Genomic DNA, 57,671 nt, shown 5'->3' with positions numbered 1-57,671 from the left:
TCATCGAACTGTTCGTTGGCCTCCGCATTCAGACGCTCGATGCCCAACCTGAACAGTTCCGACCGCTTCAGACGGGACTGGTACCCCTGGGTCGTCTCCCCTGCATAAAAGGGACCCTGCATATATTCCTTCGTGTTGTTGCCGTATTCCCCGGCGAGCTGCATATCCAGGAAATAGGGTGCGCCGAGTGTGATGGCCCCGGGCCCCATATCATCCTCGGGGAATATGCGCTCCATGGCCTGTGAAATCGTTTCGAATTCCGCGTCGTTATGGAAGAAGATGCGCCCCGGGTCATGCTGTCCCTGGGCCGTGTCCCCTCCAGTGTCCTGCTGGCCGTTCTGTGCCGTATCTCCGCCGGAGTCGCCGTTCATGTTGAATCCTACAAAGCCGCCAAGCAGCGATCCGCCTATGATGCCGCCTGTCGCAACCCCTGTGGTCTTGAGAAAATCACGTCTTGAAAACTGCTTTTCATCCGGTCCTTTTTCTGCCATTATCAACACCCCTTTGATAAATAGATGATTTCATTATATAATATTAACAGAATATTGCAAACATAGATGGGAGGGAAAGTCATGGCTTTTTTCAAATACCTTACATGGGACAACTCGCATATGGACCTCCGCTATACGAAAGACGAGTACGGCGGTGATGTCCACATCACCAAAGTTTACCGTGATGCCCGGGATGTGGACCTCGAGCGGGTCAACCGGAAATATTCGGATCAGCTCCGGGACACACAGCGTGCCATATACGGCAACCGCCTCGGCATGCTGCTTGCATTCATCGCACTCGTCATCATGCCGGCGCTCGTCATCAGCGTCATCCAAAGCAACATCCTGCTCATCGCTGCCATCACCGTCTACACGATCCTCGCCTACTTCATCGTCGAAGCGATCAACCAGGTCGAGATCAACCGGCTGCTCTACAGGCTCGACCGGGAAATAAAATCCTCGCCCCGCATCGAGCAGCGGCCCGAAAACATGAAACAGGGTTGAAGTCCATGACTTCAACCCTGTTTTTCTTTGCCCCGTGATGTATCTAGTCCTCCGGCCTTCCCCCATAGGCGGCCGAGGGTGTTCGCACGGCGGAAGGTGACCCCCGTCTGCTTTTCCCCGACTGCGATGCATCTTTGTTTCCCGCCTGTCGTGATGCGTATCCACCAGAGCCCTTCATTGACATAGAGCCGGTCGAAGCGGACCTTCGTCCCCGGTGTGATGATGCCCCTCGCTGCTGCCTGCTTCGACGGATGATCCCGGAGCCGTATGCGGCTGTCTGCCGTGAAGTGCCCATGCCACAGCCAGGTATCAAGGTGCACCGCTTCCGAGACGTTTATTTTCAATGGATTGATGCCGGTGCACACAAAGGCGCGTTCCCCTGCGATGTAGCCGTATTTCTGGAACTGGATGTGCAGATGGCTCGCCATCTGCACATTGTCATAGTTCGTGTTCGACTGGAGCCCCACGGTATCGCCCTGGCGGACGGTCTGCCCGACACGGACTTTGAGGTTCCGGTCGAGATGCCCGTAGATCACCTGGATGCCGAGCGCTTTATTCGCAATGACCACCGTCCCGCCGAAGTTGCCATGGCGGGCCGTGCCCGGAGCGACCTCCCCGCTGCACACTGCCGGCACGGGTGCCAGATGGGCCTTGGCGAGGTCATATGCCCGGTGGTACCCGCCGCAGTACGTGTCATAGTTGTAGCCATCCACCGTATAGTCCCGCTTCCCCCATATGCCGCTTCTGTACCGGGTCGGATCGGATGTGACCCTGAACCCCTGACCCACAAGATAATCGATTGGATTCATGAATGTCCTCCTTTTTCTGTACTGATCCATATATCGAAGACTTGTGTGTAAAAAGTTATTGACCACCTCGGTCAATGGGAATATAATGGAGTTGACCAGGTTGGTCAATATAAAGGAGGCGCCCATGAAAAAGCCATTCAAAAGGCTGGATGACGACCAGCAGTATCACATTCTGACCACCGCCATGGCCGAGTTCTCGAAGCACGGCTACAAGCAGGCCTCGACCAATCGCATCGTAAAGGCTGCAGGCATCAGCAAGGGGATGCTCTACTACTATTTCGACAGCAAGCATTCGCTGTACTTGAGTGCCGCCCGGTATGCCTACGACCATTTCACTATCAACCTCCTCGACCAGGTGCGTCTCGAGGAGGAGGGCTTCATCGAAAGGCTGGCCAGGCTGTCGCGGGTCAAGCACAAATATTTCATGCAGCACCCGGAAATCTCGCAGTTCGTGACCCATATGTTCTATGCGACCGAACTGCTTGAGGACTACCAGCAGGCGCTCGAGACACTCAGAAAATCGAACCTCGATGCGATGTATGAGAAGGTCGACATGGAACTGTTCCGGTCCGACATCGACCGGGAGACGATGATGAAGATGATCCGCTGGACATTCGACGGCTACATCCGGGAGATGGAGCAGCACTTCGAGGCGGAGGGGATCGACTTCGGGCAGATCGATGCCTACTTCGACCGGTTCGAAAGCTATCTCGGGACAATGCGTACGCTCTACTATAAGGAGGCAGGACAATGACAGTACTTGAACTGAAAGGTCTGACGAAACGGTTTGGCAGGACGGTCGCTGCAGATGATGTATCATTCGAGCTCAGGGAAGGCGAAATCTTCGGCTTCATCGGGCCGAACGGTGCCGGGAAATCGACGACGCTGCGCATGATCATCGGCGCGCTCACTCCGGATTCCGGGGAAATACTGATGGACGGCACACCGATCAGGAAGAACCGCCACTACAGGCAGAACATCGCCTATGTCCCAGGGGACATCGACCTGTGGGGGAACCTGACGGGGGAGGAGGTCATCCGCTTCTTCATGAAGGTCCGGGGCTATCAGGATACGGCACACAAGGACCGGCTGGTGGAGCGCTTCCGCCTCGATACTAAGAAGAAGTGCAAGGCCTACTCCAAGGGGAACCGCCAGAAGGTGGCACTGATATGCGCCTTCCTCTCCGATGCCCGGCTGCTCATCTTCGATGAGCCGACTTCCGGACTCGATCCGCTGATGGAGCGCACTTTCCATGAGGAAGTGACGGCGGCAAAGCGCGACGGCAGGACCATCCTGCTCTCAAGCCATATCCTCTCCGAGGTCGAAAAGCTGGCGGACCGCATCGCCATCATCCGCGAAGGGCGGATCATCGAAACCGGGCGCCTCGAGACACTGCGCCATATTACAAGGACCGAGTATGTCGTCCAGGCGGAAGGGGACCTCGATGCGCTCAAGTCGCTGCCCTATGTGCATGACTACGAGGTGACGGATGCGGGAACGCATATGCGTGTCGACAACGATGCGGTCGGCGATTTCCTGCAGGCACTCGCCCCGCATCAGCCGAGCCATCTGGAGTCGCTGCCGCCAAGGCTCGAGGACATATTCATGCGCTACTACGAAGATCGGCGTGAACAGTCATGAGACACTTCCTGAAGCTGACACTCGATGACACCTGGTTCCGCATCCTGCTGTGGATCATCGGCATCAGTGTCCTGACGCTCATCGTCCCCTATGCATTCTTCGGGCTGTATGACGATCCCGCCGAACGCGAGGTGCTCCGGGAGACACTGGATAATCCGGCGCTGATTGCGATGATCGGACCGGTGCCGGAGGGTGCCTATACGATCGCCGTCATGTTCAGCCATGAGATGCTCGTATTCATGGGTGTCATCCACGGGCTGTTCAGCGTCATGATCGCCAATTCGGTCAGCCGCAAGATGGAGGACCAGGGCCTGATCGAATACGTCAACAGTGCGGGCATCACGCGCCAATCCATATTCATGACCCAGCTCCTTGTCGGCGTCGGCATGAATGCGGTCCTCGGCATCGTGATATTCGCCGGCCTGTTCCTGACGCCGGACGACTCGTTCACACTCGTGGGCAGTGCGCTGTATGCCATCAGCACCAGCCTGTTCGGCATGATGTTCTATGCACTGACGCTCGTATTCGCGCAGCTCCTGCCGGCTTCGGAGTGGACGTTCGGGGTCTCCCTTTCCATCCTGCTCCTTCTGTACCTCTACCGTGCCATCACCGATGTTGCGAGTCCGGCCCTGTCCGTCATCTCGCCATACAACTGGCTGACACGGCTCGAGCCGTTTGCGGGCAATGAAGCGGTCTGGCTGCTGCCGTTCCTCATCACCGTGCTCCTGTTCGGGCTGGCGTGGATCCTATTTTCCGGAAGGGACCTCGATGACGCCCATCTGAACTTCACCATGAATAAAAAGCCGCGCGCCATCGGCTCCTATCCGCGCCTGATGATGGGCAGCATGAAGATACTCGTTGCAAGCTGGCTCATCGGCATGGTGCTGATCGGCGCTTCATACGGATCGATATTCGGCGACCTCGATGCCTTCATCAATGAGAATGCATTCCTTGCAGAGAGCATGGCTGCTGCCGGCGAAGATCCCGTCACACAGTTCATCAGCGTGCTCGTGCTGATAACCTCCATCATCGGCATCATTCCTGCCTTGATGATCTCCGGACGCATCCTGCGCGAGGAGAAGCACGGACGTCTCGAATGGCTCGAGAGTGCGGGTATCCGCCGCCGAACGATGCTGTTCTCCCACGGCATCTACGCGGTAATCGTCGGATTCGTCGGTGTCGTCGCGGCCATGCTTGGGATGTATGGCGCCAGTGCGGGCGTCAGCGGCATCGACATGACACTCGGCGATTATATGCTCATCGCCGTCAACTACGGCGGAGCCATCATCCTGTTCGTCGGGCTGTCGATGCTCTTGATCGGCATTTCCGCCCGCCTCCACATCGTCGTGTGGTTCTATCTGCTGTATGCCTTCTTCGTCAACTATCTCGGCATCATCATCGGACTGGATGATGCTTGGCGGATGGCGACACCGTTCCATTACCTGGCCGAAGTGCCGAAGGAATCGATCGACTGGGCCGCCTGGAGCATCGTCACCGCCATCGGCATCGTGCTGATGGCCCTGGGCGTGCTGCTGTTCAGGAGAAGAGATGTCGGCTGACCGGCGGAAGGTTGGTGTTCAGGCTCAACCGAAAGCCGCAGCACCTCCCATGGTGAATGAATAAGGAACAGCCCCATGAATATCCACACATACTAAATAAGGTCTGGACACCGAGCGGTGTCCAGACCTTATTCATGCACTTCTAGATTTCAATCGTCATCCCTGCTTCTGCCAGCCGGATGTTGCCGGCCGGATGCTGCTTGGCGCTGTCCAGCAGGACTTCCATTTCCCCATGATGCGGCAGGTTGGAGAGGATCGTCAGCTGGGCATCCGCCTTGGATGCAAGCCGGCCGGCTTCTTCGGCGTTCATGTGCCCTTCCACTTTTCCGTCGTATCCTTCGTACAGCTTGCTGTCTGTGATGAGCAGATCTGCACCGAAGGAGAAGCGGACGAGGCTGCCGCGGTAGCACGTATCCGATGTATGGACGAATACGGCACCGTTGTTGTCCGTGACCCTGATGGCATAGGTTTCTACAGCATGCTCATTGCGGTGGAACTCCAGCTTGAACGGCCCAATGGTATAGATCTTCTGTGCCCGTATGGGCAGAAAAGTGCTGTATTTCGCACGCCGGACGGTCTTGGCAAGCGTACCGCTTTCCGGTCCGTAGATTTTGAGGTTCCGGTCGACACGCCCCAGCTGCCGGGCCACCTTCCGCGCGAGCATGAAGGCTTCGGCATCCCCCGCATGGTCATGATGATAGTGGGATAGGAAGATGTAGTCCAAGTCATGTATGCTGATATATTTCTGTATATGGCCCGCGATGCCGCTTCCTGCATCTATCAGTATCCTGACCCCGTCCTGTTCCACAAGATAGCCGGATGTCGGCTCCATACCGTTCGGAAAGCTGTTCCACATTCCAACAATGGTGACTTTCATGGCATCATCCCCTATAGGCTTCTACTATCCCTTTTACCCATTTTTCTGGCCTCACAAGCGGTGATGCGCCGCCATCTGGATAATTCCATCAAAAAAGGGCGGGGTCGCCCCCGCCCGTCCCATCGCTACTCGAGACCAGTGTCGTTCGTCTTGGCAAGCATCGTCTCCCTGAGGTTGCTGCGGTAGCGCCAGATATTCTGGATGATCGTCTTGACGACCGCATAAGTCGGTATGGCGATCAGCATGCCGATGAATCCGGCGATATTTCCTGCAGCAAGCACCACGGTGATGACCGTGAGCGGATGCAGCTTCAATGTCTGGCCCATGACGTTCGGTGTAATCAGGTTGCTTTCGATCTGTTGGGCGACCAGTGTGATGCCCGATACCCAGAGCAGCAGAATCGGGTCCTGGATGACAGCAAGGAGCGCTGCCGGCAGGAAGGCCACCCATGGACCGATGAATGGAATCAGATTCATGAAGAGCGCGAATATCGCAAGCAGCAGTGCATAATCCAGACCGATGATTGCATAACCGATATAGAGGATGATGCACAGAATGAAGCTGACCAGCATCTGCCCCTGGATGAAGGCACGCAGTGTCCGGTCGACATCATACATCATCTCGGTCATGAACTGCTTCGTTGTACCGCTGAATGGGGAGACCATGGATGGAATGAACTTCTCGTGATCCTTCAGCATGAAGAAGAAGAAGAACGGAATCAGGATAAGCGTGATCAATATGCTCACCGTGCTGGTCAGGATGGTGAAGGCATTGCTCGCCAGGTTGGAGAGCATCTGGGATCCCTGATCCAGTGCATCCTGCACATACTGCTGGGGATCGATCGGAAGGCGGTCCCTATAGGACAGGATGACGTTGAAGAGGTCCTGGATGTCGTTCTGGATCGCGGGCGCCCGGGAAATCAGATTCTGGACCTGCTGGGTGACCATCGGTACGATGATCATGGCGAGTGCCGTCAATACAAGCACGATGATGACGAACACGGCCAGGATGCTCGTCAGCCTGCCCACACCCCGCCGCTCCAGCAGACGCTGTATGGGTTCGGTGATATAGTAGAGCAGACCGCCCAAAAGCAAAGGTACGAATATCGTCGTCACGACCGTCAAAGCCGGTTCAAAGATGACCTGGACCCGGATGACGAGCATGATGATCAAAAGCGTTATGATGATTGCTATACCGGTTTGGAACCAAACTTTATTTGTCATACTATTGCTCCTTCACTTACATTTTTAAAAGTTTTATTCAGTGTATCATAATAATGCAAAAGTCAATAAAATATATGTGGACAAATGCATAAAGTACAAGTAATATAATTATTGTCAGAATCTTCATGACAAAGGGGAAAAGGGAAAAGGGGAAAATAACTATGCAGACAATCGTAGATTTTCTGAATGGTCTGGTATGGAGTTCACCGCTCGTCTACGGCCTCCTGGCTGTAGGGCTCTACTTCAGCCTGAGGATGCGCTTCTTCCAGATCAGACACTTCAAGGAAATGATCCGACTGATGTTCCAAGGGGAGAAATCACCAGTCGGCATTTCGAGTTTCCAGGCACTTGCGATATCACTATCCGGACGTGTCGGCACTGGTAACATCGTCGGTGTGGCAACAGCCATCTTCATCGGTGGTCCCGGTGCCATCTTCTGGATGTGGCTCATCGCATTCCTGGGCGCAGGCAGTGCATTCGTCGAATCCACACTGGCCCAGATCTATAAGCAGAATGAAGACAACCAATACCGTGGGGGCCCGGCCTACTACATAGAAAAAGGACTCGGCGGCAAGCTCGGCAAGATCTATGCCGCCATATTCGCACTGGTGACCATCCTTGCGACAGGGTTCCTGCTTCCGGGCATACAATCCAACTCGATCGCGGGCTCAATGACGAACTCATTCCCGCTGCCGCACTGGGTCATCGGTGCTGCACTCGTCATACTCGTCGGACTCGTCATCTTCGGAGGGGTCAGGTCGATTGCACGCGTTGCATCCGCCGTCGTCCCGTTCATGGCATTGGTCTACATCATCGTCGCCATCGTCGTCGTCATCATGAACATCCAGGATGTTCCGGCACTGTTCGGACTCATCTTCAGAAGTGCCTTCGGCATGGAGCAGCAGTTCGGCGGCATCGTCGGTGCGATGATCGCCATCGGCGTCCAGCGCGGCATCTACTCCAACGAAGCCGGACAGGGTACAGGACCGCACGCAGCAGGTGCTGCAGAAGTCTCCCACCCTGCAAAACAAGGGCTCGTCCAGGCATTCTCGGTATATGTTGATACACTTTTCGTATGTACGGCCACTGCGCTCATGATCCTCATGACGGGCATGTATAATGTATCCGACGGGGAAGATGGACTCATCGTCGACAGCGGCGTCCACCAGGTATCACCGGATGGTGAAGAGAACTACGGCGGCACAGTCGCCTATACGCAGGCCGGTCTCGACCGGGCGTTCAGCGGACAGGAGACGTTCGATGTTGACTTCGTAGGCTTCGGTTCCTACTTCATCTCGTTCGCACTGCTGTTCTTCTGCTACACCACCATCCTTGCATACTACTACATCGCAGAGACGAACCTCGTCTATCTGACGCACGGCCGCTGGCCGATCACCAAGATCCTGCTCGGTGTCCTGCTGATTGCCTCCGTATTCTACGGTACAGTCAGTTCGGCCGGGCTCGCATGGGACATGGGCGACCTCGGTGTCGGACTCATGGCATGGCTCAACGTCATTGCCATACTGATACTGCAGAAGCCGGCGATTGCCGCCCTCAGGGACTTCGAGCGTCAGAAGAAGGAGAAGGGTTCCGGAAAATTCGCCATCTATTCACCAGATCCATCAGAAGTGAAGGAAGCGGACTTCTGGCATCATGACTATCCGAAACGCCTAGAAGATGAAAAAGAGTACAATATGGACTTCAAGAACATCGATCGATAATTTGTAGATGTTATATGTTTCAGATATACCCCCTTATTGGTAAAATGACCATGAGGGGGTATTATTATGGACATGACACCAGGAAAGATACACAGTATTGATTTCAAATCGGAGACATTGGAAGAAACTTATGAAATCCAATACTATCTACCAAAAAACTATTCGGACCTTTATAAACATCGGGTGGTGATCACATTCGATTCACAGGATTTCTTCAGGTACGGCCAGATTGAACGTACCTACGAAAAACTGAGGAAAGCCGAAGAGATCGACCGCGCCATCATTGTCGGCGTGCCCTACCCGAGCGTCGACTGGCGCTATGACTACTTCGACCCGAATGGGGAACATCACGAAGACTTCGTAACCTTCGTGGCAAGGGAGCTCATCAGCTGGATCGATGAAAATTTCCCGACTATGAAGGTCGGCACCTCCCGGACCCTGATGGGCGATTCAATGGCAGGCAGTTTTGCATTTTCAGTTGCGGCCAAATATCCGGCGACATTCTCGAATGCGCTCGCCTTGAGCCCATTCGTCGATGATGCATTCATCGAGCGCTTCAAATCCCAGATGTCGCTCATGCATCTCGATCTGTATCATACAATCGGCCTCGAGGAGGATGACTTCGAAACGATTTCCGGTGAACAGGCCGATTTCCTGACGCCGAACCGCGAACTCAACGAATATCTCTCCACCCAGATGCTGGAGTACACGTACCGTGAGCTTGAGGGCGGCCATATATGGAAGACTTGGAAACCTGAGCTTGAACCGGCGCTCCGCCACTTCCTTAGTTAGAATATTGTGGTATTTTGAGAAAACTTTGATATAATGAATTATATAATCAAGTAGGGAGGAATTACGATGAATTTTGGGGTAGCGATGTTTCCATCCAAAGAACTACAAGACAAAGTGAATCAATATAGAAAAAGATATGATGCACACTACGCACTTATTCCCCCACATATTACAATCAAGGACCGCTTTGAAGCAGATGAATCGGAAAAAGAGGAGATTGCGAAGCATCTGAAGGAAATCGCAAAGCAGCACAAGCCGACTGAAATCGAGATCAAGAAGGTTTCCAGCTTTTCACCGAATTCCCTTGTCATCTATTTCAAGGTGGAAAAGAATGAGGAACTCCAATCCCTGCATGACACATTGAACAGTGGTGACTTCTATGGAGAGAATAAACATCCATTCGTCCCACACCTTACAATCGCCCAGGGCCAGACGACACAGGAGTACGAGGACATCTTCGGCCACTTGAGCATGATCGGCATCCAGCATAAGGAAACGCTCGATAAGATCAGCCTCCTCTACCAATTGGAAAACGGCGTATGGCAAGTCTACGAGACGTACAGGCTTGGCGAAGGATAGTCTGATGAAATGAATGAGAATGTGAACCTGCTTCCCTTTTGGGTGGCAGGCTTTTTTGTGTCATCCCGGAGGAGTACGGGCGCTGTTTCTCCATCCATTTTTCTGCGGCTGCAAGTGGTCCTCCCGGCATCTTTACATCCCAAAAAAACAGCACCCCCGGAGGGGATGCTGTCCTATTGATATGGTTCTACGCCATGATGTGGTAGCCGGAGTCTACGTGGAGCACTTCGCCGGTGATGCCGCTTGAGAGATTGCTGAGCAGGAAGGCCACTGTGTTGCCGACTTCGAGCTGGTCGACGTTGCGCTTGAGTGGTGCGCGCTCCTCAATTTCCTTGAGGATGGACTTGAAGTCCCCGACTGCTGAAGAACTCAGTGTACGGATCGGGCCGGCGGATACTGCATTGACGCGGAAGCCGGATTCACCGAGGTCGAGGGCCAGGTAGCGTACGCTGGACTCGAGGGCCGCTTTCGCAACACCCATGACGTTGTAGTTCGGCATTGCGCGTTCGCCGCCAAGGTAGGTCATCGTAACGATGCTGCCGCCTTCGTTCATGATCGTCTTGGCGTGCTTGGAAACGACCGCGAGTGAATATGCACTGATGTCGAGTGCATTTTTGAAGCCTTCCCGTGTCGTCTCGCTGTAACCCCCCTGCAGCTCATCCTTGCCTGCATAGGCAATGGCGTGGAGGACACCGTCGATGCCGCCCGTCTTCTCTTCGATTTCCTTGAATGCCGCTTCGACCTGCTCATCGTTCGTCACGTCGCATTCAACGATGATATCGTGATCACCCTCAAGATCGCCGAGCAGTTTATCCAGTTCACGTCTGAAACGTTCATTTAAAATCGTAAATACAAGCTTTGCGCCCATCTGATCGAGTGCACGCGCTGCGCCCCATGCGATACTGCGCTTGTTGGCAACACCCATGATGACAAAAGTTTTACCTTCGAGATTCATAAGTCATAAACTCCCTTTTTGTTAATTGTGCGTAACGGTGTACACTACCAATTATCGTTTGTTATTAGTACCTACTACTAATCTACATTTTTTCAAGGTGAAATGCAACAGAAAATATGGGACGGGCACAATTCCCCTCCAACAGAAAAGCGTGCACCCGACCATCGGATGCACGCCATTTCCATCAGTAGAGTTCGAGCTCTCGCTTTAACTCCTCCACATATTCCCTTGTTCCCGTCATGAAGATGCGGTCATCCACATGCAGAGGCGTATCGCCATGCGGCACGAGGGATTCCTGGCCGCGCAATATCCTCAGGAAGATGATGTCTCCGGTGAACGGGAAGTTCCGGAGCAGCATTTCATCATAGCGGTAGTTGTTCATCTGGATTTCGTAGATGGACGTCTCCTCATCCGAGAGGAGCTGCATCATGTTGGGTGATTCAATCAGGCCACGGAGCAGCGTCTTCGAGCTGAGCATCGTCGAGAACAGTTCATAGCCGCGCTCCTTGACGGCACGCTCCTGCGTCGGATCGTCGACGCGGTAGATGATGCGCTCGACACCCCGATCCTCCGCCATCTCGGCCACACGCCAGTTGATGTCGGAATCATTGGCGCCGAGCACGACGATATCGGCATCGAATGCATCGATCTCATCGAGTGCCGCCTCCGAGTATTCCGGAATTTCGTGGAAGCTCAGATTCTCCGTACTCCTCTCCCTCGAATCCGAATAGTTCTTATGGAAGACGAGCTTCACATGATACAGGCCGCCGGCGATGCTGTGCGACACGGGCACCGTCAGCTGATTGTTGCCGAAGACCGTCACATTGATTACGCGGTCCTCATTTTCCCCTTCAGGATAGAGCTGCCTGAAGACGACTGGTGTGATGATGCATGCGATGACGGCACTCAGTATGAACATGCCGCTTTCCGCATTCGTAATCATGCCGATCTGCTCGGCGATGACGGCGGCCGCGATGATGAGCGACAGTGTCGACGTCAGCAGGAACCCTGCCGCAGTGACCCGTTTGATGTCAAAGTACCGAAGCAGCACCATCACCGGCACCAGTTTGCTGAGCAGGAAGGCGAGCAGCAGCACCGGGATCAGTATGAACACCCGGCTGTCCGAGAACAGCGACGGCAGGTCGAGGTCCACACCCACCATGATGAAGAATATGGGGATGAAGAACCCGTAGCCGAAGGAATCGAGCTTGTGCACGATGTCCTGGTCGGGCTTGAGCAGGCTGACGATGCACCCGGCGATGAAGGCGCCGAGGATGTTCTCTGCCCCCACCCCTTCAGCAAGCGCCACGAGCATGATGATCAGGGCGAATACGCCCCGGATGCCGATCTGCATCGTGCCGTTGTTCAGCTGTTTGATGAAATGCGACTGGTTCATGACCCGCCCCAGCAGGTAGAACAGGATCGCAAAACCGACGAGTATCGTCATCAGCCAGATCGGCTGGCTCGCATCCGCATACAGCTGTGAATAGAATGCCAGCATGATCATTGTGGCAAGGTCCGCGATGACGGCGACGAGCAGGATGACCTGACCCATCTGCGTCGTGATGAGGTTCGCCTCCTTCAATGTCGGAACGACGACACCGAGGGAGATGGTGGAGATGATGATGACGAGCAGGAAGACGTCGTCAAATACACCGAATCCCCGCATCATGAGCGCAAACAGGAGGCTGAGCGTCAGGATGCCGACGAATATGCCGGTGGTCAGTAGAAGTGTGTTCGGCAGAGGACGCTTCAAAACCTTCGATTTCTTCTGGGCGGACGACTTCTGGGTGAAGGCATCGAAGTCGATCTCGAGCCCACTGAGAAACATCAGAAATATAAAACCCAGCGTGGAGAGGATATTCAGCCACGGGTCACCTGCATCGACGATATTGAGAAATGATCTTCCGATGATGACCCCGACGATGATCTCCGCAACCACAACCGGGAGGAAACTTACTTTGAGGCGACTGATCAGTATTGGCGTAAGCAGTGCCGCCAGGACGACAATCGCCAATGATACTACAGATGGTCCATGTTCCATAGGTTACTCCTTATAGCAGATACGACATGAATGCATTCGCAAGCGAAAAATAGACGAGCAGGCTGATGATGTCATTTGCTGTCGTTATGAATGGGCCGCTGGCGACTGCCGGGTCGATGTTCAGCCGGCTCATCAGAAGCGGCACGAGTGTGCCGAGCAGTGTGGCCAGCGTCATCGCAATCAGCAGACTGACTCCGACGATGATACCAAGAATCGGCGAATCATACAAGAGTGTAATGATGCCAAATATGATCAGGCCGCATACAAGTCCTGTAATGAGGCCGGAACCCATCTCACGGAGGGCCAGTTTTATTTTGCTCGTGTCCTTTATCTCGCCGGTCGCAATGCCGCGGACCGCTACGGCCAGCGACTGTGTGCCGCTGTTGCCGGCCATGCCGCCGATGATCGGGATGAACGCACCGAGAACGGCGACCTGGGCCAGCGTGTCCTCGAATGTCGTCAGCATCGCTGCAGTGACCATGCCCATGAACGTCAGGCCGATGAGCCACGGCAGCCGCTTCTTCGCTGTGGAAAATGAAGAGTCCGACGCCGGTTCGATCTCACTCATACCGGCAAGTCTGGAATAGTCCTCGTGAGCCTCTTCGTCCATGACATCCATGATGTCATCAGCCGTGATGATGCCGACCAGGTGGTCCTGGTAGTCCACGACCGGCATCGCAAGAAAGTCGTAGTCCCGCATGATCCGGGCCACTTCCTCCTGGTCGTCCGATACGCGGGCGGATACGACACGCTCGATCATGATGTCGCCGATATAGGCATCATCATCCGCAATGATCAGTTCACGGAGGGAGAGGATCCCGGCAAGCTTCTGGTCCGGATCCACGACGAACACATAGTAGATCGTCTCCGAATCAAGCGCCATCTGCTTGAGGTGCCGCATGGCCTCCCGCACGGTCATGAGGGAGGTGACGCTGACGAATTCCGTCGTCATGATACCGCCCGCCGTGTCCTCCTCATAGTTCATGAGCGTGCGTATCTCCCGGGCGTCCTCCCGGTCCATCAGCGTCAGGAATGAAGTGAGCTTCTCCTTCGACACTTCATTCAGTATATCGACGGCGTTATCATACTGCATCGCACCGATCATGCTTGCTGCATACCGGGCATTCATCGTTTCGAACAGCGCATCGTACTCTTCCGGATCGAGTTCCAGGCTGTCGAAGAACTCCGCCACCTCCTCCGGGCTGAGGAAGTGGTACATCGTCTGACGGTCCGCCTCCTCAAGCTCGAGGTAGAATTCACTCTGCTCATAGTTGTGCAGCTCGAAGAAAGCCTCCCGGAAAAGATCCATTTCCCCTTCCCTCAGATGGGCGCGCAATGTTTCATATTCGCGTTCCATTTCTGTCATTTCTACAACATCAGCCATGATGCCACCACCCTTTGGGATTATTTTTTAAAAAGGATGCTTAAACCAAAAAAGCACCATGACAGTGCTTTCATCCTAGGATATGAAGGAGTCGTGCACCCTCTTCCAGAATGGGAACGGCCTGAACCGGGCAAACCTTATCTTTTCATCCGCGACCCTGAACTGGATCGATTTGACGCCTTTATGCACGAGATTGATATGGTCGATCGTCATCTGATAGACTTCGCTGTTCACCGGCAGCACCTGGCATGTATGATGCTTCGGCAGGACGAGCGGCGAACCGACGGTACGGAACACCCGGTTGTTGATGGATGCGATCTCCGTAATCTGTATCGCTTCAAGAGACGGGTGGATCAGCGCACCGCCGAGCGCCTTGTTGTAGGCGGTCGAACCGGATGGTGTCGAGATGCACAGGCCATCCCCCCTGAACCGTTCGAAATGCTGGTTGCGTATGTCGACATCCATGACGAGCGTCGTCCCGTTGTCGGTCCTGAGCGTCGCTTCATTAAGCGCCAGATAGCGCGTTTCCGTACCCTCCGACTCGTAGCGGATGATCGTCTCGAGCAGCGGGTATTCGATGACTTGGAATTCGTCGTTCTGTATTGCGATGATGAGCCGTTCCACTTCCTGTGGCAGCCAGTCTGCATAGAAGCCGAGATGCCCTGTATGTACACCGACGAACGCCGTGTGATCAAGAAGGTGCTGATAGCGGTGGAATGCCTGGAGCAGCGTGCCGTCTCCCCCGACCGAAATGACGATGTCGGGTGCCTTCTCATCAGGGGTCATCCCCATATCCACCATGTAGTTCATCATTTTATCCTTCAATGCATTCGATTTCGTGTCTCCTTTGGAAACGATGAAAAACTTCATATAGCCACACCTTCCTCAAGCTTTGTCTGTATCGGATCAGCGTATGTTCCGCTTTTTCGTATAGTACTTCTGGGCATCCTGGATCTCCTCGCGGATCTCGGACATCTCCTGATCGAGAAGATACGCCGCCTCAGCCGCATTCTGGAGGCGCTTCTTTATTTCCGGCGGGTACTCCCCGCTGTATTTATAGTTCAGTGTATGTTCGATCGTCGCCCAGAAGTTCATGGCCAGCGTGCGGATCTGGATTTCCGCAAGGATGGTCACCGCGCCGCCGATGCGCTCCACCGGATATTCCACGATGAGGTGGTACGAACGGTAGCCGCTCTCCTTCGTATTGGCCACATAGTCACGCTCCTCGACAACCTTCATGTCCGTCCGGTTGCGGATCTGGGCGCAGATCAGCTCGATGTCATCGACGAACTGGCACATGATCCTGACACCGGCGATATCATACATGCCCTCCTGCAGACGGTCATACGGGATGTTGCGCGCACTGGCCTTCTCTATGATGCTCTGTACCGGCTTCACCCGTGCCGTCACGAATTCCACCGGAGAGGACTGGCGCGTGAGCTGATAATCCTGACGCATCCCCTTCAGTTTGATCTTGAGCTCCTCGACAGCCTGCTTGTAAGGTGCAAGAAACTTCTCCCATTGTTCCATCACTTACACTCCAGTCCTAAATCCGTTCTATTGTATGAACTCTTCCCTGACTGCACTCTCAAAAGCTTCCCCATAATTGTTGTTGTCCTCAATATTTTCAATCAGATAGTCCAGTTCATCCCAGAAATCCGTCAGGATGACATCCGTATTCAGGATGACCTCAGCGCCGTGGTGCGCCTTCAGCATGGACCACGTTTCCCTTACAAAGTGAACCCGTCTGAACGCTTCCCCGTCGTCCAGCATGTATATGAACGCCATGTTATCAGAATCGACGATCATGCGTGCTGCTGCCTTCAGTCCCTGTGTGTCCGCTTCTGCGTAGCATTTCAATGCCGCATCTTCAAATTTGATTTCCGTTACATATATATCCATTATTTTCACTCCTTGCGCAATTTATTTTACCATAGTATCTCGCATTTGATAACGTAGGAAACTGTTTACTTTACACTGCATTTCAAATTTAAGATAATATACATTAAGGAGTGGATCTGATGAAAGAACTCGAAATAGAATTCAAGAACCTTTTGACCGGGGAGGAATACGGACGCCTGCATGAAGCGCTGTTCAAAAACACACAGCCGGTTGTGCAGACGAACTTCTATATAGATACCCCAGATCTTGACATGAAACACAACCGCCTGCTGCTGAGGATCAGGGATACAGGCGGAAAGCAGATTATGACGCTGAAGGAGCCGACGGGGAAAGGCGTGATGGAATACCACGGTGAAGTGGAGAGCGATCTGAACTTCGACCGCAACATCCGCACAGACGAACTGCCCGAGCTTATCCGCGGTGAACTCGAACGTTTCAATATAGACACTACGCAGCTCAAGATATACGGCGCCCTCTCAACCGAACGGCGCGAAACCGACTATAAGGAGGGGCTGCTCGTACTTGATAAGAACAGCTATCTCGACACCGAGGACTTCGAACTCGAATTCGAAGTCGACAACTACGACAAGGGAGAGACGCACTTCCTGAACCTCCTTGAAGCACAGGGCATCGAACGCAGGAAGGAAGTGACGAAGGTCGAGCGCTTCTACAATAAGCTGCAGGATATCAGATCGGGTGACAATTATGCCAATTCCATTTAAGGAGATCGGACAGGACAAGCTGTACCGCATGATCGATATCTTCTACGGCTACGTTGCAGAGGATACGCGCATCAACCATCTGTTCCCGGATGATCTGACTGAAACGGCCTATAAGCAGAAGCTCTTCCAGACGCAGTTTCTCGGTGGACCGAACCTCTATAACGAGGAATACGGCCACCCGATGCTGAAGGCACGCCATGTGCCATTCCGCATTACGCCGGAAGCGGCGGAAGCATGGCTTGAGAATATGGACCGGGCCATGAATGACGTAGGGCTTGAAGAGGAATTGAAAACATACATTATGGCACGTTACACACTGACAGCGAACCATATGGTGAATTCAATAGATTAAGTAGGGTGAGGACATGAATAGAACTGGAACACAGTCACTCGTAATTGAACCGACATCCCATTATATCGAAATTTTTTACTTTTTCGACCCGTTCTCAGATGACTGCCGCGCAATGGAACCGATCATCAACAAGCTGCTGCTCGAATATCGCGGCCATGTGACGATAAAGAAGATACTGGCGCCGTCACTGCAGGTGCTGACAAAATGCCAGGCCCAGTCCACCTCGGACATCGACAACCTCGCGCTCGCCTACAAGGCCGCGGAAGTCCAGGGGCGCAACAAGGCACGTGCATTCATGCGCTATGTACTCAATCGTATTGTACCGACGAGAAATATATGTACAATCGAACACATGGAAGAAAGCGCCAGGCTCGCCGGCCTGGATGTCAATGCTTTCACAACAGATGCACACTCCGAGGATGTGCGCAGCCTGTTGAAACGCGATCTCATGGTCTACCGTGAGATGGACGTCGAAGAACTGCCCGCCATGATCTTCTTCTCAGGGGACGTGGAGGCGGAAGGCGTCAAAGTAGAAGGGGTCTATCCTTACCATATATATACCTACATCATCAACGAACTCATCGAAAAAGAGATAGAGAAACACCCGCTGCCGAGCATCTGCGACTATATCGAATCCTATGAAGTGGTCAGCTTCCACGAACTGAAGACCGTTTTCGAATGGCGGACCGGCCTTCTGCTCAACGAGCTCAAGAAGCTGCGTCTGCAGCGGCTCGTGGAGGAAGTTGAAACGGAAGATGGCATGTACTACCAGATACGGGGTGGCACATCTTCCCTCGGAAGATAGTATTGTTATTTTTAAGATTGGATTTGAAGGGACGCCAGGGATGGTGTCCCTTTTTTGTGGAGGAAGAAAGGTGATGGGTCGGGAAAATGAACCGGCGTGGATGGCACAATGGCGAGTAGACCGCCCCCGTCCGTGCCAGTATGATATGATATAGCCAAAAGAAAAGTGAGGTATCACAGATGCAGCGAAGCAATCTCGGACAGCTGCTTGCTCAGATTGAAATTTTCCGCTCACTGACGGATGATGAGCTCGGGCTGATCGTGGATATTTCAAACCAGAGGAAGTTCTATCGCAGCACCCATATATTCATGCAGAATGAACCGATGGACCATGTCTATTTTGTCGCATCGGGCAAAGTGAAGATCTACCGCAATGATGCCTCCGGGAGGGAGCAGATCGTGAACTTCTTCCAGTCGGGGGAGATGTTCCCGCACCACGGGCTGTTCCGGGAGGATTCATACCCCGCAAACGCCATCACCGCCGAGACGTCGGAGCTGATCACCATCCCGAAGGAGGGTTTCGAGCAGCTGCTGATGGACCACCCGGAAGTGTCGATCAAGATGTTCCGGACACTCGGACAGCTGATCGTGGATCTGCAGAAGCGCCTTGAGGACAAGATCTTCCGTTCGACAGACAAGCAGATCCTGCTGCTGCTCGAACGCCTGCTGACGAACCATGGCGAGGTGATCGATGAGACATACAGCCGGATATCAACGCGCTTGACGAAGCAGGACATCGCCAACATCATCGGCACGTCCCGGGAGACGGTGAGCCGCAACATTACACACTTCAAGAAAATGAACATCATCGATGAGGATACGGACGGTTTTCTCGTCGTGCATATCCCGAATCTGAATAAGCACCTAAAAGCCTCCACCTGATTCAGGTGGAGGCTTCGTCGTAGTATTGGGACTGGTCGGTGAACAATGTCAGCACAAGGTACAGTATCAGGCACAGGCTGAAGAAGGCGAAGCCCCAGCCGACCGTCTTCTGGTCGACGAGCAGATAGTTGTTGCACAATGTGCTCTCGAAGAGGATGTAGAGGTAGGCCATGATGCTGAACAGTATGGCGAGCGCGAGCAGCAGGACGCTTTCCGTCGCCTTGCCAATCCTCACCCAGCTGTCCCGGAGCGGGACGCCGGCAAGGAATGGCAGCGAGATGAACTTGAAGGCTTCGACCGCCATGATCTCGAGCGATTCATCCATCGCCTTCGGCACCATCCAGTACAGGACGATGACGAGAAAGAGGATGACGCCCGGCAGCCCGCTTCCATTCCACTGGTCGAAGAAGTTTTTGAACCGCTTCATGAAGAATGGTGCCATCAGAAGCCCGGAGACGAACAGCAGCGGCATCTGCATATGCATGTGGAATGCCATGATCGATTCGAGCAGGTGCCTGACAGGCGGCAGTGCAAGGAAGAGGAAGAGTACGAGTCCATACCAGAACTGCTTCATGACGTGCCCTCCCCTACGTGCCTATCGAGCGCCTGGACGGCCCCATCGATATCCCGGTAGTCGAGCACCTCGACGAGGCTGCCATCAGGACCGATCAGATAGAATGATGTGTTGTGCTGATAATCGGCATCCCCCTCAGGAATGACGGTGACCCCATACGTATCGAGCACCGTGTCCAGGTCCCGGGCCTCCGGCACCCTCAGCATGCGCCACGTTTCCCCGTCTGCATCGAAGTAGTCCGCATAGCGGTCCAGCACTTCCACCGTATCGCGTTCGGTATCGAACGACGTGCTGAGGAATACAAGGTCATCGCCGTAGGCCGATGCATCGAATGTGTCATATACCGCCTTCATGTTCGCCTCCATCATCGGACAGGCAGTTTCGCATGATGTATAGATGAATGTCATGAGGATGTATTTGCCCTGGAATTCATCGAATGGATACGCGCGGCCGGTATTGTCGACGACGTCCACATCCGGGAACTCGGGCTTTTCACTTTTCAGGGATTCGATGCGCTCCGCTTCAATCGTATAGATCCGGAAGCCGTCTGTGGAAATGTAGAACAGAAGGCCTCCCAGCAGCAGGATGACTATGATGGAAATAATATCCTTCTTCATGCGGTTGGCCTCCTTTCTTATTGATTACCAGGTTCTGTGCGGCGGTGATCCCGGTGGTGCATTTTCTATCAGGTCGACAAGGGGCACGACGTATCCCATCGAGATGATGAGGATGGCAACGATCACCCACAGCCCCCAGTTCTCGGTCCATTTCGGTGTCGGATGGGCATTGTCCTCAACACGTGAATCCATGAACGGCGTGTCCCCTTTTGGTGCAAAGAACATCAGGTGGGCGACGATGTAGACGATGAGGATGACACCGAAGAACAGCAGCGTGCCGCCTGTTGCCAGGAAGGACAGGTACGGCTCCCAGCCGAGTGCCGTGGCGCTGTCCCCATATGTCGTATAGGAAGTACGCCTTGGGGCGCCGAACAGGCCGGCTGCGTGCATGGAGAGCGCCATCAGTGCCATGCCGATTGTCCAGACCGCTGTCTGGAACATGCCGAGATGGTGGATGAATGGTGTCATTACGCGGCCTGAGAGGTGCGGGATGAGCCAGTAGACAAGTCCGAAGAATGTCATTACAACCGTGACGCCCACGGTGATGTGGAAGTGTCCGACAACCCACAGCGAGTTGTGCACGACCTGGTTCAGCTGATTATTTGTCTGGGCGATGCCGCCGGCACCGCCGATGATGAAGGAAATCATCGCAATCATGATGGTGAGGAAGCGTACGTCACCCCATGGCAGTACCCATAGCCATCCGAGGAGGCCGCGGCCGCCGCGTTTGCGTCCCGTCCGCTCGAGCACCGCGAACATGGCGAATGCCGTCATCAGGGAAGGGAATGCGATGGACAGGCTCATGAATACGTGCATGAACTTGAGTCCCTCGGAGAAAGCCGGGTCGACGATCTGGTGGTGGAAGCCACCGGGCACATTCAGGATGACGATCAGGATGACGACGAGCCTTGCGAGTGTGTCACTGAAGATGCGCCCGCCGATGATCTTCGGCAGAATCGTGTACCATACGGATATCGCAACCAGGTACCAGACATTGACCAGTGTATGGCCGAAGCTCCAGAACAGTGTACGGCTGAGCATGACGTTGATGGTCTCCGTCCAGCCGAATGCCCAAGGGATGAGCATGAGCACTTCGACGGTCACGCCGATGCTGCCGAATATGACGAGCGTGTAGATGCCGACTGCGAAGAAGGCGAGTATCGGAAGGTGCTGCCCCCTATTCCTGCGCTTCCACTGGAAGGCGCTGATGAAGATGCCGAGTCCGGCAAGCCAGATGCACAGTACGACGAACACGAGGCCGATATAGAACCATGGTGACGCCTGCATCGGTGGATAGAATGTATACATGACGGTCGCTTCACCGGCGAGGACCATCCATACGACGAGTACCGAACCGATCAGGAAGCTCGCAAGGCTTGACCAGGCGAGGATCTTCACCGTCTTCGACAGTTCACCGAGCGTATGCCGCACTGCCGCATACATATAGCCGTTCGTGAAAAGCGTCGTGAATGCCAGGATCAGCAGGATGCCGTGAAGCGTAAGTACCTCGTAGTAGTTGAAGCTTGCAGGGAGTTCGAATACGCCACCCCGGTTCAAGCCCTGCAGCAGTCCGAGTGTGCCCCCAATGAGGAGCATGATGAATGCGAGAAAGAAGTGTACCAGTGGCAGGGTGTTCTTCTTCATATGTGACTGCATTGTATTTGCCATAGTCTATTCCTCCACCGTTATGGTCGCAGACATCATCTGATGCCCGGTTCCGCAGTATTCGTTGCAAATCAGAAGAAATTCCTCTGATTCGTTGAAAGTCTGTGTGATGCGCTGGACCTGTCCCGGTACAACCATCGTGTTCAGATTCGTATGCGGTGCATTGACGCCATGGATGACATCCTTCGATGTCATGATGAACGTCACTTCCGCGCCTTTCGGTACGGTGATTTCGCTGGGTTCAAAACTGAAAGCCTGAAGCGTCATCACCACTTCATATTCATTCTCCCCCGTCTGATAGACGCCCGGGTTGTCGAATGGTGCCGTGTTTTCCACCTGGGTCGGGTCGATCGTCTCCTTGTGGCTTGGAGGACCCATTCCCTGCGCAAATGCCTGGTAGCCTGTAATCGCCATCGAAATGACCAGGACAGCCACTCCGAATATAAGCCATATCTCTTCAAATCTATGCATTTTCATTTTCTGCCTCTCCCATCTAGAATCTCATCATGTAGAACATCAATAGCAACAGTATGAATAAAATGATCGTGCCGCCCACAAAGACGACTGTGGAAAACAATGTCCCCTTCAAAGAATCCAATTCCTCTTCTGAAGGTTCATATACTGTAGTGTAGGGCGGTTTTGTGTATTTCCGTTTCATGCCGCTCTCCCCTTTCTCCTTTATAGGTTGATCCCGTAGATTTATCTTGATTTAATTATATATTTTAAATGCATCTTTTAACGTGATGCATATCACGGTCGGTCAAGTCGAATTTGTGACAATGGATGATTAATGGGGAAATCAGGGGGTCTGGAGGCGGCGTATGCCCCTCCCGCATGCCGGACGGAATGCATTTCGGGTGCATGGCACAAAAAAAGCGCGGCGATCCAACCAGGATCACCGCGCCATAAATGTATGTAGATTAAACTAAAACAAATAAAAAAGCAGCACACCTTCTATAGTGTGCTGCTCAAACAAAGGGGATGGGAGAAATTTTTCACTGTTATAACAAAGGGGTATGTTTCAGTGATAAAAATTTCATGTCTAAAATATACCATGGTTTAAGGCTTTGGACAACATTTTGAATGGATTTTCACAATATGGACATAATGAAAACGCATTCATTATATATCTTGTATATAAAAAAAGTACATGTATAGTTCATCCATTAAACCAACACCCCTCCGATCTTTGGAAAATCAAAGACCGGAGGGGTGTTCCAAGACCTATACTTCTTCAAGCAATGCCTCGAACTGGTCGAGCTGTGCTTCGAATACCTTCATGGCATTCTCGATCGGTTCCGACGTCGTCATGTCGACACCAGCGTTTTTCAGCACATTGATCGGATAGTCCGAGGAGCCCTTCTTCAGGAATTCGTTGATGTAGCGCTCCGCCGTCGCCCCGCCTTCCTCGAGCACCTGTTTGGACAGGCTCGCAGCTGCAGCATAGCCGGTGGAATACTGGTATACATAATAGTTCATGTAGAAGTGAGGGATGCGTGCCCATTCGACTTCGATATGGTCATCATAATCGACCGCATCACCAAAGTATTTGCGGTTGAGTACCCCATACACTTCATTCAATTTCCCGGCCGTGAGCGGTTCCCCCGCCTCCTTCATGGAGTGGATCTTGTGCTCGAATTCGGCGAACATCGTCTGTCTGAAGACGGAGCCCCTGAACCCTTCGAGCTGTTCATTCAGCAGATAGAGCTTCTTCTTCGTATCTTCAAGATTTTTGAACATGTAGTCGGCAAGCAGGGCTTCGTTGAAATTGCTGGCGACCTCTGCGACGAAGATGGAGTAGCCGGATGTGTTGGATGGCTGGTTCTGTCTGCTGTAGTAGCTGTGGACGCTGTGTCCGAATTCATGGGTCAGCGTAAACAGGTTGTTTACGTTATCCTGCCAGTTCATGAGGATGAACGGGTTCGTGCCGTATGTGCCTGAGGAATAGGCGCCGCTGCGCTTGCCTTTATTTTCATACACATCGACCCAGCGGTTCTCGAGCCCTTCCTTGATGATGTTCACGTACGTTTCGCCCATCGGTTCGAGTGAAGCGAGCATCCATTCCTTCGCCTCCTCATAGCTCATCTCGAAATCGACATCCTTGACCATCGGTGTATAGACGTCATACATCTTGAGCTTGTCGAGGCCGAGCATCTGCCTGCGGAGCTCGGTATAACGGTGCATCAGGTGCAGGTGGTCATTCACCGTCTCCACAAGGTTGTCATAGACTTCTTCCGGGATGAAGTTGTTGGAGAGCGCCTGATGCCTTGCGGAATCATAGCCGCGCGCCTGGGCCTGGAAGACGTGCGTGCTGACGACGCCCTGGAGCGTCTGGCTGAGCGTATTCTTGTAGGCGCCATATGTCCTGTACAGATTTTCGTAGGCCGATTTCCTCAATTCACGGTCGCCCGATTTGAGCAGGTCGATATACGTCCCCTGGGTCAGCGCATGCGTATTGCCTTCGGAATCGACCGCATCCGGGAACTCGAGGTCGGCATTGTTGAACATGCCGAATGTGGAAGTCGGGTTCGACATGACCTCCCCTGCCTGCGCCAGCAGCTTCTCCTCCTTGTCACTCAGCACATATGCGCGCTTTTTGTTGAGCTTCTCAAGGTCGAAGGCGAAATCGCTGAGGCGCGGATCCCTGCGCCATTCTTCCAGCGTCTCCTCGTCGACCTTCATGATTTCCGGCACGAGGAAGCTCCAGGCGGTGTTGAACTTGACGACGAGCGTACGTGCCTTGGATTCCAGTGCACTGTATGTGTCATCCGATGTATCCTGGTCATGCTTCAAGTGTGCATAGACGAAGATCTTGCCGATTTCCTCACTCAGCTCCCGCTCCGTCTCCAGCGCATCGGCGAGTGCTTCCAGTGAATCGATCTGCCCCCTGAAACGTTCCTCTTCCCCAAGGCGGCTTTCCAATTCTTTATATTTCTCCTCGAATGCTGCATCAGATTCGAAGATGGTTTCAAGATTCCAAGTGTTTTTCTCTTCCTGTTCCTGTCGTGTAATGACTTTTGCCATAATTACCCCTCCATTTGTCTGATGATATAATTTTCTCAATATTCGTCAGAAATTTCAAGTACCGAAGTTTGTTGTGAAATATATAACATTTTTTAGGCGGCAAGAAGTGCCCTCAGCACCTCCTCTTTCGGAGGTGCAGCCTGTATTTCACGCATATGGATGAAGCCGCTGAACTGCTGCCAGTCGAACGTCCCCTTCTCCAGACCATACATGATATACAGCTTCCATTCCAGCGGCGGGTTCAGTATCCAGCGCTCGGGTTCGACACTCGTGCACAGGTGCGGTGGCAGATTCCCCGTATCGAGGGAGAGCTGGTAGAGGAACGTGAGTGTTGGATTCAGGCGGTTCTTCTGCCGGCGTTCCCGCTGGACCATGCGCCTGATGTCCCCCTGTTCAAGTACAATCGGCTGGACCGGTTCCCGGGGATGGAAATCGAGCAGGTCATGCGGACTGATTTCCGAAGTATGAAAAGTCCACCGGTTGTCGCCCCTATGATGACGGAGTGTCCATTTCATCAGTCGCCTGTGATGGTTCGAATATGTGAACAGCGCGGTATTGTGGAGGGTGGAGAGCTGGAAGTGCGTGGGGATGATGCAGCCTTCCGCCTTTTTGATGGCCCGTTCTTCAAGGAGCCAGATGACGTCCATACCGAGGGAATGGTAGCCACTCGACCGCTCGGTGATGAGCGCCGGAGAAATGGCGGAATACTGGATTTCGAGCGCCCTTCTGCCGATCAGCAGGTCGGGAATCTGTTCAATTTCGGGAAGGTGGTACTCCATCTCTACCCTATGGCGGCTGCTCAATGCCTGATATAGATCGCACTTTGCCTCGAGATGCAGGAGCGATTCCTTTTTGTACAGGGAATGGAGGCAGTCGGCAATCCTGCGGTGTGAAAAATGGACCGTCTTTATACTGCCCGCTTTTAAGATGACACGTACCCGGCATATTGGACAGAAATATTCCGTCCCCTTCCGTGCTGTGCTCGCCGTAATTCTTGTACCGTCGATGTCGTTTGCCATGAACATAAAAAAACCTCCTCTTCCATATATGGCAGAAAAGGGGGTTTTTGATTTATTTTCTATTCAAGTAAATTATTTTTCTTTAAAAAATCTTCTTACCCGAGCGCGCACGTTGATGCTCATGATGATTTCACCGTACTCCTCGACCACCATGCTGGACACTTCTGCTGGAGAACTGTATTCGAGAAGCTTCGCTTCAATGCGCTCCATATCCATGTAGTCCATGCGATAGTCGAAGAAGATCTGGTAGTAGTAGCTGCCTTCGTGGACGATGAGCAGATCTTCATACTGCGTTTCATCGACTTCCACTTCATGGGTGTATTTTATGAGGTCCTCGAAGTCGTTGAATTTCACCATGACCGGCTCTTTCGTCACGGGTGCAATCTCTTCCTTGTCTCCGGAAATGCTTTCGAGGAACTGTTCTACATCATTATTATTCATATCCATAGGCGTCTGCTCCGTTGAGAATGGTTTATCATCCTGAGATTTGGAAACCACCACTTCAATCCCCTTGTCATAGGCATGTACTTGGATCCATAGCGGCCCTTCCATTGAGAAATCTTCTTCATGCTCGTGGTTGACTTCGTCCATAATGGACCAGAAGAACTCTTCGCCACGTTTACGGTTCATCCATAGGTCTTCTCTATCAAATCCGCGATTCTCGATGTCCTGATAGGTAATGAAAAATTTGATCGTCGACTCATCAATTCTTTCAATCCTCATACTTCTCACTCCTCTCCTTCAAGTATGATTCTTATTTATATTATACCTTATTCTTATGAGGTAAAACCACTTTTGGAATTGTCATGTCATTATACGCCAAAATACCCGCAGACATCAAGTAATCTGCGGGCATTTCAAACGTAAGTATTATATCAGTTGTTGGGGGAAATACACTTATAGTTCAGCGAGACGCTTGGCTTCCATCAGGTGGAAAGTTCTCACTGTGCGGGGCAGGAAACGACGGATTTCATCTTCGTTGTAGCCAACCTGAAGACGCTTTTCGTCCATGATGATCGGTCTTCTGAGAAGGCCCGGGTTCTCCATGATCAATGTGTAGAGTTCCTGCATCGGCAAACTGTCGATATCTACATTCAGTTTTTGGAAAGTCTTGGATCTTGTAGAAATAATTTCGTCTGTGCCATCTTCAGTCATTCTGAGGATGGATTTCACTTCGTCCAATGTGAGTGGTTCAGAGAATATATTTCTTTCATTATAAGGGATTTCATGTTCTTGTAACCATGCTTTCGCTTTACGGCATGATGTGCAGCTTGGAGAAGTAAAAAGTGTTACCATACAACTCACACTCCAATTTTAAAAAGATTTGTAACAATAGTCTATACCCAGTTCATCTGCATTATAAACATATTTCATATAACTCGGATGGATTGATGTATAAACTTTATTTACACTCTGTACTATACAGCGTGAACATTAAAATAAAATGAGAATTATGTAATAATCTCACAAATTTTTAGAAAAATTATGGTTAGATTAAGTTTCATCATTGATGTGTCCATATTGCAAGCAGGCCGGAAGTTTATTATCATATATATAATGACTAACTTAAAGGTGATTACGACATGAAAACATTATTCTCAGGAGTACAACCCAGTGGCATCCCCACTATCGGAAACTATATCGGGGCATACAAACAATTTGTGGAAATGCAGGAGGAATACGACTCCTATTTCTGCATCGTGGACCAGCATGCAATAACCGTCCCCCAGGACCGGCTCAAACTCAGGGACAATACAAAGAAGCTCGCAGCCATCTATCTTGCCTCCGGCCTCGACCCGGAAAAAATCACCCTCTTCATCCAGAGTGAAGTGGCGGCACATGCCAAAGCCGCATGGATGATGCAGTGTGTGGGCTATATCGGAGAGCTGGAACGCATGACCCAGTATAAGGACAAGGCACGCAAACAGAACCAGCGCGACGGCATCAGCGTCGGGCTGCTGACATACCCGTCCCTGATGGCGGCGGACATCCTCATCTACGGCACCGATGTGGTGCCGGTGGGCGAAGACCAGGGACAGCACCTCGAATTGACACGCGATTTGGCAGAGCGCTTCAATACCAAGTACAACGATATACTGACGGTGCCTGAAGTCAAGCACCCGGAAGTCGGTGGGCGCATCATGAGTCTGAACGATCCGACGAAGAAGATGTCGAAGAGTGATGACAACCAGAAGGGCTTTATTTCCCTCCTCGATGAGCCGAAGGCCGCTGCCAAGAAAATCCGCAGTGCGGTGACGGACTCCGGCAGCGAAATCCGGTACGACAAGGAAGAGAAAGCCGGCATCTCCAACCTGCTGACAATCTATTCCTCCCTGACTTCAAAAAGCATCGATGCGCTCGAAACTGAATATGAAGGCAGCAGCTACGGTACATTCAAGTCCGACCTCGGAGAAGTCGTTGAGAATTTCCTGGTCGACTTCCAAAACAAAGTGAACCACTATCTGGAAAGCGGCGAGCTGGATGACATTCTGGACGAAGGCGCCATGAAAGCATCGCGCAAGGCCGACAAGATGGTCGAAAAGATGGAGCGTGCGATGGGACTCGGCAGAAAACGCAGATAGATTCCATATTGAGACGAGCAGGAACAGCCCTGTTCGTCTTTTTGTTGCCCGAGAAGATCTTGTGACGGCCAATACACAGTGGCGGGCGGTTCGGTGGCGGACCGGGTGCACAAAGCGAAAAAAAGCCTGCTTTCTGTATTGGAAAGCAGGCTTCATCACATATATTATGCTTCGTATTTTTTGAATACCAGGCTGGCATTGTGTCCGCCGAAGCCGAAGCTGTTGGAGATCGCGTAGCGGAGGTCCGCTTCCACTGTACCTTCCGTTACATAGTTCAAGTCAAGTTCCGGATCCGGATTGTCCAGATTGATTGTCGGATGCACCTTGCCGTCCCTCAGACTGAGTACGGTGATGATGGCTTCCATTCCGCCGGTACCGCCGAGCAGATGGCCTGTCATCGATTTTGTGGAGTTGACGAGCAGATTGTAGGCATGGTCCTTGAATACATTGCGGATGGCAATCGTTTCAAACAGGTCATTGTACTGGGTGCTTGTGCCGTGTCCATTGACGTAACCGATCTCATTAGGGTCGATGCCCGCATCCTTCATCGCTTCGATCATTGCACGCGCACCGCCCTCGCCTTCTTCAGCCGGCGCTGTAATATGGTGTGCATCGCCTGTTGTACCATAGCCGACCACTTCACCATATATTTTGGCACCGCGCGCCTTCGCATGCTCGAGTTCCTCCAGCATGACAATGCCCGCACCTTCACCAATGACGAATCCATCCCTGTCCTTGGAGTATGGGCGGGATGCCTTGTTCGGATCATCCGATGTTGTCAGAGCCTTGTTGGCCTGGAAGCCTGCAACACCCATCCGGGTGATCGGTGCTTCAGTTCCTCCCGTCACCATCGCGTCCGCCTGACCGCGCTCGATGAACTTGAATGCTTCACCGATGGAGTTCGTACCTGTGGCACAGGCTGTGACTGTGGCACCGTTCGGCCCTTTCAGTCCATGCTTGATGGAGACCTGGCCGCTTGCCATGTCCGGAATCATCATCGGCACGAAGAAAGGACTCACACGGCGTGGCCCACGCTCATAGAGCACTTTGAAACCATCCTCAAGCGCCTGGATGCCCCCGATGCCGGAACCGATCCATACACCGATGCGCTCGCGGTTGTCATCGGTGATTTCAATGCCGCTGTCCTTCACCGCTTCATCGGACGCCACCATCGCATATTGCGTAAAACGGTCCATGCGGCGCGCTTCCTTCTTGTCCATGTAATCTTCAATATTGAAGTCCTTGAGCTCTCCCGCAACGTGAACATTATATTCACTGTTGTCGATGCGGGTAATCTTATCGATACCATTTACTCCCTTGAGGGCATTCTCCCAGGTTTCAGGCGCAGAATTGCCAATTGGCGTCAACGCACCGATACCTGTAATCACTACTCTTCTCTTATCCATGAGTTTCCTCCTTATTGTCTCCCCATGTCAGGCAAATTGCCCCCCATGTCAGGCCGCCGCCAAAGCCGACCAGAACGAGGGTGTCTCCTGACTTTATTCTACCATTTTTAACTTCATGATGGATACTTAACGGTATTGAAGCAGCCGAAGTATTTCCATATCTGTCAACGGTTATACTCATGCGGTCCTCCGGCAGTCCCATGCGTTCGCGGGCTGCATTCATGATGCGGATGTTCGCCTGGTGCGGCACCAGCATATCGATGTCTTCCTTGGCCAGTCCTGCTTTCTCCGTCACACTGACGCTGGACTCACCCATCTGCCTGACGGCAAACTTGTAGACTTCCCGGCCATTCATCCTGATGTTGCCGTTTTCTTCATCGTCATACAGATACGGGCCGCCATGGCCGTTGCTGCCGAGTTCGAAGGAGTGCATGCCGTAGCCATCCGCCACTTCACCCATGACGACGGCACCGGCACCATCACCAAACAGGACAGCCGTAGATCGGTCGTCGAAGTCGGTGATTTTGGACAGTTTGTCCGCCCCGACCACCAGAACATGTTTGTAGGTCCCCGTTTGGATGAACTGCTGGGCTGTGACCATCGCATAGATGAAGCCCGTACAGGCTGCCAGCTGGTCCATCGACGGCACCGGCCTCAAGCCGAGCCGCTTCTGCAGCGTGGTCGCAACAGTCGGGAACTGGTGATCCCCTGTCGAAGTCGCCACGATGACAAGATCGATCTCCTCGCTCTTGACGCCTGAATTCTCTATCGCTTCCCTGGCCGCCTCATAGGCCATGTCGCTTGTATCCATACCTTCGGCATAACGCCGTTCCTTTATTCCTGTCATTTCTGTAATCCATTCGTCGGACGTATCAAGTATTTTCTCAAAGTCATGGTTGGTAAATACCTTCTCCGGTACATAGGTCCCCAGACCCAGAACACCTACATTCTTCATTTGACCACACCTTATAATCTCATATTATCACTAGGTACTAATTTATCACATTTGAGAAATGCATACAACAAAAAAAGCACCCATGCCAAGCATGAGTGCTCGAGTGCTGCAAGCTATTCCGTTTCCGTCACACCCCAGTTGTAAGGTGCAGTTTCTTCATTGAAGCCGAGATCGATGCTGTAGTTGACGACTCTTTCGTTTACAGGAACAACGAATGACCTGTAGAGTGTCGGCACTACCGGCATCTCCTCAACCATCAGCGCCTGCCACTCGTTGTAGATTTCCTGTCTTCTCTCTACATCGAACGCTTCCGGAGAGTTGCCTTCCTCCATCAGCTGTGTGCTCTCTTCACTCTCATAACGCGGGTAGTTGAAATCCACATCCGGACCATAGAGTCCGTACGGATCCACATCAGAACCAACGCCCCATGCACCCTGATATACATCCACTTCAGGATCATCGTTTTCGAGCATGTCATAGAATGTGTTGAATTCGATCAGTCGGCCGTTCGTCAGCTGTACATTCAGGCCGATATCCTTCCAGGACTGAATGTAGTAGTTGGCAAGCGGCTCTGCAATGTCGCCGCCGGACATTGAAGCAAAGTTGATTTCGAGCGGTTCGCCCTCTGGCGTTTCGCGGAAGCCATCGCCGTCCGTATCTTCATATCCTGCTTCGTCAAGGATCTGGTTCGCCTGGTCAGGGTCGTACTCAGGCACCTCAACGCTGTCGTCATGCCAGTTCGCATGATATGGCGTAATCAGAGTCGTCGCCTTCCAGCGGAGACCATTATAGAAACGCTCACCGACTGCATCGTTGTCCATCGCATGCCACATCGCACGACGGAGTTCAGGATCGCCCATCTTCATTTCTTCAGGCTTATAGTCCACACGTCCTTCGTCTTCGTTCCACTCACCGAGCTTGAAGCCGATATACGTATAGGATCCTTCAATGTTGGCCAGCCATTCCACACCTTCCATTTCGGAAACATCTGGGAACTGGTCAGTCGGGAAGTTGATTGCCAGATCGATTTCGCCTGTTTCCATCGCATTCGCTACAGAAGATGGAGATACGACGCTGAGTTCGATGCCATCCAAGTTCGGCTCGCCTCTCCAATAGTCTTCGAACTTGGACATTACGACCGCTTCCCCAGGAGTCACAGAGTCCACTTTGTAAGGTCCGATACCGAGCGGGTTCTCACGAGTCTGTGGCGCTTCGGCCATGTCTGCAATCTCTACACCTTCATAGTGGTGTTCAGGCATCAGATAGTACCAGAAGCCGCCAGCTGTCAAGGATGGTGCGAGTTCAGTGTATGTGAACACGGCTGTCTGCTCATCGATGACTTCGATGCCGGAGATTTCATCCGCCTCTCCTGCCTTGTATTCGTTATATCCTTCAAGTAGTGTAAAGCCGTCCGTTGCGCCACGGATGCCCGGATACTCCGGATGTCCGATGACTTCGTAGGCATAGACATAATCCTCGATTGTAGCCGGTTCACCGTCATGCCATGTAACATCTTCATTGAGGGTGAACGTTACAGTGTTATCATCTTCATTGACTTCAAAAGTCATTGCGCCGTCGTTCGTGAACTGGAAGTCCTCGTCCATCGTCAGCAATGGTTCATCGAAAAGGCTGATGACTTCAAAGTCCGGGTTCCCCTGATAGAGGTTGAAGTTGAGCGTACCTTCGAACGGTGTATCGGATGTCAGACCCACTTTGAGTGTGCCTTCCCCTGTCACTTCACCGTCGTTTGATACTGTCTTATTGAAGTCTTCATAATTGTATATGTCTTCAGCTGAAGCAGAATCATCGGAACCTTCCTCTGTCTCCTCTTCAGAGCCTTCTTCTGTAGATTCCTCAGAACCTGTGTCACCCGATCCTTCCTCTTCAGATGTTTCCTCTTCAGAGCCTCCGCCGCATGCAGCCAATGCCAATACCATGATCAGCATCGTAAGAAACATCAGTTTGGACCACGAATATTTCCCCATCTTATTTCCTCCCTGTATTTAAAAATATAAACTGATATATACTCAAGTTCAGTTTAAGGCTGAAACTTAGTACCATAATATGGTAATAAATGTGATTCCGTTTAATGTGTATGTAATTCTGTCTATACACAATGTTATCACAATTGTCTGAAATATCAACATTTTGTTAAGCATTATTTTCAATTTATGTGTATTATAACACTCAATTGTTAATTTCTTGTAAATACAGACAATTTCATTGAAACCGCTTTCACTTTATTTCATTTATAGGGTTCCATTTCACTGGAACCCTGCAAATTATGCCTGTCTCTGTCTGGCGTCGCCTGCACGTCTCATCGCTTCACCGATGTTGCGCACACACAGCATGAGGACGAGAATCATGATTGCCGCCGGCACCCAGATCCATGGCCTGTGCTGCAGTGTCTGGGAATTTATCGCATAAGCCAACAACGTACCGAGGGATGGATAGTCCTCCGGGAAACCGAAACCAAGGAATGACAGTCCCGATTCGATTCCGATATTCGCCGCAAGCGACAGTGTACCGTTGACAATGATGATGCCGACGAGGTTCGGCATCAGTTGTGTAAACACGATTTTGCCATGGGAACTGCCGAGTGTCTTCGATGCATTGATATAGTCAAGTTCCCTTTCCTGGATGGCCAATGAACGAATAAGGCGCGCGGTACCTGTCCACAGGAATGCCGCCATCATGAATGAGAAGGTGAATATATCATATGATGGTGAGATCGTAACGAAAACAATGACGATCATCAGGAATGGCAGAACCATGAAGAAATCGACGATGCGCATCATGATATTATCAACACGTCCACCGAAGTACCCGGAAACGACACCATAAACAATTCCGAAGCCGACACTCATCAGTGTCACGAGTATCCCGATCGCAAGAGAGTTCCTCGTCCCGATAATCAACTGGCCAAAGATGTCCCTGCCCCCGTAATCCGTGCCGAGCCTGAATGTCTCATCCGGTGGCTGATTTATGGCAAACAGGTCGACCATGACAATTTCTTCCCGGTCGAGGAACATCGTCAGGCCGAATACATATGCCGTAATGAGTGTAAATATGATCAGTGAGAACAGCGCAAGCTTGTCTGCAATCACTTCCCGGATGATGATTCTCCACCCGGGTGTACTCCGTGGGAGATTCTTCGAATCGAGGGCGCCGTGACCCGACGCCCCGTGCGGCAGATCTGCCTTGACGGTCATGTCCATATCGCCCTTTTCGTAGGTATGGTCATCATCCGTATGTGATTCGAATGGATCTCCATCTCTTGGCCTGTCACCACTTTCCGTACTGCGACGATCCAGTTCCTGCTGACGGAGACGCGCTTTGTCCTTGTTTGCATCTTCTTCCCGGCGCCCGGCGCCGGAATTCTGATTTAAATCATTTCTATTGCTCACTTTATACGCTCCCTCCTATTTGATGCGGATCCTAGGATCTACGATACTCAGAATGATGTCGGACACTAGTGCACCCACGATTGCCAGGAACCCGTAGAACAGGATGAGCACATTCGCCACACTGAAATCACGTGTCGAGATGGAGTCCAGGAACAGACGGCCCATACCGGGATAGCTATAGATCATTTCTATAAAGATCGAACCGCCCAGGAGGGCGACGATCTCGTAGCCAAAGAATGCTGCAATCGGCAGTATGGAGTTTCTGAAGACGTGCTTGTTGTACACTGCAGATTCCTTGACCCCTTTCGCACGTGCCAGGATGATGAAGTCCTTCTGCTTCGTCTCAATGATACCGCTTCTCAAATACTGCACCGTCCCAACCAATCCGATCAGGGCGATTGCGAAACTCGGCAGGACAAGATGGTTTATTTTACTCAGTATATAATCGATGCTGCCCGGTTCGAGACCTGGTGCCACGGAGCCCCCTGTCGGGAACCAACCCAAATTATAGCCGAAGATCCATAGTATGATGAGTCCGAAAATGAACTGCGGCGTTGCAAACCCGAGGTATGTATACCCAGTAATTGCATTATCGAGCAGGGAGTCGTTGTAGCGGCCGGATACGAGTCCGAGCGGCAGACCGAGCAGGTAGATCAGCACTGTCGAGAACAGCGAGAGCCATACCGTGTTCATCAGACGGTCACCGATCACGTCCATGACCGGACGCTGATGGAAGATGGAAGTTCCAAAATCACCCTGGAACATCGCGAATATCCAGTCCCTGTACTGGATGTACCATGGATTGTCGAGTCCGAGCTGTTCCCTTCTTGCCTGAATGGCTTCAGCCGGGATGGACGGATCGATCAGCCCGGAGAGTGCGTCACCCGGCATCATCGATCCCATAATGAATACAAGTACACTCAGGATGACGAGCTGCGGGAATGTGATAAGCAGTCTTCGAATCGTAAATTTCAGCATATGTTCATCAACCTTTCACCGGCAACGCCACTCTGTGCGTCTCCGTAATGGATTGCAGCGGGAAGGCTCTGCCCTCTTCATCAAGGTGATCGGCAAAATTCCGATCATATTCCTCCTTGACCATCTGTCTGAATGCGAGATTGTTTTCGATTTCATCCACATCCGTATCGGGAATCGCTGCAATCAGCCGCTTCGTATAGATGTGCTGCGGATTTTTGAAGATTTCTTCGGTCCTGCCCTCTTCCACGAGACGGCCCTGATACATGATGCCGATATGCCGGCACATGTGGCGGACGACCCCAAGGTCATGGGCGATGAACATCATCGTAAGGTTCATATCCTGCTGGATGTCCTGCATGAAGTTGAGCACCTGCGCCTGCACCGACACGTCGAGTGCCGATACAGGTTCGTCCGCGATGATCAGCTTCGGATTCAGGGCGATGGCCCGTGCCACCCCGATCCGCTGGCGCTGTCCGCCCGAGAACTCATGCGGGTACTTGTAGAGGGAACCCGGCGGCAGCCCTACACGCTGGAGCAGCCCAAGCACTTCCGGGACCAGTTCCCCCCTCGTTTTCTTATGATAGTTCCTGATCGGTTCGGCGACGATGTCGAATACGCGCTTCCTGGGATTGAGTGAGGAATAGGGATCCTGGAAGATCATCTGGATATCATCCCTGACATCGACCTTCTTCCCTTTGCTGTTGAGCTTCTGGCCATCGAAAAAGATTTCGCCGCTGGTCACATGGTTGAGGCCCATGACGGCTTTTCCTGTCGTCGTCTTTCCCGAGCCGGATTCCCCGACCAGACCGTATGTCGTTCCTTCAGGGATGCTGATGCTGACGCCATCCACCGCCTTGACATGATCTTTGACCGTATTGAAGAAGCCGCCCTTTATTGGATAGTGGACTTTAAGATCTTTTATTTCCAATAGATTCATCGTACGCTTCCTCCCCGGGCCCCTGTTTCAATCTGGTATTCCTCTGCATCGATATTTTGGGGAGTTTCACTGCCGAGAGAAAAGTTCTTGTAGCAGGTGCAGCGCACATAATGATCATCTGCGATTTCCCTGAGCTTTGGATTCTTCTCATGTTCGGAAGCAGGCACCCATGGGATACGCGGAGCGAAGCGGCAGCCTGTACGGTCCATCTTGTTCAGTGCCGGCACCACACCCTGTATGACATGCAGCTTGCTGCCCAGCATGGATTCGGTCGGCAATGAATTCAAAAGTGAGCGTGTATATGGATGCTGCGGGTTCTTGAAGAGCTCCCGTACCGGTGCCACTTCGACGATCTGTCCGGCATACATGACCGCTACACGATCAGCCATTTCAGCCACGACCCCAAGGTCGTGTGTAATCAGGAGGACACCTGAATTCAAATCGTCCTGAAGTTCACGGATCAGGTCGAGGATCTGGGCCTGGATTGTTACATCGAGTGCCGTCGTCGGCTCATCGGCGATGAGCAGCTTCGGACGATTGGCGATCGCGATGGCGATGACGACACGCTGACGCATCCCACCTGATAGTTCATGCGGGTAGGCTTCAGCCACCCGATCCGGACGCGGGATGCCAACGCGGTCCAGCAGTTCGACAGCATAGGCCTCCCTTTCGTTCTTCGCTTTCGTATTATGTATCTTGAGTGTTTCAATAATCTGCTGCTTTATCTTCATCAGTGGATTGAGCGCCGTCATCGGATCCTGGAATATCATCGCCAGGTCACCCCCACGTATCTTGTTCATCTTGCCTTCGTTCAGTTTCAGAAGGTTCTGTCCCTGGAAATTGACCTCCCCTTCAATGCGGGCTTTTCTATGGAGCCCCATCAGTGAGAATGCTGTGGCACTTTTTCCTGAGCCTGATTCCCCTACGAGCGCAAGCACTTCATTCGGCTGGATGCTGAGTGAGACATCATCCACCGCCGGGAAATACTCGCTGCCGATTTTGAAGGAAGTCGTCAGGTTATTCACTTCTAAAAGCTTTTCAGTCATTTATTTTCACCTATTCTTTCCCCTCGTTCTTAATCGAATGTTCCTTAGCTTCTGCAACCAGTCCTGCACGATATATGTGACGCCTTGAATATGCATGGATGAATGAAGGAAATGCCGTTCTGAATCTAAAATGATAGGCATATCCAGATGCAAATCTTGTATGTCATACCCCTACACCCAGTATATTCCAAAGTTTTTCGTCACCATATATTGTACGTGTCCAAAATATATTTTGCAATCCGTTTTTTGAATTGCAACAATATTTAAGCATTTGCAGAAATTAAATATACACCAATGAATAAAGGTTTTCAACTTATTTTCCAATTATTTACGTTTTTATTGAAAGCGATTACATATGATTGGATGGTTGACTGCCTTCCGGACTTGCTCTGTGAAAAGATTATTTTTGTGCCGCCCCCTCGAGATTGGCACTATACATCGAAACCGTTTTAAGTTATTATTAGCTTATATAAATATGTAGTGGAGGCAGGACCATGAAGTATATCATCAGTTTCATCTGGGCACTCATGCTGACTCAAATGGTCAACTTCGTTCTGAACAGCCTTGGCGGCGGCGGGCCACTCAATATCTGGAGCGGTGTACTGCTGGCAGCACTTGTCACGTTGACGATCATCGTTCTCGATTTCATGCTCAAGCCGGACGAGACGAACGAAGCACAGCATAACCATTGATCATAGCAAAAGACTCACCCTGTGATGGGTGAGTCTTTTTTGATTGGGTATTCTGGAACCTGTGCCCCATCATACCCCGTCCTGCCTATATATCGACCCCAAACTCTTTCGCCTCCAGCACGAGCTGCCGCACGAGTTCACCAGCAGACATGGTCCGCGCCATGCTTTTCCCCTGACCGGCGAGGAGCATGGCATACTCTGTACTGTTCCTTACTTTCGAGGCATCCTGTATCGGCTGGGTCAGACGCCTCTGCACTGGATAGTCGACCATGCTTTTCGTTTGTTCGGCCATATCCCTGATGAACGTGTTTTTGATTGCCCGGGCAGCCCGGCCTGTAAATACTTTCGTCAATACGGATGGTATATGCCGGTTTTCACTCAGCGCATTCTTATGTACCCGATGCGCCCCGCTTTCTTCTGTGGAGATGAAGGCCGTACCCAGCTGGACACCTGCTGCACCGAGTATCCTTGCAGCCGCAACACCGCGTCCATCCATGATGCCGCCTGCAGCGATGACCGGAATGGAGAGCTGGTCTGCCGCTTCCGGAATCAGGCTCATCAGACCCACCAGACTGTCGTCGACCGGGTTGAGGAATGTCCCCCGGTGCCCGCCTGCTTCAGCCCCCTGCAGAACGACAGCATCAAAACCGGCACGCTCGATGGCTTCGGCTTCCTCGACTGTTGTCGCAGTGCCGATCAGGATCGTGCCCGCCTCTTTCAGGCGTTCGATGTGATGGCTCTGTGGTATCCCGAATATGAAGGAGCATACAGGCACCTGCTCCTCCACAATGACGTCGAGCTGTGCGTTGAACTTCATTTTGACATCTTCCATATCCGGAGGCGTGAAAGGTTCCTGCTCCAGACCAAAGAGGTCGTACAGGGGCCTGAGTGCTTCATAGGCCTCGGCTACATTCTCTTCAGTGACTTTGAAATCCCATGGTACGAACAGGTTGGCACCGAAGGATCTTCCGTGCTCCTTCTTCAGTTCACGGATCATGTTGCGCAATGCATCTGCATCCATCCCTCCTGCACCGATCATGCCAAGCCCACCGGCTTCGGAGACGGCACCCACCAGTTTTTTGGTCGTGATGCCCCCTGCCATCGGTGCCTGTATGACCGCATGCTCCACCCCGAGCAGCTCTTTGAGCATCAAGTTGTTGCGTGATATATTCACTTGCCCCTACCCCCTCTGTTGCTGTATCCTTCATACGTGTTTCTACCATATTATATATGGGTGGTCTGTCCACCTAAAAAAGACTTGCTCATCACAATGGCCCACATTGTCGTTATCTATACCCCAATTTCCAAATACTATACAATTTTACATATCTATTCTATTATAAATGGAATAATAATTTTGAAATGAAGGTGCAACGATGTGAAAATCCTACCTGCAATCCGTTCCATGAAAGATTTTGAAAAGCTTATCGGCAGTCCCTACCGGGCATGTGTCATCCTGGACATCCATATTGGGCATCTTGAAAGTCACATCACCACCATCAAAAGGCATGGATTCGATGTCTTCCTCCACCTGGATCTGATCAAGGGCCTTGCGGTCGATACCGCTTCACTCGAATACATTCATCAGAAGTACAGACCGACAGGCATCGTGACAACACGCGGAAGAATCATCAAAAAGGCCAACCAGCTTGGCATGGAGACTGTCCTGCGCATTTTCGTCATCGACTCTTCAGCCATCGAAAAAAGCATTGAACTCATCAGACAGACGGAACCCAAGCTGATTGAAATCCTTCCGGGTGTCGTACCGAAAGTGATTCACCTGCTCAAGTCGGAAGTGGATGCCGATGTGATCGCCGGCGGATTGATCGAGACACAGGGCGAGGTCGATGACGCCATCGCCGCCGGAGCCAAGTATGTGACAACGAGCAAGACGGACCTCTGGTTCAGCCCGACAAATCAGAGGTCATGAAGCATATAAAAGTTGACAACGCTTCCATTATAGGATAGATTATAAAGTAAGTTAATACGACACGGAGAGACAGAGCCCACATTTGTAGCTTTTACATAGCTACCAGTGTGGGTTTTTTTATGTTTTATTAGCGGATCAATCAAACAAAGGAGTGGTTTGCAATGAATGAACTCGTTGCAGAATTTGTTGGGACGGCAATACTTATCCTGTTCGGGGCAGGCGTCGTTGCCAATGTCAATTTGAAGGGATCCCTGGCCAAAGGATCCGACTGGATCGTCATCGCATTCGGTTGGGGCTTCGCGGTGGCGTTTGCCGTCTATGCGGTGGGCCAGTTCTCGGGCGCACATATCAACCCCGCCGTCACACTCGGTTTCGCATTTGCAGGCGAATTCGAATGGGCACAAGTAATTCCATACATCATCGCACAGGTGCTCGGGGCGATGACCGGCGCGTTTCTCGTCTGGCTGCACTTCATGCCGCACTTCAAGGCGGAGGAGGATGATGGGACGAAACTCGGCGTGTTCGCCACCGGGCCCGCCTTCCCCAACTATGTCGCCAACTTCACAAGTGAGATCATCGGCACATTCATCCTCGTCATGGGACTTCTGTTCATCGGTGCCAATGAATTCACCGAAGGCCTGAATCCGCTCATCGTCGGTTTCCTCATTACAGCGATCGGCCTCAGCCTCGGCGGCACTACCGGCTATGCCATCAACCCGGCCCGTGACTTCGGACCGAGGCTCGCCCACTTCCTCATGCCGATTCCCGGCAAGGGAAAATCGAATTTCGTATACGCCATCGTTCCGATACTCGGACCGCTGGCCGGCGGCGCACTCGGTGCAGCGGTATATAACGCAATATTTCTGAATTCGCCGGACCTGTTCCTCGCCATTGCAATCGTCTTCACTGTTTTGGTTCTTGCGTTAGGGGTATTTCTTAATAAAAGCCTGCTTAAAGGAGAGGCCTCCAAATTAATGTAGGATACGGCCTTCTTGAACAACATACAAAGTAAAGGGGTATTAAAAATGGAAAAATATATCATGTCAATCGACCAGGGCACCACGAGTTCACGTGCCATTCTATTCAACAAGGAAAGTGACATCATCGGAACCAGCCAGAAGGAGTTCAAGCAATATTTCCCCGAATCCGGATGGGTGGAGCATAACGCCAATGAAATCTGGAGTTCCGTCCTCTCCGTCGTCGCAGGGGTCATGTCCGAAAATGACATCAAAGCCGAACAGATCGAAGGCATCGGCATCACAAACCAGCGTGAAACGACCGTCGTATGGGACAAGAACACCGGCCGGCCCGTCTATAATGCCATCGTGTGGCAGTCCCGCCAGACCGCGGATATCTGCGACGAGTTGAAGTCCCAAGGCCACGAAGATACATTCCGCAAGAAGACCGGCCTGCTCCTTGATCCGTATTTCTCCGGCACAAAGGTCAAATGGATCCTCGACAATGTGGACGGTGCACGTGAAAAGGCGGAGAATGGAGACCTGCTTTTCGGCACCATCGATACATGGCTCATCTGGCGCTTCACAGAAGGAGCCACTCATGTCACAGACTACACCAATGCCAGCCGTACACTGATGTACAACATCCACGAACTCGAATGGGACAAGGAACTGCTCGACATACTGGGTGTGCCGGAATCCATGCTGCCTGAAGTCAAATCATCCAGTGAAGTCTATGGGGAAACGACGAAATCCCACTTCTTCGGACGCAACGTGCCCATCGCGGGGGTTGCCGGAGACCAGCAGGCGGCTCTATTCGGCCAGACCTGCTTCAAAGAGGGCGATGCGAAGAACACTTATGGCACCGGCTGCTTCCTGCTCATGAATACGGGTACAGAGGCCATCCAGAGTGAAAATGGACTGCTGACGACGATTGCCTACGGCATCGACGGCAAGGTGAAGTATGCACTTGAAGGCTCCATCTTCGTTGCAGGGTCCGCCATCCAGTGGCTGAGGGACGGGCTGCGCATGTTCAATGACTCACCTCAGTCGGAAGCATATGCGAACCGCATCGAATCGACGGAAGGCGTGTATATGGTTCCGGCATTCACGGGGCTCGGCGCCCCATATTGGGATTCCGAGGCACGCGGGGCCATCTTCGGACTGAGCCGGGGTACCGAGAAGGAGCATTTTGTCCGTGCGACGCTTGAATCCCTCGCCTATCAGACGAAGGATGTGCTGGATGCGATGCAGAAGGATTCAAACATTGAGCTTGAGACGCTGCGTGTGGACGGCGGGGCTGCGGCCAATGACTTCCTCATGCAGTTCCAGGCGGATATTCTCAATACGACCGTCGAGCGTCCTGAGGTTCTTGAAACAACAGCCGTTGGTGCAGCCTACCTCGCCGGACTTGCCGTCGGTTTCTGGAAATCCACCGATGAATTGAAATCGGTCAGCGAGACGGACAGCGTATTCGAACCCGAGATGGAGCAGGACCAGCGTGATGCCCTCTATGATGGCTGGCAGCATGCTGTGCGTGCGACACAGGCATTCAAGCCGAAGCACAGTTTCAAAGAAGAAGATTCACAATAGGGATCCGGTTACATCCGGTCTTTATTGGCTATAAAACTAGGAGGTAGAACAATGCTGAACACATTGACCAGAAAAGACCAATTACAGCATATGGAGAAAGTCGATTACGATATCGTTGTCATTGGTGGTGGAATCACTGGAGCGGGGATTGCCCTCGATGCGGCGAAGCGCGGCATGAAGGTTGCACTTGTCGAGATGCAGGATTTTGCTGAGGGAACAAGCAGCCGGAGCACGAAACTCGTCCATGGTGGACTCCGGTATCTGAAACAGTTCCAGATTGGAGTCGTACGTGAAACCGGAATCGAGCGCGCCATCGTATATGAAAACGGTCCGCATGTAACGACACCGGAATGGATGCTCCTCCCCTTCCACAAAGGCGGCACTTTCGGCCAGTTCACGACGAGTATCGGCCTGCGTGTCTATGATATGCTCGCCGAAGTCAAAAGGAGCGAGCAGCGCAAGATGCTGAGCGTGGATGATGTACTGGAGAAGGAGCCACTCGTCAAAAGGGATGGTCTGCTCGGTGGCGGCTATTATGTAGAGTACCGGACAGATGACGCCCGCATGACGATCGAGGTCATGAAGAAGGCAGCAGAGTTCGGTGCAGACCCGATCAACCATGTCAAAGCCGTCGGCTTCGTCTATGATGAAGGCAAAATCGTCGGTATACACGCTGAAGATCAGATTGGCGGGGAGACTTACCAGATTCTCGGCCGCCGCGTCATCAATGCAACCGGACCATGGGTGGACGATGTCCGTTCCCATGATGAGGAAGCCAAAAAAGGCAAGAAGCAGCTGTTCCTCTCAAAAGGTGTGCACCTCGTCTTTGATGAGAAGGATTTCCCGCTCCATCAGGCTGTCTATTTCGATGCCAAATCCGATGGGCGCATGATCTTCGCCATTCCAAGGGACGGCAAGACATATGTCGGGACGACGGATACACACTATGAGGGTGACAAGCAGAACCCTGTCACAACAATCGAAGACCGGCAGTACCTTCTTGATACGGCGAACGACATGTTCCCTGGGCTCAACCTCAGTGAGGAGCATATAGAATCCACATGGGCAGGAATCAGGCCCCTCATCCACGAAGAGGGCAAAGACCCTTCTGAAATCTCAAGGAAAGATGAAATCTGGGAAGCCAAAAGCAACCTCATCACCATTGCCGGCGGAAAACTGACGGGCTATCGGCACATGGCCAAGGAGATTGTCGACCTCGTGTCCAAACGTCTCGCCAAGGACTATGGCCTCAAATTCGAAAAGAGCGACACAGAACATCAGCCAATGTCAGGCGGTGATGTCGGAGGCAGCGAGGGCTTCGATGATTTCGTGAGAAATATGGCTGAACGGGCTCCATCATACGGCCTCTCCATCACGAAAGGCCAAAAGCTTGCATCACATTACGGCAGCAATGTCGAACGGATATACGAAATCATCGGCGGACTCGGTGAGGCTTCAGAACATTATGGCCTGCCGAAGGATGTCCATGCGAAAGTCATCTACAGCATCCAGCATGAAATGGCTGCGAACCCGCGCGATTACTTCGTCAGACGTACAGGGGAACTGTACTTCGACATCGCCAATGTAGAAAAATACAAAGAGGGCGTCATCCGGTTGATGAGCGACATTCTGGCATGGGATGACAGCACCCGCCAGACCTATAAGGACGAACTTGAAGTCGCTTGCCGTGAAGCAAAAGGCGTCACCACCATGGAACATGCATAAGTAATGAAGTCCCGCCCAAAACAGGGCGGGACTTTTTGTGGGTTCCAATAAGCGGATGGGCAATGGGAGGATCCACTCGCCATTGTGACCTCTGCGGTGGTGGATTGTCGGCCCCGCCCATCCATGAACAGACAAAAAAGCGCCGGCTGCAGATTACTGCAGTCGGCGCTTCCCTTTTTACACTTCTTCTTTCCTGAATCGTCTCAGGAAATCCTGAAGCCTCGGATTGTCGGATTTGTTGATGACCTCGTCAGCGGTTCCTGATTCAGCGATGACACCGTCGTCGAGGAAGAGGACACGGTCTGCGATTTCCAGGGCAAAGTCCATCTCGTGGGTGACGAGCACCATGGCCATATCGTCCTGTTCTGCAAGGTCACGGATGACTTCGAGTACTTCTCCGACGAGTTCCGGGTCGAGTGCTGAGGTGACTTCGTCAAACAGCATGATCTTCGGCTTCATGACCAGTGCACGTGCCATGGCGACACGCTGTTTCTGCCCACCTGAGAGATTGGATGGATATGCTTCGTATTTGTCTCCAAGCCCTACGCGGTCAAGCATCTGTTTAGACAGTTCCACCGCTTCCGACTTCTTCATCTTCTTGACCTGGACAAGTGGTGTGACGCAGTTGTCCAGTATCGTCTTGTGTGGAAAGAGATTGAAGTGCTGGAAGACCATGCCGATATTCTTTCTTACTGCACGCAGGTGCTTTTCGTTCGCCGTCTTCATCTTTCCGCCCACTTCCATCTTCCAGAGGTTTTCGCCGGCGACGATGATATCCCCATCGGTCGGCTCCTCAAGCGTCATCAGCAGACGGATGATTGTCGTCTTCCCCGAGCCGCTCGGCCCGATGATCGCAATCTTTTCAGTCGGATAGATATCGAGATTGATGCCCTTCAGGACATGTGTATCACCGAATGACTTATGAACATCCTTATATTGTACGATTGGTTCCATTATTCGGCCACCTTCACTTTCTTTGGCTTTTTGTCGAATCGACGATTCATTTTATTCTCCAGCCTTCTGATCAGCAGTGCAGAAGGATAGCTGAGCAGGAGGAACAGGAGGGCGACGATGGTCAGCGGTTCGATATAGGACCATGTCTGCGCACCATAGCTCCGTGCGATGCTCAGTATGCCGACCACCCCTATTGTTGCCGCAAGCGGCACCTCCTTGAACAGGATGATCAGGTAGTTCCCAAGCATTGGTATCGTCGGTGGCAGTGCCTGTGGCAGGACGATTTTCGTCCACTTGTCCCGCGTCGAGAAATTGAGCGCCGTTGATGCCTCCCACTGCCCCTTGTCCACACTTTCTATACCGGAACGGTACACTTCACTGATGTATGTCGAGAAGTGGATGCCAAGCGCCAGCATGGCAGCGACGAATGGCGTGAACGACGTTCCGATATACGGAACCATCGGCCATGCAAAGTACAGGAAGAAAATCTGTACAATCGGCGGTGTGGACCGGATGAATTCCTTAATCCAGTAGACGATGAAATTGAACGGCTTGATTGGTGTGGATTCGAGTATCAGCCAGATGAATCCAACCACCATTGCCAGCAGGTAGCTCGCAATGGTGAGGCCCAGCGTGATTTTGAGCCCTTCCAGTATGATCGGAAATGCATCAGCGAATGTTTCCCAGCTCCAATATGTCGCTGTCATCAGCTCGCCACCCCTCTCCTGGACATTTTCTCACCTTGTTTGGAAAGCCAGATGAGCGGCAGTGCAATGATGAAGTACATGACCAGCACCATCAAATATGCCAGCGGGCCTTCGGAAAGATTCGACGAGCGGTATATGTCCCCATAATAGAGGATGTCCGTCAGTCCGATCAGTGAAACAAGTGCAGTCCCTTTAAGTATCTGAATTGAATAGTTGCCGAACTCAGGCAGCATCAGCCTGAGTGCCTGAGGCAGTATGATATGTCTCATGCGCTGGAATCTCGAAAGATTCAGTGCGATACTCGCTTCCGTCTGCCCTTTGTCGATGGACAGAATGGAACTTCTGACTACTTCAGACATATAGGCTCCGTAGTTTAGTGCAATCGCAACGACCCCGACCCACCAGTTGCTGCCAAGATTGATATTGAACAGCATCGGCACGGCATAATAGAGCCAGAAGAGCTGGACTATCAGCGAAGTCCCCCGGAAGATCTCAACATATACTGTAGTGAATCCACGGATCAACGGGTTTTTTGCCAGCCGTGACAGGCCGGCGATGAAAGCCATCAAAAAAGCAAAGAAGGCCGATGCCAAAAAGATACTGATGGTCGTCCATGCCCCTTGGGACAGGTAGGTTAGTATATTCGCCCCAGACTCAAACATTTTTCCTCACTCCTTATTTACGAATAAAAAGGCCCAGTATTTCCTAAGGAATGACTGGGCCTGAAAAGATTATTCGCCTTCACATAGTTGCTCGGTTGTCATTTCTCCAACTTCCACCCGGTTGTTTTCAGCAGTAAACCCTTGGGAATCATCCAGAATTCCGTCGATTGTACCGTCTTCCTTCAATGTCTCCAGTGCATCATTGTAGGCATTGCGCAACTCTTCATCTTCAAGGTTGAACGCTGCTGCGCCATAACTCGGGATTCCCTCGATATCCGGTTGTTCGAAATCTTCAACGATTTCCACATCCTCACTATCCAGTGATTCATATGCGGCTCTCAATGTTGCCTCGGTTGCTGCCGTAACATCCGCATTGCCGGACTGTACCGCTGAAAGCTGTGCAGGGATGTCTCCGACTGACATGATCTGGTTCGGATCGACGCCTTCCTGGTCCAGGAAGTCGAACTGTGTCGTTCCTTCCATCAGTGCCACTGTAACGTCAGGATTTTCTGCGATATCCGCATAGCTGTGAATATCATGAGGGTTCCCTGCTTCGACGACGAGACCTTCACCGTACTGCATCTCCGGTTCTGCGAACATTGCGTTTTCACATCTGTCCGGCAGAATCGCCATGCCGGCGGTGATTGCGTCATACTGTCCAGCCTGTACGCCTGGAATCAGTTCTCCCCAGTCGGTCAGGTGACCTTCCACATTGTCGATGCCCATTTCCTGGAACACCGCTGTCGCAATATCAATTGCCGCCCCTTCAAGCTCTCCACTTTCGGAATCTTCATAGGCGTAAGGCGGTTCGTTCGCAAACCCGACCCTTACTGTGCCGCTGTCCTGGAGTTCAGCCAGTTTGCCTGATTCCGCTCCAGAATCTCCACCGGCTTCCCCTTCTGCGGAGTCTCCCCCTTCAGAGCCTCCATTGCCGCAGGCAGCCAGTACGAGAATAAGGCCGAGCATAAGTAATAGTGTGTAATTCTTCAAATAAATCTCCTCCTAGTAAGTTGATTATCTTTCCCTACTCAAGAACATGTACATGGTTAGTATACAAGAGTGACGTGTTATGTCAAATTCAGGATGTAATGGGTAAAAAGGGGAGATGCGCTGTACCGGACCCATTCTATGAAATGTGATGGGACTTGAATCAATTTTATTATAAAATTACAGATAATTCAAATTTTTCTTTAAAGTTAGGTTGTAAAATGATACTTTTTTTCTTCAGATTCAGGGCTGCATTCTACGCAAAAAAAGCAGCATCCCCGGGATGCTGCCTTTTGCCTCTATACTACATGTATACTACATATCGAATTGAAGGGCGCCATCCTGATAGTCGATCTTTACATTGATGCCTTCCGACATATCCGCTTCAATGAGCTTCCTTGCAAGCGGCGTCTCGATGTGGCGCTGGATGAAGCGTTTGAGGGGTCTCGCACCAAACTGCGGTTCATAGGCCTCCTCAGAAATCCAGTCCTTGACGGCATCGGTGACTTCCACTGTCATATGCTGATCGGTAAGGCGCCTGTTCAGGTCGTTGATCAGCTTGTCCGTAATGAGCTTTATGTTCTCTCTGGACAGCGGGCTGAAGATGACGATGTCATCCATACGGTTGATGATCTCAGGCTTGAAGTACTGGTGGACCTCCTTCATGACGATGTCCTTCGTCTCCTCGGAAATCTCGCCATCCTCCCTCACCGTATCGAGCAGATGGTTCGAACCGATGTTTGATGTCATGATGATGATCGTATTCCTGAAGTCGACGGCACGTCCTTTGGAGTCCGTCAGGCGGCCTTCATCAAGCAGCTGGAGCAGGATATTGAAAACATCCGTGTGCGCCTTCTCGACTTCATCGAGCAGGATGACGGAGTACGGCTGGCGGCGGATGGCTTCTGTCAGCTGGCCGCCCTCCTCATGGCCGACGTATCCAGGCGGGGCTCCGATGAGCCTTGATACGGCATGCTTCTCCATGTACTCACTCATATCGATCCGGATCATATGCTTCTCGGAATCGAACATTGTAGCCGCCAGTGTCTTGGCCAGTTCCGTCTTGCCGACACCAGTCGGTCCGAGGAAGAGGAAGCTGCCGGTCGGGCGGTTCGGGTCCTTTATGCCTGCCCGCGCCCGTATGACGGCGTCAGCCACGAGGTCGACCGCTTCATCCTGGCCGACGACGCGTTCATGCAGGATGTCGGAGAGCTTCAGCAGCTTGTCCTTTTCGGTCTCGACGAGCTTGGAGACCGGGATGCCCGTCCACTGGCTGACGATATAGCCGATTTCATCCTCCGTCACCACCTCGCGGATGATGCGGTTCTCCCCGGCGCTCTCCTCCTGCAGTGCCGCTTCAAGCTCGGCGAGTTCCCGCTCTAGCTGCGGCAGCCTGCCATGGCGGAGTTCGGCGGCCTTTTCAAGTTCATAGTTGTTTTCGGCCTCATCCAGTTCCTGGCGTGTACGGTCAAGTTCCTCACGCTTGTCGTTGACCTTCTGGATCTGCCCCTTCTCCTTCTCCACCCGCTGGGCGAGGGACTGCTGGGCTTCTCGGGCTTCGGACAGTTCCTTCTGGAGCTCCTCAAGCCGTGCTTTTGATACGGAGTCGTCCTCCGACTTCAATGCCTGCTCCTCGATCTCGAGCTGCATGACACGGCGGTTGATCTGGTCGAGCTCGGTCGGATTGGAGCCCATCTCTGTGCGGATTGTGGCACTCGCCTGGTCCATCAGGTCGATCGCTTTGTCCGGCAGGAAGCGATCGGTGATGTAGCGGTCGGACAGTTCCGCCGCTGCCACGAGGGCCCGGTCGGTGATCCTCACCCCGTGGTGCACCTCATAGCGCTCCTTCAGTCCACGGAGGATGGAAATCGTATCCTCGACATCCGGCTCCGGTATCTGGACTTTCTGGAAGCGGCGCTCCAGGGCGGAGTCCTTTTCAATGTATTCACGGTACTCGTTCAGTGTAGTTGCACCGATGCAGTGGAGTTCGCCGCGGGCAAGCATCGGTTTGAGCATATTGCCGGCATCCATCGCGCCTTCAGTCTTGCCGGCGCCGACCAGCATATGGATTTCATCGATGAAGAGGATGATGCGCCCTTCCGACTCCTTCACTTCCTTGAGGACCGCCTTCAGGCGCTCCTCGAATTCCCCGCGGTACTTCGCACCGGCGACAAGCGCAGACAAGTCGAGTTCGAAAATCGTCTTATCAAGCAGGCTGTCCGGTACATCCTTGCGCACGATGCGCTGGGCAAGGCCCTCCACGATCGCCGTCTTGCCGACGCCGGGCTCACCGATCAGAACCGGGTTGTTCTTGCGCTTCCGGCTCAGTATACGGATCGAATTGCGGATTTCCTCATCACGTCCGATCACCGGATCCACATTGCCACTGCGGACTTCTTCCACGAGATCCCGTCCATATTTCTCCAATACTTCATATTGCACTTCCGGATTTTGTGTTGTCACATGGTTTCCCCCTCTGACTTTGTTGATGATTTCCCTGATCACTTCATTCTTATTGCCGACAGCTTCCTTAAGGATCGGTTCCGTCTCGATGCCTGAGAGCAGCATGTGCTCTACAGAGACATACTCATCCTTCATCTCAGCCATGATCTTCTCGGCCCGGTTCACAACTTGCGTGAATCCGTTTGACATATACTGGCCATACTGGACATTATCGCCTTTGACGACGTTGTACTTCGACAGTTTTTCGTCATATTCTGCGAGCAGTGCATCCACATCGATGTTCGCCCGCTCCAGTACATCCCGCGCCATACTCTCGTCGACGGTAAGGAGTGCCTTCATGACTGCCTCCACCTCTATCGACTGGAGCTTCAGGTCGACGGAGATCGACTGCGCCCGTTCGATGATCGACTGCACGGTGTACGTCATTCTGTTGATATCCATATTCATCACCTCTTCTACAAAATAAAGGGCAGCTCTCTTCGAAACTTGCCGTCAATAATGTTTGACCTTTTTTGACCTTTACCTATATTATACACTCTCGACATGGATTTTCAAGTAATTGATAGCTTTTATACGGCATTTATTTTATATTAATATTCTAGGGTTACATAGGAGGTTTGATCATGGACATCATGGAAATTATCCGTTACATATTTTTGGGGCTGCTGCAGGGGTTCACTGAACCCATACCCGTTTCATCCAGCGGCCACCTCGTCATCGCCCGGGAAATTTTCGGAATCGAGGCACGGGGCCTGTCATTTGAAATACTGCTGAATACCGCCTCGCTCATCGCCATCCTGTTCATCTACCGGATGGACATTACAGCAATCGTCGTTAACCTGAGCCGCTTCCTGTTCAAAGGGGCACGGGATGAGGAGGCGGTCGAGGACTTCCGCTATACCATCTATCTCGTCATCGCCACCATTCCGGTCGGCGTCCTCGGCATCCTGCTCAAGGATATCATCGGGGACAACGTCTCAATGCTGACCGTCGGACTGATGCTTTTCGTTACCGGCATCGCACTCTGGTTCATCAAGAACAAGCGCGGCGTGAAGCGCGATGGGGACCTGAACGCCAAGGATGCCATCATCGTCGGACTGGCCCAGTGCGTCGCACTGATGCCTGGTGTGAGCCGCAGCGGTGCTGCCCTCGTCGGTTCCATGGCGGTCGGCATGAACCAGAAGAACGCCCTCCGGTTCGTATTCCTGCTCTATATTCCGGTATCGCTCGGCACAGCGCTGATTTCCGTCGGGGATCTTGTAAACGACCCCGAGATTGCAACGCTCGCGGTTCCCTACGCGCTTGCATTCATCGCCAGCATCATCGCCACATACTTCGGCCTGAAGTGGCTGCAGGGTGTAATGGAGCGTGGAAACCTCGCGATATTCACCTACTACTGCTTTGCGCTGGGTTCATTTTCCATCCTGTATTATTTATTCTTCATATAGATCCCTCATTTTTGAGGGATCTTCTTTTGCAAAAAAGAAAACATGTCATTTTACAATAAAAATTTCCGTATAAAATTGATAAAAACACGAAAATTTATTTCTTAATGTTTAACTTTATGAGAAGTGGGAACTCCGAGAAGTAGATACTAATTACACCATAGAATAATATTACACCTTTTTATCAGCCGCATTATTCAACAAATAATTATAGGAGGGGATTTAACATGGCTGAAAACAACGGTAAAATGTCCAGAGAAGAAGCAGGCCAAAAAGGCGGAGAACAGACGTCCAAAGAACACGGCAAGGAATTCTATCAGGATATCGGTGAAAAAGGTGGAGAACAGACATCAGAGAACCATGATCAGGAATTCTACAAGGATATTGGTCAAAAAGGCGGAGAGCAGACGTCTGAGAACCACGATAAGGAATTCTATCAGGACATCGGTGAAAAAGGCGGAGAGAACAGTAATGGCGGCAATAATTCATAAGCTTGCCTACTAATTGAACTCTATAAAAAAAGGGAAGTAGACCATTTGCCGGTCTACTTCCCTTTTTGCATTTTCAATATCAGACAAGCTGCAAAAAATAGGCTGCAAAAGATCCCGCAACCATGAGGTTGCGGGATCTTCCCATAAGCCGATCTGCTTACGTTACACCAAGTGCAATTTTAGCGTAGCGGCTCATTTTATCTTTATCCCAAGGCGGATTCCAGACGATGTTGACTTCTGTCTCTTTAACTTCAGGAAGTTCGGAGAGTGCAGTTTTGACCTGGTCCACAATCTGTGGTCCCATCGGGCAGCCCATGGATGTGAGTGTCATTTCAACACCCGCATTCCCATCTTCATCAAGATGGACACCATAGACGAGGCCGAGGTTGACGATATCGATGCCGAGTTCCGGGTCGATGACGTTCTCAAGGGCACCCATCATGCTTTCTTCCATTGCTTTATCCATTTATCTCACTCCTTTTAGAGTATATACTAATAATATATCAAAAAAATTACACGATATAAACATAAATGATATGATAGTTATGATAGTTCTATGAATGTTGACAAGGAGATTTGCCGTAATGGAAAAGCATCTTATATGTTTGGACCTGGATGGGACGCTGCTGACGGACGAAAAGACAGTCAGCCCATTCACCAAAAAAGTACTATTTGAACTGAAGACCCGCGGCCATGAAATCATGATTTCAACCGGCCGCCCCTATAGAGCGAGCGAACCCTACTACAGGGAACTTGGCATGGACACACCAATCGTCAATTTCAACGGTGCCTTCGTCCACCATCCCCAGGACCTCTATTTCAAGACCGTGCACGAGGAGCTTGACCTGGAAGTGGCCCAGGAGATCGTCAAGCGTGTACCGGATTTGAACATACAGAACATCATTGCAGAAGTGAAGGACAATGTATATATCCACTACCATGACGAGGTATTGTTTGAAGCCTTCAGCATGGGGAATCCCCAGGTCAAGATCGGCGACCTGACACAGAACATCGAGTCCGGTCCGACGACCATACTGATCCAGGCCGAAGAGCCGGAAGTGCCGGCAATCAGGCAGGCGTTGGATGACCTGTTCGCCGAGACGATCGAGCACCGCCGCTGGGGGGCACCCTACCCGGTCATCGAAATCGTCAAGAAGGGCATCAACAAGGCAGTCGGCGTCGACTACTGCCGGGGCTACCTCGGCATCGACAAAAAGCATACGATCGCTTTTGGTGATGAGGACAATGATACGGAAATGCTCCGCTATGTCGCGCATGGTGTGGCGATGGGCAATGCCATCGATGAAATCAGGACGGTGGCGGACTACATGACGGATACCAACAACAATGATGGAATCGGCCAATTCCTGAACGACTTTTTCAAATTGAAACTATAAAAAGAAGGGAGCAGATGACATGCAATTGATTGTAGACAGCTGTTCGGATATTTCCATAGATGAATTGGATAGAATGGGTATTGAAATGATCCCCTTGAAAATCACGATCGACGAGGAGGACTACCTGGATCAGTATGAAATCTCAAACACTGAGGTGCTCGATGCCATCTCGGAAGGCAAGCGCCCTTTGACGAGCCAGGCGAACCCTGAAGACTTCACGAAAGTCTTCCGGAAATATGTGGAGCGGAATGTACCCGTATTATACATGGCGTTCTCGAGCGAACTTTCAGGCACTTACCAGAGCGCAGTGATCGCCCGGGATACGATCCTCGATGATCATCCGGATGCGGACATCACCCTCATCGATACGAAGGCGGCAAGCTACGGCCTCGGCCTCATCGTGGAACGTGCCCACGGCTATGTAGAGGAAGGCATGGCCAAGGAGGAACTGCTCGCCAAAGTGGAAAAGGACGTCAAGGCGATCCGCCACTTCTTCACCGTCGATGACCTTGACTATCTGGCAAAAGGCGGCCGCCTGTCGAAAGGACAGGCATTCCTCGGCGGTCTGCTCAATATCAAGCCGCTGCTCCATGTCGAAGAGGGTAGACTCGTGCCGCTTGAGAAGCACCGCGGCATCAAGAAGGTGCACAGCAGCATGGTCAAGCACCTGATTGCAGACAACGTCTCCCATGAGGTGCACATCACCCAGGCCAATGCAGAATCACAGGCGGAACAGCTGAAGCAGAAGATATTGGACGGGACGGATATCACTGATGTGAAAATCAGTACAATCGGACCGACGATCAGCAGCCATACCGGCAATGGCACGGTAGCGATGTTCTATTTCAATGAAGGAGTGTAAGCATGGCAAAAGTTATTATTGTAGGCGGTGTGGCCGGGGGCGCGACGACAGCCGCGCAGCTCAGACGGATCGACCCGGAAATCGACATCACCATCTATGAAAAGGGCCGCGATATCAGCTACGGCAATTGCGGGCTTCCCTACCATATCGGCGGTGAAGTCGAAGAGCGCGACCAGCTGGTCGCAGCAACTCCGGAAAGCTTCGGGGAGCGCAACATCACCGTCGAAACCCATCATCAGGTGATGGGCGTCGATACGGAGAACAGGACGGTCCAGGTGAAGGACATCAGGAATGACCGTACGTTCGATGCGGAATATGATTATCTTGTACTCTCCCCCGGCAGCGCCCCACGCCTTGTCCCTGCACTGCTCGATGTACCCCAGGCCTTCGTCCTCCACTCGCTGGAGGATCTTGATGGCATCATAGGCCATATCGAAGAGAAGCGCATCACACGCGCAGTCGTCGTAGGTGCCGGCTACATCGGACTTGAAATGACCGAGAACCTTGTGCATCGCGGCATCGATGTGACGCTTATACACCGGGACTCGGAGATCTATCGTCCACTCGAGTCGGATATGAGCGATTTTTTCCTCGAGGAGCTGAAGTCCCGCGGGGTCGAAGTGAAACTCGATACGGAAATTGTTGAAGTCGACGGCGGTACTGCCACCCTCTCGAACGGGGAGGAGATCGAAGCGCCCATGATCATTGCGGGCATCGGCATCACCCCGCGCACGGACTTCCTCGAAGGCTCCGGCATAACATTGAATGAAGAGGGATATATCTGTACCGACAAGCACGGGAGAACCAACAGAGAGCATGTATATGCTGTCGGGGATGCGATCGAAACGAACTACCACCATGTCGACCGTCCGGTCCATGTCGCGCTTGCATGGGGTGCCCACAGGATGGCATATGTCATCAGCAACCAGATCAGCGGAGACAGCTCGGTCTGCTTCGAAGGGCTCCTCGGCACCAACATCATGCGTTTCTTCGACTATGATATCGCCACCCTTGGACTGACGGAGCCGGAACTTGCGGACTATCCGCACTTCATTGTCGACCACAGGCAGAAGAACAAGGCGGGATACATGTCGGACAGTGTCCCGATCCACGTCCGTGCCTATATCGGCAAGGATGATGGCAAAATACTGCGTGCCGTCGTCGTCGGTACTGAAGGCATCGACAAGCGCATCGACCTCCTGTCGGCCCACATCCGCCTGGGCGGGACCGCCATGGACCTCGCCAACATCGAAGTCGCCTATTCCCCGCCCTATTCCAGCCCGAAAAGCGTGCTCAATATGGTGGGGTACAAGGCCATAGAGAAAATGAAAAAACTGCACGAATAGAACGAACGCCCCTCCGCTCAGAGGGGCGTTCTTTATGCTGGCAGCAGCCTTCCTTCGGCATGCCCTATTCCACTTTGCCGTCCGACTTCGGAGAAGTCATATTACATAAGATAATGTATTGTCCTTCCACTCCATGAGCAGGAAAACGGCCGGGACATCCGTCCCGGCCGTCTAGTGCGGCATTATTCGATTACTCTTCCCGCGGTCTCCTTTTTCTGGCAACGAGCCAGATGAAGATTCCGAAGCCGCCGAAGATGATGAGCCCGGCGTATATATAGCCATTATTGAAGCCCCTCTCCTCGATCACTGCATACAGTTCCGTCTCTTCGCGATCCAATACCGCAAGGAAGGCATCCCCTTCCATATCCCCGCTGCGCAGCAGATCACCAATCAGGAGACCGCTGAGCATCTTTCCTTCATCCTGTGATTCGATGGGAATCTCGACATTTTCCGTGACGGAAGTGTCATTCAGGTTCAAAATGAAGTCGACATCCGAATTACGGTATCTCTGTACATAGTGTCCGTCCTCATTCTTCAGGACATCCATCTCCCCTTGGAACATGTTCGGATGCTGGGAGAATACATCATTCAGGGATTCGATGTAATCCACGACTTCCTGGTCGGTCCAGAGGTCCATCTGCCGGTGTACATGGGGGATGTCGTCCCCATTCAAAGCCACTTCCGTACCATACTGGAAGGCGATCGGTCCGGGATATGCATACAGGTAGGCGGTGAGCTGGCTGATGCGTGTACCAGGGAACATGTTCTCCTCAACCGCATGCTTCGTGAAACGGTCGCTGAACCAGTGGTCGGCAAACAGCAGCGTGCCGTCCGTCGGATGTGCAGGAATCTCCCTGTCCGTCGTACTGAATGATTCAGCCAGTGCATCTGTCAGCGCAGGGTCGCTCATATGGTCGAACCCTTCTGCAGAAATCGACGCATCGGGGATGATGCCGTAGGTCGTTACGTCTTCAGGCATGAAGGTTCCGGCGTCGATGCCATCCTGGATGACGGTCATGCTGAGGCCGTCGACATCATATTCATCGACGAAATTTTGTACCATCTGCCGGTATTGTGCCTGATTGTCCGCATTGTTCAAATCGATGAATTCGGCGCCGATCATATCGTAGTAGCTCTGCTGGAGGTCGTTCAGCACCGGATTCCCGAGCGTCGTATAGCCATCGGCTGCTGTGGCCGGCATATCGACGATAACTTCCATATCCCGTCCGTGTGCAGCATCGATCAGATTCTGGAACGCTTCTGCTCCACCGAATGCCGCTTCAATCTCCCCGTAGCTTTCAATGTCATAGCCGAGGTAATCGTCATCCGCCTTATCGAACACTGGGGAGAGCATCAGCGTATCGAAGCCCATGCCCTGTATGTAGTCCAGGTTGTTCTGGATGCCTTCGAAGTCGCCCCCAAAAGGCAGCGGTGCATCCTCATCATCCGTGACATTGATGTCATTTCTGGAATTTCCATTCAGGAAGCGGTCGACCACAATCGTATAGATCCGCGTCTCATCCGCCTCCTGGGCCGCCACTTCGCCGTTCGACATGGATATGCCCATGAGCAGAACCGCCATATATATCATTATTCTCTTCATTGCTATCCTACCTTCTATTTTTATCAATTTTCGGCAGAAGACTCCCCCCTCTAAGTGAAGCATAGGCGGGAGATGAATGCCGATTGAGGAAACTCAAAAGCCCTTTGTTTCTAAAGCAATGCGAGCCAACTCAAATAATGCTTGTGTGAACGTACTAATCTCATTTTGCTTTTGGTATTCAGTGATTCTCGCTTCCAATTCTTTTGGAAATCGGATGCTTTTCGTAATTCTTTCCACTGTATTCCCTCCTTTTTGATGGTATAATAAATATACCAAAAAGGAGGTGATCATACAATGCACATCCATAAAGCATACAAATTTAGACTCTATCCGAACAAAGAGCAATCCATCCTTATCAATAAAACCATCGGTTGTTCCCGGTTCGTTTACAACCATTTCCTCAATCA

General features: G+C 52.0%; 58 protein-coding genes (1 of these 58 running past the window's edge). 23 read left to right on the top strand and 35 right to left on the bottom strand.

The features are described 5' to 3' along the window. On the bottom strand, positions 1 to 491 hold the 5' portion of the coding sequence (locus BO53_RS0110140; RefSeq protein WP_031547838.1) for a gluconate 2-dehydrogenase subunit 3 family protein. Its footprint begins 313 nt before the window's first position; only the first 491 of its 804 coding nucleotides appear in the window; it begins with the start codon at positions 489 to 491; its stop codon lies beyond the left edge, outside the window. A gap of 81 nt (positions 492 to 572) precedes the next feature. Between BO53_RS0110140 and BO53_RS0110135 the strand changes: the two genes are divergently transcribed. After that, positions 573 to 995: a hypothetical protein gene (locus BO53_RS0110135; protein WP_051683090.1), complete on the top strand. Its 423-nt coding sequence runs from the start codon at positions 573 to 575 to the stop codon at positions 993 to 995. A gap of 11 nt (positions 996 to 1,006) precedes the next feature. Here BO53_RS0110135 and BO53_RS13595 read toward each other — a convergent pair whose 3' ends face one another. Then, positions 1,007 to 1,804 carry a M23 family metallopeptidase gene (locus BO53_RS13595; RefSeq protein ID WP_031547835.1) on the bottom strand — a complete coding sequence of 266 codons (798 nt, stop codon included), beginning with the start codon at positions 1,802 to 1,804 and terminating at the stop codon, positions 1,007 to 1,009. A 124-nt stretch (positions 1,805 to 1,928) separates the two neighbouring features. On the opposite strand from BO53_RS13595, the gene BO53_RS0110125 reads away from it, so the two are divergent. Genes BO53_RS0110125 through BO53_RS0110115 form a run of 3 tightly spaced genes read left to right on the top strand, consistent with a single transcriptional unit; the run spans position 1,929 to position 5,004 of the window. Further along, positions 1,929 to 2,558: a TetR/AcrR family transcriptional regulator gene (locus BO53_RS0110125; protein WP_031547833.1), complete on the top strand. Its 630-nt coding sequence runs from the start codon at positions 1,929 to 1,931 to the stop codon at positions 2,556 to 2,558. Next, entirely contained in the window at positions 2,555 to 3,445 is an 891-nt protein-coding gene (locus BO53_RS0110120; RefSeq protein ID WP_031547831.1) for an ABC transporter ATP-binding protein, read from the top strand. Before BO53_RS0110125 ends, BO53_RS0110120 begins: the two co-directional genes overlap by 4 nt. Then, a complete protein-coding gene (locus tag BO53_RS0110115) occupies positions 3,442 to 5,004 on the top strand; it encodes an ABC transporter permease (protein ID WP_031547829.1) in 1,563 nt (520 codons plus the stop codon). The genes BO53_RS0110120 and BO53_RS0110115 overlap by 4 nt, the downstream gene beginning before the upstream one ends. 142 nt (positions 5,005 to 5,146) lie before the next feature. Here the strand turns inward: BO53_RS0110115 and BO53_RS0110110 are convergent, their stop codons facing one another. After that, positions 5,147 to 5,881, bottom strand: a complete 735-nt coding sequence (locus BO53_RS0110110; RefSeq protein WP_031547827.1) for an MBL fold metallo-hydrolase — start codon at positions 5,879 to 5,881, stop codon at positions 5,147 to 5,149. 125 nt (positions 5,882 to 6,006) lie between these two features. Beyond that, a complete protein-coding gene (locus BO53_RS0110105; protein WP_031547825.1) occupies positions 6,007 to 7,104 on the bottom strand; it encodes an AI-2E family transporter in 1,098 nt (365 codons plus the stop codon). 161 nt (positions 7,105 to 7,265) lie between these two features. Here BO53_RS0110105 and BO53_RS0110100 point away from each other — a divergent pair, with 161 nt between their 5' ends. From BO53_RS0110100 to BO53_RS0110090, 3 genes are all read left to right on the top strand, one after another. Then, on the top strand, positions 7,266 to 8,825 hold the full coding sequence (locus tag BO53_RS0110100) for an alanine/glycine:cation symporter family protein (protein ID WP_031547823.1): 1,560 nt from the start codon (positions 7,266 to 7,268) through the stop codon (positions 8,823 to 8,825). A gap of 66 nt (positions 8,826 to 8,891) precedes the next feature. Then, on the top strand, positions 8,892 to 9,617 hold the full coding sequence (locus tag BO53_RS0110095; protein WP_031547821.1) for an alpha/beta hydrolase: 726 nt from the start codon (positions 8,892 to 8,894) through the stop codon (positions 9,615 to 9,617). A gap of 66 nt (positions 9,618 to 9,683) precedes the next feature. Beyond that, a complete protein-coding gene (locus BO53_RS0110090; RefSeq protein WP_031547819.1) occupies positions 9,684 to 10,196 on the top strand; it encodes a YjcG family protein in 513 nt (170 codons plus the stop codon). Positions 10,197 to 10,383: 187 nt separating this feature from the next. Here the strand turns inward: BO53_RS0110090 and fabI are convergent, their stop codons facing one another. The 6 genes from fabI to BO53_RS0110060 all read right to left on the bottom strand — a co-directional run bounded on the left by fabI (position 10,384) and on the right by BO53_RS0110060 (position 16,481). Continuing rightward, positions 10,384 to 11,151: an enoyl-ACP reductase FabI gene (fabI, locus tag BO53_RS0110085; protein WP_031547817.1), complete on the bottom strand. Its 768-nt coding sequence runs from the start codon at positions 11,149 to 11,151 to the stop codon at positions 10,384 to 10,386. Positions 11,152 to 11,335: 184 nt separating this feature from the next. Next, positions 11,336 to 13,195: a cation:proton antiporter family protein gene (locus BO53_RS0110080; protein ID WP_031547815.1), complete on the bottom strand. Its 1,860-nt coding sequence runs from the start codon at positions 13,193 to 13,195 to the stop codon at positions 11,336 to 11,338. Positions 13,196 to 13,205: 10 nt separating this feature from the next. Further along, the gene (gene mgtE, locus BO53_RS0110075; protein ID WP_031547814.1) at positions 13,206 to 14,579 is read right to left on the bottom strand and encodes a magnesium transporter; all 1,374 of its coding nucleotides are present in this window, start codon (positions 14,577 to 14,579) and stop codon (positions 13,206 to 13,208) included. A 75-nt stretch (positions 14,580 to 14,654) separates the two neighbouring features. Then, positions 14,655 to 15,449, bottom strand: coding sequence for an NAD kinase (locus tag BO53_RS0110070; protein WP_031547812.1), 795 nt, complete (start codon positions 15,447 to 15,449; stop codon positions 14,655 to 14,657). A 36-nt stretch (positions 15,450 to 15,485) separates the two neighbouring features. Next, positions 15,486 to 16,109, bottom strand: a complete 624-nt coding sequence (yjbM, locus tag BO53_RS0110065) for a GTP diphosphokinase (RefSeq protein ID WP_031547810.1) — start codon at positions 16,107 to 16,109, stop codon at positions 15,486 to 15,488. A gap of 27 nt (positions 16,110 to 16,136) precedes the next feature. Continuing rightward, the gene (locus tag BO53_RS0110060; RefSeq protein WP_031547808.1) at positions 16,137 to 16,481 is read right to left on the bottom strand and encodes a UPF0738 family protein; all 345 of its coding nucleotides are present in this window, start codon (positions 16,479 to 16,481) and stop codon (positions 16,137 to 16,139) included. A gap of 119 nt (positions 16,482 to 16,600) precedes the next feature. Here BO53_RS0110060 and BO53_RS0110055 point away from each other — a divergent pair, with 119 nt between their 5' ends. The 4 genes from BO53_RS0110055 (at position 16,601) to BO53_RS0110040 (ending at position 19,241) form a co-directional block, all read left to right on the top strand. Further along, on the top strand, positions 16,601 to 17,203 hold the full coding sequence (locus BO53_RS0110055) for a CYTH domain-containing protein (protein WP_031547806.1): 603 nt from the start codon (positions 16,601 to 16,603) through the stop codon (positions 17,201 to 17,203). Continuing rightward, entirely contained in the window at positions 17,187 to 17,555 is a 369-nt protein-coding gene (locus tag BO53_RS0110050) for a globin domain-containing protein (protein WP_031547804.1), read from the top strand. The genes BO53_RS0110055 and BO53_RS0110050 overlap by 17 nt, the downstream gene beginning before the upstream one ends. 13 nt (positions 17,556 to 17,568) lie before the next feature. Continuing rightward, entirely contained in the window at positions 17,569 to 18,360 is a 792-nt protein-coding gene (locus tag BO53_RS0110045; protein WP_031547802.1) for a DsbA family protein, read from the top strand. A gap of 179 nt (positions 18,361 to 18,539) precedes the next feature. Next, entirely contained in the window at positions 18,540 to 19,241 is a 702-nt protein-coding gene (locus tag BO53_RS0110040; RefSeq protein ID WP_051683089.1) for a Crp/Fnr family transcriptional regulator, read from the top strand. Position 19,242: 1 nt separating this feature from the next. Here BO53_RS0110040 and BO53_RS0110035 read toward each other — a convergent pair whose 3' ends face one another. The 9 genes from BO53_RS0110035 to spxA form a co-directional block, all read right to left on the bottom strand. After that, entirely contained in the window at positions 19,243 to 19,815 is a 573-nt protein-coding gene (locus BO53_RS0110035) for a hypothetical protein (protein ID WP_031547798.1), read from the bottom strand. Beyond that, the gene (locus tag BO53_RS0110030) at positions 19,812 to 20,432 is read right to left on the bottom strand and encodes an SCO family protein (protein WP_031547796.1); all 621 of its coding nucleotides are present in this window, start codon (positions 20,430 to 20,432) and stop codon (positions 19,812 to 19,814) included. Before BO53_RS0110030 ends, BO53_RS0110035 begins: the two co-directional genes overlap by 4 nt. A gap of 24 nt (positions 20,433 to 20,456) precedes the next feature. Beyond that, on the bottom strand, positions 20,457 to 22,100 hold the full coding sequence (locus BO53_RS0110025; protein ID WP_031547794.1) for a cbb3-type cytochrome c oxidase subunit I: 1,644 nt from the start codon (positions 22,098 to 22,100) through the stop codon (positions 20,457 to 20,459). 3 nt (positions 22,101 to 22,103) lie between these two features. Then, on the bottom strand, positions 22,104 to 22,574 hold the full coding sequence (locus tag BO53_RS0110020; RefSeq protein WP_031547793.1) for a cytochrome c oxidase subunit II: 471 nt from the start codon (positions 22,572 to 22,574) through the stop codon (positions 22,104 to 22,106). Between the two features lie 16 nt (positions 22,575 to 22,590). Beyond that, positions 22,591 to 22,755 (bottom strand): hypothetical protein, encoded by a 165-nt coding sequence (locus tag BO53_RS13915; protein WP_156956132.1) that lies wholly within the window; start codon positions 22,753 to 22,755, stop codon positions 22,591 to 22,593. 566 nt (positions 22,756 to 23,321) lie between these two features. After that, positions 23,322 to 25,121, bottom strand: a complete 1,800-nt coding sequence (gene pepF, locus BO53_RS0110010) for an oligoendopeptidase F (protein ID WP_031547792.1) — start codon at positions 25,119 to 25,121, stop codon at positions 23,322 to 23,324. Between the two features lie 92 nt (positions 25,122 to 25,213). Beyond that, positions 25,214 to 26,146: a competence protein CoiA gene (locus tag BO53_RS0110005; RefSeq protein ID WP_031547791.1), complete on the bottom strand. Its 933-nt coding sequence runs from the start codon at positions 26,144 to 26,146 to the stop codon at positions 25,214 to 25,216. 66 nt (positions 26,147 to 26,212) lie between these two features. Next, a complete protein-coding gene (locus BO53_RS0110000; protein WP_031547790.1) occupies positions 26,213 to 26,863 on the bottom strand; it encodes an adaptor protein MecA in 651 nt (216 codons plus the stop codon). Positions 26,864 to 27,037: 174 nt separating this feature from the next. Beyond that, positions 27,038 to 27,436: a transcriptional regulator SpxA gene (gene spxA / locus BO53_RS0109995; RefSeq protein WP_031547789.1), complete on the bottom strand. Its 399-nt coding sequence runs from the start codon at positions 27,434 to 27,436 to the stop codon at positions 27,038 to 27,040. Between the two features lie 287 nt (positions 27,437 to 27,723). Here spxA and trpS point away from each other — a divergent pair, with 287 nt between their 5' ends. Then, a complete protein-coding gene (trpS, locus tag BO53_RS0109990) occupies positions 27,724 to 28,722 on the top strand; it encodes a tryptophan--tRNA ligase (protein ID WP_031547787.1) in 999 nt (332 codons plus the stop codon). A gap of 164 nt (positions 28,723 to 28,886) precedes the next feature. Here trpS and fabF read toward each other — a convergent pair whose 3' ends face one another. The 7 genes from fabF to BO53_RS0109955 form a co-directional block, all read right to left on the bottom strand. Then, complete coding sequence (gene fabF / locus BO53_RS0109985) at positions 28,887 to 30,128, bottom strand: beta-ketoacyl-ACP synthase II (protein WP_031547786.1); 1,242 nt, start codon at positions 30,126 to 30,128, stop codon at positions 28,887 to 28,889. Next, positions 30,121 to 31,083 carry a beta-ketoacyl-ACP synthase III gene (locus BO53_RS0109980; protein WP_031547785.1) on the bottom strand — a complete coding sequence of 321 codons (963 nt, stop codon included), beginning with the start codon at positions 31,081 to 31,083 and terminating at the stop codon, positions 30,121 to 30,123. The genes fabF and BO53_RS0109980 overlap by 8 nt, the downstream gene beginning before the upstream one ends. Positions 31,084 to 31,196: 113 nt before the next feature. Beyond that, positions 31,197 to 33,068, bottom strand: coding sequence for an oligopeptide ABC transporter substrate-binding protein (locus BO53_RS0109975; RefSeq protein WP_031547784.1), 1,872 nt, complete (start codon positions 33,066 to 33,068; stop codon positions 31,197 to 31,199). Positions 33,069 to 33,365: 297 nt separating this feature from the next. After that, on the bottom strand, positions 33,366 to 34,490 hold the full coding sequence (locus tag BO53_RS0109970; RefSeq protein WP_084185019.1) for an ABC transporter permease: 1,125 nt from the start codon (positions 34,488 to 34,490) through the stop codon (positions 33,366 to 33,368). Positions 34,491 to 34,505: 15 nt separating this feature from the next. Beyond that, positions 34,506 to 35,468, bottom strand: a complete 963-nt coding sequence (locus BO53_RS0109965; protein WP_031547780.1) for an ABC transporter permease — start codon at positions 35,466 to 35,468, stop codon at positions 34,506 to 34,508. A 7-nt stretch (positions 35,469 to 35,475) separates the two neighbouring features. Then, positions 35,476 to 36,405 carry an ATP-binding cassette domain-containing protein gene (locus BO53_RS0109960; protein ID WP_031547779.1) on the bottom strand — a complete coding sequence of 310 codons (930 nt, stop codon included), beginning with the start codon at positions 36,403 to 36,405 and terminating at the stop codon, positions 35,476 to 35,478. Then, positions 36,402 to 37,451 (bottom strand): ABC transporter ATP-binding protein, encoded by a 1,050-nt coding sequence (locus tag BO53_RS0109955; RefSeq protein ID WP_031547777.1) that lies wholly within the window; start codon positions 37,449 to 37,451, stop codon positions 36,402 to 36,404. The genes BO53_RS0109960 and BO53_RS0109955 overlap by 4 nt, the downstream gene beginning before the upstream one ends. Before the next feature lie 494 nt (positions 37,452 to 37,945). On the opposite strand from BO53_RS0109955, the gene BO53_RS0109950 reads away from it, so the two are divergent. Then, positions 37,946 to 38,143: a DUF2929 family protein gene (locus tag BO53_RS0109950; RefSeq protein WP_031547775.1), complete on the top strand. Its 198-nt coding sequence runs from the start codon at positions 37,946 to 37,948 to the stop codon at positions 38,141 to 38,143. An 85-nt stretch (positions 38,144 to 38,228) separates the two neighbouring features. On the opposite strand, the gene BO53_RS0109945 is transcribed toward BO53_RS0109950, so the two are convergent. Then, positions 38,229 to 39,317 carry an NAD(P)H-dependent flavin oxidoreductase gene (locus BO53_RS0109945; protein WP_245608230.1) on the bottom strand — a complete coding sequence of 363 codons (1,089 nt, stop codon included), beginning with the start codon at positions 39,315 to 39,317 and terminating at the stop codon, positions 38,229 to 38,231. A gap of 204 nt (positions 39,318 to 39,521) precedes the next feature. Between BO53_RS0109945 and BO53_RS0109940 the strand changes: the two genes are divergently transcribed. The 4 genes from BO53_RS0109940 to BO53_RS0109925 all read left to right on the top strand — a co-directional run bounded on the left by BO53_RS0109940 (position 39,522) and on the right by BO53_RS0109925 (position 44,347). Further along, complete coding sequence (locus tag BO53_RS0109940) at positions 39,522 to 40,073, top strand: glycerol-3-phosphate responsive antiterminator (protein ID WP_281174461.1); 552 nt, start codon at positions 39,522 to 39,524, stop codon at positions 40,071 to 40,073. A gap of 161 nt (positions 40,074 to 40,234) precedes the next feature. Next, complete coding sequence (locus tag BO53_RS0109935) at positions 40,235 to 41,053, top strand: MIP/aquaporin family protein (RefSeq protein ID WP_031547772.1); 819 nt, start codon at positions 40,235 to 40,237, stop codon at positions 41,051 to 41,053. A gap of 45 nt (positions 41,054 to 41,098) precedes the next feature. Continuing rightward, positions 41,099 to 42,622 carry a glycerol kinase GlpK gene (glpK, locus tag BO53_RS0109930; protein ID WP_031547770.1) on the top strand — a complete coding sequence of 508 codons (1,524 nt, stop codon included), beginning with the start codon at positions 41,099 to 41,101 and terminating at the stop codon, positions 42,620 to 42,622. Between the two features lie 51 nt (positions 42,623 to 42,673). Next, complete coding sequence (locus BO53_RS0109925; protein WP_031547768.1) at positions 42,674 to 44,347, top strand: glycerol-3-phosphate dehydrogenase/oxidase; 1,674 nt, start codon at positions 42,674 to 42,676, stop codon at positions 44,345 to 44,347. Between the two features lie 177 nt (positions 44,348 to 44,524). Here the strand turns inward: BO53_RS0109925 and BO53_RS0109920 are convergent, their stop codons facing one another. From BO53_RS0109920 to clpB, 5 genes are all read right to left on the bottom strand, one after another. Continuing rightward, on the bottom strand, positions 44,525 to 45,304 hold the full coding sequence (locus BO53_RS0109920; protein ID WP_037342143.1) for an amino acid ABC transporter ATP-binding protein: 780 nt from the start codon (positions 45,302 to 45,304) through the stop codon (positions 44,525 to 44,527). Further along, entirely contained in the window at positions 45,301 to 46,008 is a 708-nt protein-coding gene (gene ehuD, locus BO53_RS0109915; RefSeq protein ID WP_031547764.1) for an ectoine/hydroxyectoine ABC transporter permease subunit EhuD, read from the bottom strand. The genes BO53_RS0109920 and ehuD overlap by 4 nt, the downstream gene beginning before the upstream one ends. After that, positions 46,008 to 46,670 (bottom strand): ectoine/hydroxyectoine ABC transporter permease subunit EhuC, encoded by a 663-nt coding sequence (gene ehuC / locus BO53_RS0109910; RefSeq protein WP_031547762.1) that lies wholly within the window; start codon positions 46,668 to 46,670, stop codon positions 46,008 to 46,010. Before ehuC ends, ehuD begins: the two co-directional genes overlap by 1 nt. A gap of 69 nt (positions 46,671 to 46,739) precedes the next feature. Then, positions 46,740 to 47,660, bottom strand: coding sequence for an ectoine/hydroxyectoine ABC transporter substrate-binding protein EhuB (gene ehuB / locus BO53_RS0109905; protein ID WP_051683088.1), 921 nt, complete (start codon positions 47,658 to 47,660; stop codon positions 46,740 to 46,742). A gap of 312 nt (positions 47,661 to 47,972) precedes the next feature. Further along, positions 47,973 to 50,561, bottom strand: a complete 2,589-nt coding sequence (gene clpB, locus BO53_RS0109900; RefSeq protein WP_031547759.1) for an ATP-dependent chaperone ClpB — start codon at positions 50,559 to 50,561, stop codon at positions 47,973 to 47,975. Between the two features lie 182 nt (positions 50,562 to 50,743). Between clpB and BO53_RS0109895 the strand changes: the two genes are divergently transcribed. After that, complete coding sequence (locus tag BO53_RS0109895; RefSeq protein WP_031547758.1) at positions 50,744 to 51,568, top strand: undecaprenyl-diphosphate phosphatase; 825 nt, start codon at positions 50,744 to 50,746, stop codon at positions 51,566 to 51,568. Positions 51,569 to 51,792: 224 nt separating this feature from the next. After that, entirely contained in the window at positions 51,793 to 52,056 is a 264-nt protein-coding gene (locus BO53_RS0109890) for a KGG domain-containing protein (RefSeq protein ID WP_051683087.1), read from the top strand. Between the two features lie 157 nt (positions 52,057 to 52,213). Here the strand turns inward: BO53_RS0109890 and BO53_RS0109885 are convergent, their stop codons facing one another. Further along, positions 52,214 to 52,522 carry a metal-sulfur cluster assembly factor gene (locus BO53_RS0109885; protein WP_031547756.1) on the bottom strand — a complete coding sequence of 103 codons (309 nt, stop codon included), beginning with the start codon at positions 52,520 to 52,522 and terminating at the stop codon, positions 52,214 to 52,216. A 118-nt stretch (positions 52,523 to 52,640) separates the two neighbouring features. Between BO53_RS0109885 and BO53_RS0109880 the strand changes: the two genes are divergently transcribed. Genes BO53_RS0109880 through BO53_RS0109870 form a run of 3 tightly spaced genes read left to right on the top strand, consistent with a single transcriptional unit; the run spans position 52,641 to position 55,661 of the window. After that, positions 52,641 to 53,453: a Cof-type HAD-IIB family hydrolase gene (locus BO53_RS0109880; protein ID WP_031547754.1), complete on the top strand. Its 813-nt coding sequence runs from the start codon at positions 52,641 to 52,643 to the stop codon at positions 53,451 to 53,453. A gap of 19 nt (positions 53,454 to 53,472) precedes the next feature. Continuing rightward, complete coding sequence (locus BO53_RS0109875; protein ID WP_031547752.1) at positions 53,473 to 54,315, top strand: DegV family protein; 843 nt, start codon at positions 53,473 to 53,475, stop codon at positions 54,313 to 54,315. Between the two features lie 2 nt (positions 54,316 to 54,317). Continuing rightward, the gene (locus BO53_RS0109870; protein WP_031547750.1) at positions 54,318 to 55,661 is read left to right on the top strand and encodes a CoA-disulfide reductase; all 1,344 of its coding nucleotides are present in this window, start codon (positions 54,318 to 54,320) and stop codon (positions 55,659 to 55,661) included. A gap of 190 nt (positions 55,662 to 55,851) precedes the next feature. Here the strand turns inward: BO53_RS0109870 and BO53_RS0109865 are convergent, their stop codons facing one another. After that, the gene (locus tag BO53_RS0109865; RefSeq protein ID WP_031547748.1) at positions 55,852 to 57,264 is read right to left on the bottom strand and encodes an alpha-amylase family glycosyl hydrolase; all 1,413 of its coding nucleotides are present in this window, start codon (positions 57,262 to 57,264) and stop codon (positions 55,852 to 55,854) included. A gap of 93 nt (positions 57,265 to 57,357) precedes the next feature. Beyond that, positions 57,358 to 57,501, bottom strand: coding sequence for a hypothetical protein (locus tag BO53_RS14145; RefSeq protein ID WP_169738746.1), 144 nt, complete (start codon positions 57,499 to 57,501; stop codon positions 57,358 to 57,360). Between the two features lie 57 nt (positions 57,502 to 57,558). On the opposite strand from BO53_RS14145, the gene BO53_RS13770 reads away from it, so the two are divergent. Continuing rightward, positions 57,559 to 57,671: helix-turn-helix domain-containing protein (locus tag BO53_RS13770; RefSeq protein ID WP_084185070.1), on the top strand; the 113-nt coding region annotated here is incomplete at its 3' end.

The organism is Salinicoccus luteus DSM 17002 (assembly GCF_000712035.1).
Lineage (GTDB): Bacteria > Bacillota > Bacilli > Staphylococcales > Salinicoccaceae > Salinicoccus > Salinicoccus luteus.
Note: the sequence above shows the minus strand (reverse complement) of the source record. Positions and strands in the feature narration are given on the sequence as shown.

Bases quoted from the DNA above. Each gene is read 5' to 3' on its own strand.
- BO53_RS0110135 (WP_051683090.1), top strand. From the start codon at position 573: ATGGCTTTTTTCAAATACCTTACATGGGACAACTCGCATATGGACCTC.
- BO53_RS0110030 (WP_031547796.1), bottom strand. From the start codon at position 20,432: ATGAAGAAGGATATTATTTCCATCATAGTCATCCTGCTGCTGGGAGGC.
- clpB (WP_031547759.1), bottom strand. From the start codon at position 50,561: ATGGATATCAACAGAATGACGTACACCGTGCAGTCGATCATCGAACGG.
- mgtE (WP_031547814.1), bottom strand. From the start codon at position 14,579: ATGGCTGATGTTGTAGAAATGACAGAAATGGAACGCGAATATGAAACA.
- BO53_RS0109925 (WP_031547768.1), top strand. From the start codon at position 42,674: ATGCTGAACACATTGACCAGAAAAGACCAATTACAGCATATGGAGAAA.
- BO53_RS0110070 (WP_031547812.1), bottom strand. From the start codon at position 15,449: ATGAAGTTTTTCATCGTTTCCAAAGGAGACACGAAATCGAATGCATTG.
- BO53_RS0110115 (WP_031547829.1), top strand. From the start codon at position 3,442: ATGAGACACTTCCTGAAGCTGACACTCGATGACACCTGGTTCCGCATC.
- BO53_RS0110035 (WP_031547798.1), bottom strand. From the start codon at position 19,815: ATGAAGCAGTTCTGGTATGGACTCGTACTCTTCCTCTTCCTTGCACTG.
- fabF (WP_031547786.1), bottom strand. From the start codon at position 30,128: ATGGATAAGAGAAGAGTAGTGATTACAGGTATCGGTGCGTTGACGCCA.
- BO53_RS0110090 (WP_031547819.1), top strand. From the start codon at position 9,684: ATGAATTTTGGGGTAGCGATGTTTCCATCCAAAGAACTACAAGACAAA.
- BO53_RS0109880 (WP_031547754.1), top strand. From the start codon at position 52,641: ATGGAAAAGCATCTTATATGTTTGGACCTGGATGGGACGCTGCTGACG.
- BO53_RS0109975 (WP_031547784.1), bottom strand. From the start codon at position 33,068: ATGGGGAAATATTCGTGGTCCAAACTGATGTTTCTTACGATGCTGATC.
- BO53_RS0110095 (WP_031547821.1), top strand. From the start codon at position 8,892: ATGGACATGACACCAGGAAAGATACACAGTATTGATTTCAAATCGGAG.
- BO53_RS0109875 (WP_031547752.1), top strand. From the start codon at position 53,473: ATGCAATTGATTGTAGACAGCTGTTCGGATATTTCCATAGATGAATTG.
- BO53_RS0109950 (WP_031547775.1), top strand. From the start codon at position 37,946: ATGAAGTATATCATCAGTTTCATCTGGGCACTCATGCTGACTCAAATG.
- BO53_RS0110125 (WP_031547833.1), top strand. From the start codon at position 1,929: ATGAAAAAGCCATTCAAAAGGCTGGATGACGACCAGCAGTATCACATT.
- glpK (WP_031547770.1), top strand. From the start codon at position 41,099: ATGGAAAAATATATCATGTCAATCGACCAGGGCACCACGAGTTCACGT.
- ehuD (WP_031547764.1), bottom strand. From the start codon at position 46,008: ATGACAGCGACATATTGGAGCTGGGAAACATTCGCTGATGCATTTCCG.
- fabI (WP_031547817.1), bottom strand. From the start codon at position 11,151: ATGAATCTCGAAGGTAAAACTTTTGTCATCATGGGTGTTGCCAACAAG.
- BO53_RS0110040 (WP_051683089.1), top strand. From the start codon at position 18,540: ATGCAGCGAAGCAATCTCGGACAGCTGCTTGCTCAGATTGAAATTTTC.
- BO53_RS0109890 (WP_051683087.1), top strand. From the start codon at position 51,793: ATGGCTGAAAACAACGGTAAAATGTCCAGAGAAGAAGCAGGCCAAAAA.
- BO53_RS0110100 (WP_031547823.1), top strand. From the start codon at position 7,266: ATGCAGACAATCGTAGATTTTCTGAATGGTCTGGTATGGAGTTCACCG.
- BO53_RS0110080 (WP_031547815.1), bottom strand. From the start codon at position 13,195: ATGGAACATGGACCATCTGTAGTATCATTGGCGATTGTCGTCCTGGCG.
- BO53_RS0109965 (WP_031547780.1), bottom strand. From the start codon at position 35,468: ATGCTGAAATTTACGATTCGAAGACTGCTTATCACATTCCCGCAGCTC.
- BO53_RS0110000 (WP_031547790.1), bottom strand. From the start codon at position 26,863: ATGAGGATTGAAAGAATTGATGAGTCGACGATCAAATTTTTCATTACC.
- BO53_RS0110025 (WP_031547794.1), bottom strand. From the start codon at position 22,100: ATGGCAAATACAATGCAGTCACATATGAAGAAGAACACCCTGCCACTG.
- BO53_RS0110045 (WP_031547802.1), top strand. From the start codon at position 17,569: ATGAATAGAACTGGAACACAGTCACTCGTAATTGAACCGACATCCCAT.
- BO53_RS13595 (WP_031547835.1), bottom strand. From the start codon at position 1,804: ATGAATCCAATCGATTATCTTGTGGGTCAGGGGTTCAGGGTCACATCC.
- BO53_RS0109870 (WP_031547750.1), top strand. From the start codon at position 54,318: ATGGCAAAAGTTATTATTGTAGGCGGTGTGGCCGGGGGCGCGACGACA.
- BO53_RS0110005 (WP_031547791.1), bottom strand. From the start codon at position 26,146: ATGTTCATGGCAAACGACATCGACGGTACAAGAATTACGGCGAGCACA.
- BO53_RS0110020 (WP_031547793.1), bottom strand. From the start codon at position 22,574: ATGAAAATGCATAGATTTGAAGAGATATGGCTTATATTCGGAGTGGCT.
- BO53_RS0109955 (WP_031547777.1), bottom strand. From the start codon at position 37,451: ATGACTGAAAAGCTTTTAGAAGTGAATAACCTGACGACTTCCTTCAAA.
- BO53_RS0110055 (WP_031547806.1), top strand. From the start codon at position 16,601: ATGAAAGAACTCGAAATAGAATTCAAGAACCTTTTGACCGGGGAGGAA.
- BO53_RS0110120 (WP_031547831.1), top strand. From the start codon at position 2,555: ATGACAGTACTTGAACTGAAAGGTCTGACGAAACGGTTTGGCAGGACG.
- BO53_RS0109895 (WP_031547758.1), top strand. From the start codon at position 50,744: ATGGACATCATGGAAATTATCCGTTACATATTTTTGGGGCTGCTGCAG.
- BO53_RS0110060 (WP_031547808.1), bottom strand. From the start codon at position 16,481: ATGGATATATATGTAACGGAAATCAAATTTGAAGATGCGGCATTGAAA.
- spxA (WP_031547789.1), bottom strand. From the start codon at position 27,436: ATGGTAACACTTTTTACTTCTCCAAGCTGCACATCATGCCGTAAAGCG.
- pepF (WP_031547792.1), bottom strand. From the start codon at position 25,121: ATGGCAAAAGTCATTACACGACAGGAACAGGAAGAGAAAAACACTTGG.
- BO53_RS0110050 (WP_031547804.1), top strand. From the start codon at position 17,187: ATGCCAATTCCATTTAAGGAGATCGGACAGGACAAGCTGTACCGCATG.
- BO53_RS0109885 (WP_031547756.1), bottom strand. From the start codon at position 52,522: ATGGATAAAGCAATGGAAGAAAGCATGATGGGTGCCCTTGAGAACGTC.
- BO53_RS0110105 (WP_031547825.1), bottom strand. From the start codon at position 7,104: ATGACAAATAAAGTTTGGTTCCAAACCGGTATAGCAATCATCATAACG.
- BO53_RS0109865 (WP_031547748.1), bottom strand. From the start codon at position 57,264: ATGAAGAGAATAATGATATATATGGCGGTTCTGCTCATGGGCATATCC.
- yjbM (WP_031547810.1), bottom strand. From the start codon at position 16,109: ATGGAACAATGGGAGAAGTTTCTTGCACCTTACAAGCAGGCTGTCGAG.
- BO53_RS0109935 (WP_031547772.1), top strand. From the start codon at position 40,235: ATGAATGAACTCGTTGCAGAATTTGTTGGGACGGCAATACTTATCCTG.
- ehuC (WP_031547762.1), bottom strand. From the start codon at position 46,670: ATGTTTGAGTCTGGGGCGAATATACTAACCTACCTGTCCCAAGGGGCA.
- trpS (WP_031547787.1), top strand. From the start codon at position 27,724: ATGAAAACATTATTCTCAGGAGTACAACCCAGTGGCATCCCCACTATC.
- BO53_RS13915 (WP_156956132.1), bottom strand. From the start codon at position 22,755: ATGAAACGGAAATACACAAAACCGCCCTACACTACAGTATATGAACCT.
- BO53_RS0109980 (WP_031547785.1), bottom strand. From the start codon at position 31,083: ATGAAGAATGTAGGTGTTCTGGGTCTGGGGACCTATGTACCGGAGAAG.
- BO53_RS0110110 (WP_031547827.1), bottom strand. From the start codon at position 5,881: ATGAAAGTCACCATTGTTGGAATGTGGAACAGCTTTCCGAACGGTATG.
- BO53_RS0109960 (WP_031547779.1), bottom strand. From the start codon at position 36,405: ATGAATCTATTGGAAATAAAAGATCTTAAAGTCCACTATCCAATAAAG.